The 57,671-nt window shown below is 40.1% G+C and carries 38 protein-coding genes, 2 tRNA genes and 3 rRNA genes (1 of these 43 running past the window's edge); 23 read left to right on the forward strand and 20 right to left on the reverse strand.

Going from position 1 to position 57,671, the window contains the following annotated elements; genetic code table 11:
* The 4 genes from HUV91_RS15605 to HUV91_RS15620 form a co-directional block, all read right to left on the reverse strand.
* Window positions 1-7,820, reverse strand: a 7,820-nt coding sequence (locus tag HUV91_RS15605; protein WP_174494018.1) for a BapA/Bap/LapF family large adhesin, incomplete at its 3' end; no start/stop codon positions are given.
* Between the two features lie 505 nt (window positions 7,821-8,325).
* Window positions 8,326-9,561, reverse strand: coding sequence for an HlyD family type I secretion periplasmic adaptor subunit (locus tag HUV91_RS15610; RefSeq protein ID WP_130075214.1), 1,236 nt, complete (start codon window positions 9,559-9,561; stop codon window positions 8,326-8,328).
* Window positions 9,558-11,687: a type I secretion system permease/ATPase gene (locus HUV91_RS15615; protein WP_174494019.1), complete on the reverse strand. Its 2,130-nt coding sequence runs from the start codon at window positions 11,685-11,687 to the stop codon at window positions 9,558-9,560. Before HUV91_RS15615 ends, HUV91_RS15610 begins: the two co-directional genes overlap by 4 nt.
* The gene (locus HUV91_RS15620; protein ID WP_174494020.1) at window positions 11,684-13,210 is read right to left on the reverse strand and encodes a TolC family protein; all 1,527 of its coding nucleotides are present in this window, start codon (window positions 13,208-13,210) and stop codon (window positions 11,684-11,686) included. The genes HUV91_RS15615 and HUV91_RS15620 overlap by 4 nt, the downstream gene beginning before the upstream one ends.
* 606 nt (window positions 13,211-13,816) lie before the next feature.
* Here HUV91_RS15620 and HUV91_RS15625 point away from each other — a divergent pair.
* Window positions 13,817-14,284: a DUF523 domain-containing protein gene (locus HUV91_RS15625; protein ID WP_174494021.1), complete on the forward strand. Its 468-nt coding sequence runs from the start codon at window positions 13,817-13,819 to the stop codon at window positions 14,282-14,284.
* 65 nt (window positions 14,285-14,349) lie between these two features.
* On the opposite strand, the gene HUV91_RS15630 is transcribed toward HUV91_RS15625, so the two are convergent.
* From HUV91_RS15630 to mhpT, 3 genes are all read right to left on the reverse strand, one after another.
* Window positions 14,350-15,309 carry a bile acid:sodium symporter family protein gene (locus HUV91_RS15630; RefSeq protein ID WP_174494022.1) on the reverse strand — a complete coding sequence of 320 codons (960 nt, stop codon included), beginning with the start codon at window positions 15,307-15,309 and terminating at the stop codon, window positions 14,350-14,352.
* 127 nt (window positions 15,310-15,436) lie between these two features.
* A complete protein-coding gene (gene pncA, locus HUV91_RS15635) occupies window positions 15,437-16,072 on the reverse strand; it encodes a bifunctional nicotinamidase/pyrazinamidase (protein ID WP_174494023.1) in 636 nt (211 codons plus the stop codon).
* A 154-nt stretch (window positions 16,073-16,226) separates the two neighbouring features.
* Window positions 16,227-17,438, reverse strand: coding sequence for a 3-(3-hydroxy-phenyl)propionate transporter MhpT (mhpT, locus tag HUV91_RS15640; protein WP_174494024.1), 1,212 nt, complete (start codon window positions 17,436-17,438; stop codon window positions 16,227-16,229).
* A gap of 693 nt (window positions 17,439-18,131) precedes the next feature.
* On the opposite strand from mhpT, the gene dapA reads away from it, so the two are divergent.
* The 13 genes from dapA to HUV91_RS15705 all read left to right on the forward strand — a co-directional run bounded on the left by dapA (window position 18,132) and on the right by HUV91_RS15705 (window position 29,646).
* Window positions 18,132-19,028 carry a 4-hydroxy-tetrahydrodipicolinate synthase gene (gene dapA, locus HUV91_RS15645; RefSeq protein WP_130075221.1) on the forward strand — a complete coding sequence of 299 codons (897 nt, stop codon included), beginning with the start codon at window positions 18,132-18,134 and terminating at the stop codon, window positions 19,026-19,028.
* Window positions 19,029-19,040: 12 nt separating this feature from the next.
* Window positions 19,041-19,649 carry a lipoprotein-34 precursor (NlpB) gene (locus HUV91_RS15650; protein WP_130075222.1) on the forward strand — a complete coding sequence of 203 codons (609 nt, stop codon included), beginning with the start codon at window positions 19,041-19,043 and terminating at the stop codon, window positions 19,647-19,649.
* 37 nt (window positions 19,650-19,686) lie between these two features.
* Window positions 19,687-20,406, forward strand: a complete 720-nt coding sequence (purC, locus tag HUV91_RS15655) for a phosphoribosylaminoimidazolesuccinocarboxamide synthase (protein ID WP_130075223.1) — start codon at window positions 19,687-19,689, stop codon at window positions 20,404-20,406.
* A gap of 418 nt (window positions 20,407-20,824) precedes the next feature.
* A complete protein-coding gene (locus HUV91_RS15660) occupies window positions 20,825-21,217 on the forward strand; it encodes an RcnB family protein (RefSeq protein WP_130075224.1) in 393 nt (130 codons plus the stop codon).
* A 312-nt stretch (window positions 21,218-21,529) separates the two neighbouring features.
* Window positions 21,530-21,892, forward strand: a complete 363-nt coding sequence (locus tag HUV91_RS15665) for an RcnB family protein (RefSeq protein ID WP_130075225.1) — start codon at window positions 21,530-21,532, stop codon at window positions 21,890-21,892.
* A gap of 52 nt (window positions 21,893-21,944) precedes the next feature.
* Window positions 21,945-22,055, forward strand: coding sequence for an RcnB family protein (locus tag HUV91_RS16655; protein ID WP_228721888.1), 111 nt, complete (start codon window positions 21,945-21,947; stop codon window positions 22,053-22,055).
* 169 nt (window positions 22,056-22,224) lie between these two features.
* Window positions 22,225-23,577, forward strand: a complete 1,353-nt coding sequence (argA, locus tag HUV91_RS15675) for an amino-acid N-acetyltransferase (RefSeq protein ID WP_130075226.1) — start codon at window positions 22,225-22,227, stop codon at window positions 23,575-23,577.
* A 332-nt stretch (window positions 23,578-23,909) separates the two neighbouring features.
* Window positions 23,910-24,869, forward strand: a complete 960-nt coding sequence (locus tag HUV91_RS15680; protein WP_174494026.1) for a sulfonate ABC transporter substrate-binding protein — start codon at window positions 23,910-23,912, stop codon at window positions 24,867-24,869.
* 95 nt (window positions 24,870-24,964) lie between these two features.
* A complete protein-coding gene (locus HUV91_RS15685) occupies window positions 24,965-25,897 on the forward strand; it encodes a sulfonate ABC transporter substrate-binding protein (protein WP_174494121.1) in 933 nt (310 codons plus the stop codon).
* Window positions 25,898-25,915: 18 nt separating this feature from the next.
* Window positions 25,916-27,091 carry an FMNH2-dependent alkanesulfonate monooxygenase gene (ssuD, locus tag HUV91_RS15690; RefSeq protein ID WP_174494027.1) on the forward strand — a complete coding sequence of 392 codons (1,176 nt, stop codon included), beginning with the start codon at window positions 25,916-25,918 and terminating at the stop codon, window positions 27,089-27,091.
* A complete protein-coding gene (gene ssuC, locus HUV91_RS15695; protein WP_174494028.1) occupies window positions 27,088-27,897 on the forward strand; it encodes an aliphatic sulfonate ABC transporter permease SsuC in 810 nt (269 codons plus the stop codon). The genes ssuD and ssuC overlap by 4 nt, the downstream gene beginning before the upstream one ends.
* 11 nt (window positions 27,898-27,908) lie before the next feature.
* Entirely contained in the window at window positions 27,909-28,703 is a 795-nt protein-coding gene (locus tag HUV91_RS15700) for an ATP-binding cassette domain-containing protein (RefSeq protein ID WP_174494029.1), read from the forward strand.
* 331 nt (window positions 28,704-29,034) lie between these two features.
* Window positions 29,035-29,646, forward strand: coding sequence for a TetR/AcrR family transcriptional regulator (locus tag HUV91_RS15705; protein WP_174494030.1), 612 nt, complete (start codon window positions 29,035-29,037; stop codon window positions 29,644-29,646).
* Window positions 29,647-29,716: 70 nt separating this feature from the next.
* On the opposite strand, the gene HUV91_RS15710 is transcribed toward HUV91_RS15705, so the two are convergent.
* The 5 genes from HUV91_RS15710 to HUV91_RS15730 all read right to left on the reverse strand — a co-directional run bounded on the left by HUV91_RS15710 (window position 29,717) and on the right by HUV91_RS15730 (window position 36,348).
* Complete coding sequence (locus HUV91_RS15710) at window positions 29,717-30,280, reverse strand: 5'-nucleosidase (RefSeq protein WP_130075232.1); 564 nt, start codon at window positions 30,278-30,280, stop codon at window positions 29,717-29,719.
* A gap of 96 nt (window positions 30,281-30,376) precedes the next feature.
* On the reverse strand, window positions 30,377-31,492 hold the full coding sequence (dnaJ, locus tag HUV91_RS15715; RefSeq protein WP_130075233.1) for a molecular chaperone DnaJ: 1,116 nt from the start codon (window positions 31,490-31,492) through the stop codon (window positions 30,377-30,379).
* Window positions 31,493-31,583: 91 nt separating this feature from the next.
* On the reverse strand, window positions 31,584-31,961 hold the full coding sequence (locus HUV91_RS15720; RefSeq protein WP_174494031.1) for a hypothetical protein: 378 nt from the start codon (window positions 31,959-31,961) through the stop codon (window positions 31,584-31,586).
* Window positions 31,962-32,098: 137 nt separating this feature from the next.
* Window positions 32,099-35,245, reverse strand: a complete 3,147-nt coding sequence (locus HUV91_RS15725; protein ID WP_174494032.1) for an efflux RND transporter permease subunit — start codon at window positions 35,243-35,245, stop codon at window positions 32,099-32,101.
* Between the two features lie 2 nt (window positions 35,246-35,247).
* Entirely contained in the window at window positions 35,248-36,348 is a 1,101-nt protein-coding gene (locus tag HUV91_RS15730; RefSeq protein WP_174494033.1) for an efflux RND transporter periplasmic adaptor subunit, read from the reverse strand.
* Between the two features lie 207 nt (window positions 36,349-36,555).
* Between HUV91_RS15730 and HUV91_RS15735 the strand changes: the two genes are divergently transcribed.
* The 3 genes from HUV91_RS15735 to HUV91_RS15745 all read left to right on the forward strand — a co-directional run bounded on the left by HUV91_RS15735 (window position 36,556) and on the right by HUV91_RS15745 (window position 41,662).
* Window positions 36,556-37,176 (forward strand): TetR/AcrR family transcriptional regulator, encoded by a 621-nt coding sequence (locus tag HUV91_RS15735; protein ID WP_174494034.1) that lies wholly within the window; start codon window positions 36,556-36,558, stop codon window positions 37,174-37,176.
* A 166-nt stretch (window positions 37,177-37,342) separates the two neighbouring features.
* Entirely contained in the window at window positions 37,343-40,033 is a 2,691-nt protein-coding gene (ppc, locus tag HUV91_RS15740; protein WP_174494035.1) for a phosphoenolpyruvate carboxylase, read from the forward strand.
* 324 nt (window positions 40,034-40,357) lie between these two features.
* Window positions 40,358-41,662, forward strand: a complete 1,305-nt coding sequence (locus tag HUV91_RS15745; protein ID WP_174494036.1) for a solute carrier family 23 protein — start codon at window positions 40,358-40,360, stop codon at window positions 41,660-41,662.
* Window positions 41,663-41,838: 176 nt separating this feature from the next.
* Here the strand turns inward: HUV91_RS15745 and HUV91_RS15750 are convergent, their stop codons facing one another.
* Window positions 41,839-42,975 (reverse strand): TDT family transporter, encoded by a 1,137-nt coding sequence (locus tag HUV91_RS15750; protein WP_174494037.1) that lies wholly within the window; start codon window positions 42,973-42,975, stop codon window positions 41,839-41,841.
* Window positions 42,976-43,182: 207 nt separating this feature from the next.
* Here HUV91_RS15750 and ribF point away from each other — a divergent pair, with 207 nt between their 5' ends.
* The 6 genes from ribF to HUV91_RS15780 all read left to right on the forward strand — a co-directional run bounded on the left by ribF (window position 43,183) and on the right by HUV91_RS15780 (window position 49,692).
* On the forward strand, window positions 43,183-44,184 hold the full coding sequence (ribF, locus tag HUV91_RS15755; RefSeq protein ID WP_174494038.1) for a riboflavin biosynthesis protein RibF: 1,002 nt from the start codon (window positions 43,183-43,185) through the stop codon (window positions 44,182-44,184).
* A gap of 63 nt (window positions 44,185-44,247) precedes the next feature.
* On the forward strand, window positions 44,248-47,091 hold the full coding sequence (ileS, locus tag HUV91_RS15760; protein WP_174494039.1) for an isoleucine--tRNA ligase: 2,844 nt from the start codon (window positions 44,248-44,250) through the stop codon (window positions 47,089-47,091).
* Window positions 47,084-47,620 carry a signal peptidase II gene (lspA, locus tag HUV91_RS15765; RefSeq protein ID WP_130075243.1) on the forward strand — a complete coding sequence of 179 codons (537 nt, stop codon included), beginning with the start codon at window positions 47,084-47,086 and terminating at the stop codon, window positions 47,618-47,620. Before ileS ends, lspA begins: the two co-directional genes overlap by 8 nt.
* Window positions 47,617-48,102, forward strand: a complete 486-nt coding sequence (locus HUV91_RS15770) for an FKBP-type peptidyl-prolyl cis-trans isomerase (protein ID WP_130075244.1) — start codon at window positions 47,617-47,619, stop codon at window positions 48,100-48,102. Before lspA ends, HUV91_RS15770 begins: the two co-directional genes overlap by 4 nt.
* A 130-nt stretch (window positions 48,103-48,232) precedes the next feature.
* Entirely contained in the window at window positions 48,233-48,775 is a 543-nt protein-coding gene (locus tag HUV91_RS15775; protein ID WP_174494040.1) for an NADPH-dependent FMN reductase, read from the forward strand.
* Window positions 48,776-49,191: 416 nt separating this feature from the next.
* Window positions 49,192-49,692 carry a lytic transglycosylase domain-containing protein gene (locus HUV91_RS15780; protein WP_130075246.1) on the forward strand — a complete coding sequence of 167 codons (501 nt, stop codon included), beginning with the start codon at window positions 49,192-49,194 and terminating at the stop codon, window positions 49,690-49,692.
* 56 nt (window positions 49,693-49,748) lie between these two features.
* Here HUV91_RS15780 and HUV91_RS15785 read toward each other — a convergent pair whose 3' ends face one another.
* The 7 genes from HUV91_RS15785 to HUV91_RS15815 form a co-directional block, all read right to left on the reverse strand.
* The gene (locus tag HUV91_RS15785; RefSeq protein ID WP_130075247.1) at window positions 49,749-51,101 is read right to left on the reverse strand and encodes an MFS transporter; all 1,353 of its coding nucleotides are present in this window, start codon (window positions 51,099-51,101) and stop codon (window positions 49,749-49,751) included.
* A 451-nt stretch (window positions 51,102-51,552) separates the two neighbouring features.
* Window positions 51,553-51,667 (reverse strand): 5S ribosomal RNA (gene rrf / locus HUV91_RS15790).
* A 160-nt stretch (window positions 51,668-51,827) separates the two neighbouring features.
* Window positions 51,828-54,720, reverse strand: a 23S ribosomal RNA gene (locus tag HUV91_RS15795).
* Between the two features lie 384 nt (window positions 54,721-55,104).
* Window positions 55,105-55,180, reverse strand: a tRNA-Ala gene (locus HUV91_RS15800).
* 74 nt (window positions 55,181-55,254) lie between these two features.
* Window positions 55,255-55,331, reverse strand: a tRNA-Ile gene (locus HUV91_RS15805).
* 59 nt (window positions 55,332-55,390) lie between these two features.
* Window positions 55,391-56,927, reverse strand: a 16S ribosomal RNA gene (locus HUV91_RS15810).
* Together the 16S, 23S and 5S rRNA genes with 2 tRNA genes alongside form the textbook arrangement of a ribosomal RNA operon.
* Window positions 56,928-57,353: 426 nt before the next feature.
* Window positions 57,354-57,671, reverse strand: partial view of a peptidylprolyl isomerase gene (locus tag HUV91_RS15815; protein ID WP_174494041.1) — the 3' portion only. It continues 246 nt past the right edge of the window; only the last 318 of its 564 coding nucleotides appear in the window; the start codon falls outside the window, past its right edge; its stop codon occupies window positions 57,354-57,356.

Raw genomic sequence — 57,671 nt, forward strand, 5'->3', positions numbered from 1 at the left:
TCAAACTTCTCGATTCCATAAGATTCACCTGATGCCTGATAACTATATGTACCATCTTCTTTGACAGTTAAAACACCATGTTGACCTTGTAATACTATTGAAGTATTTGCCGCATGTTCATATTGACTGAGCAAATCACTTACATTGATCTTATCACCTTCAGACATATTGAAGTCATGCCAAGTATCATGACCATTGCCCCCCACATTATCATCAGATAATACGTTAAATATCACTGAATCAGCACCTGCCCCCATTGTGAAGCTATCATTAGCAACGCTAGTTGTAATGACATCATCATATTTTGAGCCAGTCATATTTTTACCGACATTAATCACTAATTCTGCTGACTGTGAAGTGCCATGGATAGAGTTTAAAATGTATTCAAACTTCTCGATTCCATAAGATTCACCTGATGCCTGATAACTATATGTACCATCTTCTTTGACAGTTAAAACACCATGTTGACCTTGTAATACTATTGAAGTATTTGCCGCATGTTCATATTGACCGTACTTATCAAAAGCTAATGTTTGCCCTTGAATTTTCAGACTCGCAATTTGGTTTTCATAGTAAATGTCATTTGCTAATAAATCACCTTCTGCAAGCACAAGATTAGATTCTTGCGCACTAAACCCATCTAGCGTTGTCACTGTTCCAGTTAAGTCGAGTTTAACATCGACCTGCCAAAGCACACTATTATCAACAATTACATCAATCTTATATTTACCTTCAGTTAATGAAGGTAAAGCTACAGTTTGCGCAATTTTGTCTGCCGAAGTATTAAGAATTTCTACAACTTCACCAGTCGTTATATTGGTTAAGCGAATCAGATACTGATCTGATTTTGCAGAAGTTGCGACTTGATCAAATGCATAAGCTAATTGCAAATCAAGAATCTGATTTTTCCCAACCGTAATTTCATGGCCGAATTCTTTAACACTTGAAGTGTTTGCAGTTCTCTCATCAACATGCCAACCAGTATAATCTTCGATATTATCTAAGCCAAATTTAGCATTATCTTGATCATCTTTCGCTTCTACAACATCAAGTTGAATATTTAAAGTACCTGAAGCCAATGCTCCAGTGATTGGGTCTTTGATGCTGTATGAGAAGGTATCAATATCACCAAAATTTGCAGCAGTATTTGGATCTACAATGTATTGATATGTACCATCGGCATTAATATGCAATGTTCCATATTTACCTTGTATCGGCGTACCATCTACTGGTTGATCATTCACACTACGCATTTCAAAGCCTGCATAGTCACCCGTTGTTAGATCTCCTTGCAATTGTTGCTGCGTCGACGTTTGGGTATGGTCATATAAAGTGTCAGTATCTGCTTTTAATACAATAGTTGGCAATACTGAAATACCAGCTGTCACACTCATGGTCACTGCTTTATAAGTACCTTCAGTAAATAATACATCTACATTTTCCTTAGATGCGCCTGCACCAATCACCACTCCAACGACGGTATACCAATTTTCTTTGAATGCATATAATTCCCAGTTCTGATTGGTTTCGTTGTATTTGTAAATCGCTAGACTGACTGGGGTCGCACCTAATGCAACAGGCGCACCACCACTTGAAGAGAAACTGATCTCTCGTGTGTGACCTTCAGCAACATTGATGGTCATACCTTTTTCAATCGTAGCAACTTTAATATCTGCAATACCTAAACCAATACTAGCAACATTGACTTGACTTGAGTCCTGTAGCTTTTCTGTTGGAGTAACAACCGATTGAACATCTAAAGTTAAATGCTGTACAACAGGATCTATCACCGAAACTTCTTTGTTTAATGAAATATTCAAGTTAGCGCTTGAGGTTTCTCCTGTCACAGTGTCTTTCAATGTATAACTAAATTGCTCAACCGAACCGAATGGCGGTTTAGCACCTACATTTAAGGTATAAGTATATTGACCGTTTGGCTCTATCGTTAAAGTACCATATTCACCTTGGATTACTGTCGGTTGCAACTGATCAATAGGATAGATTTCTGTACCCACAGTAACAGACTCAATAATGACATTTTGACCAAAAATATCTTGTCCATTTTCTGAACCAATTGAGTCATTCTGATTATTAATATCTGTCAAAATATTTCCAGATACCGAACCAGATACTGCTGTTACTGTTGAGTAGTCATATACTTGATCATCTGTAATTTCTAAACCAGAACCCGAAAGTACGCCTACACCATTTGTTTTAGCAAGGTAAACTTTATAGTTTCCTGGTTCATCAAGACGGATATCTCCTGTCTTTATATAACCAAGCAATGGAATTGTGAACCAATCTTTATGGTATTGAACTACATTCCAGTTCCCCCATTCATCTTCTTTCAATATCACTAGATCATGTGTTTCACCGATAGAAATACCACCACCATCAGCTTTTAAGGTCAAGTCTCGTACCTGATCATCACCAACACTGACATCAATATATGATCCAAATGCTAAAGCACTAACGTTTGCAACACCTCCCAGTCCGATAGTCGCCACACCAAAGCTCGTCGCTTTTTGACCTACTAAGCTTTCACCCTCTCCTAGTTGAACTCTTGTAGGCGTGATATCAAGTTTCAGTTGAACGTCATTATCTACTGCTAATAGATCTGAACTATCGCTGTCTGAATCGCTATCGCTGTCTGAGTCACTATCGCTGTCAGAATCCGAGTCACTGTCTGAGTCACTATCGCTGTCTGAATCACTGTCGCTGTCAGAGTCCGAATCACTGTCTGAGTCGCTATCGCTGTCAGAGTCCGAATCGCTGTCTGAGTCACTATCGCTGTCAGAATCCGAATCACTGTCTGAGTCGCTATCGCTGTCAGAATCCGAATCACTGTCTGAGTCGCTATCGCTGTCAGAATCCGAGTCGCTGTCTGAGTCCCTATCGCTGTCTGAGTCGCTATCGCTGTCTGAATCCGAATCGCTGTCTGAGTCACTATCGCTGTCCGAATCCGAGTCGCTGTCAGAATCCGAATCGCTGTCTGAGTCACTATCGCTGTCAGAATCCGAATCACTGTCTGAGTCCGTATCGCTGTCTGAGTCGCTATCGCTGTCTGAGTCACTATCGCTGTCTGAGTCACTATCGCTGTCAGAATCCGAGTCACTGTCTGAGTCGCTATCGCTGTCAGAGTCCGAATCACTGTCTGAATCGCTATCGCTGTCTGAGTCCGAATCGCTGTCTGAGTCACTATCGCTGTCAGAATCCGAGTCGCTGTCTGAATCGCTATCGCTGTCTGAGTCCGAATCACTGTCTGAGTCGCTATCGCTGTCAGAATCCGAGTCACTATCAGAATCGCTATCGCTGTCTGAATCCGAATCGCTGTCAGAATCCGAGTCGCTATCGCTGTCAGAATCCGAGTCACTATCAGAATCGCTATCGCTGTCTGAATCCGAATCGCTGTCAGAGTCCGAATCACTGTCTGAGTCGCTATCGCTGTCAGAATCCGAGTCACTGTCTGAGTCGCTATCGCTGTCCGAATCCGAATCACTGTCAGAGTCCGAATCGCTGTCTGAATCATCAATAATTGGAGCAACTAAATCTGTCGGTACTGATTCATTACCTTTTGCATCAGTAGCAGTGACATCAACCTCCTCACCATTTTGCAATGGTATTTCTAGTTGAATCGTATAGTTACCATTTTCATCTGCAACTACTTCACCTAAAATAACCCCACTCGCAGAATCTTTTACTTTCACTGTGGCATTTGGCTCAGTATTACCACTTATTTCTGAACCATTATTATCAAATACTGCAGTTGGTGCATCTGGTGCTGTACTGTCTGCTGCAGTCACTTCGGTTTTGTCTGAAACGTTGCCTGCTTCATCTTTGGCAGTTACATCAACAGTTTCACCATTGGTTAATGGATTATCCAAACCAACCGTAAAGTTACCANTTGGTGCATCTGGTGCTGTACTGTCTGCTGCAGTCACTTCGGTTTTGTCTGAAACGTTGCCTGCTTCATCTTTGGCAGTTACATCAACAGTTTCACCATTGGTTAATGGATTATCCAAACCAACCGTAAAGTTACCATTTGCGTCTGCTGTACCTGAACCTAAGAGGTTGCCCTCTTTATCTTTGATTTCAACCGTAGCACCTGGTTCTGCTTTACCTGTAACCGTTATGCCATCTGCGCTGATCACAACATCACTTGGTGCATCTGGTGCTGTACTGTCTGCTGCAGTCACTTCGGTTTTGTCTGAAACGTTGCCTGCTTCATCTTTGGCAGTTACATCAACAGTTTCACCATTGGTTAATGGATTATCCAAACCAACCGTAAAGTTACCATTTGCGTCTGCTGTACCTGAACCTAAGAGGTTGCCCTCTTTATCTTTGATTTCAACCGTAGCACCTGGTTCTGCTTTACCTGTAACCGTTGTGCCATCTGCACTGATCACAACATCACTTGGTGCATTTGGTGCTGTGCTGTCTGCTGCAGTCACTTCGGTTTTGTCTGAAACGTTGCCTGCTTCATCTTTGGCAGTCACATCAACTTTTTCACCATTGGTTAATGGATTATCCAAACCAACCGTGAAGTCACCATTTGCGTCTGCTGTACCTGAACCTAAGATGTTGCCCTCTTTGTCTTTGATTTCAACTGTAGCACCTGCTTCTGCTTTACCTGTAACCGTTGTGCCATCTGCGCTGATCACAACATCACTTGGTGCATTCGGTGCTGTGCTGTCTGCTGCAGTCACTTCGGTTTTGTCTGAAACGTTGCCTGCTTCATCTTTGGCAGTCACATCAACTTTTTCACCATTGGTTAATGGATTATCCAAACCAACCGTAAAGTTACCATTTGCGTCTGCTGTACCTGAACCTAAGAGGTTGCCCTCTTTATCTTTGATTTCAACCGTAGCACCTGGTTCTGCTTTACCTGTAACCGTTATGCCATCTGCGCTGATCACAACATCACTTGGTGCATCTGGTGCTGTACTGTCTGCTGCAGTCACTTCGGTTTTGTCTGAAACGTTGCCTGCTTCATCTTTGGCAGTTACATCAACAGTTTCACCATTGGTTAATGGATTATCCAAACCAACCGTAAAGTTACCATTTGCGTCTGCTGTACCTGAACCTAAGAGGTTGCCCTCTTTATCTTTGATTTCAACCGTAGCACCTGGTTCTGCTTTACCTGTAACCGTTATGCCATCTGCGCTGATCACAACATCACTTGGTGCATCTGGTGCTGTACTGTCTGCTGCAGTCACTTCGGTTTTGTCTGAAACGTTGCCTGCTTCATCTTTGGCAGTTACATCAACAGTTTCACCATTGGTTAATGGATTATCCAAACCAACCGTAAAGTTACCATTTGCGTCTGCTGTACCTGAACCTAAGAGGTTGCCCTCTTTATCTTTGATCTCAACCGTAGCACCTGCTTCTGCTTTACCTGTAACCGTTGTGCCATCTACGCTGATCACAACATCACTTGGTGCATTTGGCGCTGTGCTGTCTGCTGCAGTCACTTCGGTTTTGTCTGAAACGTTGCCTGCTTCATCTTTGGCAGTCACATCAACAGTTTCACCATTGGTTAATGGATTATCTAAACCAACCGTAAAGTTACCATTTGCGTCTGCTGTACCTGAACCTAAGAGGTTGCCCTCTTTATCTTTGATTTCAACCGTAGCACCTGGTTCTGCTTTACCTGTAACCGTTGTGCCATCTGCACTGATCACAACATCACTTGGAATAGCTGGGGCTACAGTATCAACAAATACATGAATACTTGACTGGTCAAATGTACCGAAATGACCTAAAGCAAAAATAAAAACAAAATTTTCACCTTCATCTAAAGGAACTTCTAATTGTATTTTTTTATTATCCAAATCTTCTTGAGTGATGGTATGTTTTACACCACCAGCATTAATTACATCTCCAACTTGAGTATCTGCACCTAAAATAATTTCTAACTTTGCAGTCCCATCTGTACCAAATTCTGCTTTATTAAAAATATTATCAACACCAGCTTCAGGGAAGAAAGCATCGTCAATAATATTGCTCATCTCACCGCCAGTTTCAATGATTTGAATACTTACTGTATCTGATGTTTTATCTAAATTGCCTTCATGATCTTTTGCTTCAACAGCAATTAGATTGTCACCATTAACTACATGTACTTTGGCAACAACATAACCTTGATCGAGATCACTTTGCGTTAATACATGATTAGTATTATTGACTGTAACGACTTGACCAACTTCAGCATCTTTACCCAGTTCTATATGAACTTTAATTGTATGTGTTGAGATTAACTCATCATAGCTATCACTCGGATAAATAATTGCACCAACAATGTCCGCAGGAATGGTATCTACAATAAAATCTTTAATTTCTTGATCAATGTTGCCATTTTTATCTGTTGCTTCAACAACAACTTGATTATTACCTTCTTGTACAACAACTTCTGTTTTTAGTTGACCAACATCTTTTTCAGCTTGTGTAATGGTATGTTCTTTACCATTAATTCGGATAACATCACCAACTTGAGCATCTTTACCCAATTGAATAACGACATCAACTTTTCCATCTGTACCTAATTCATCAGCATTAAAAATACCATCTTCGCCGGCACCAATCAGATGAATATCACCAACAATATCATCTTTTTCACTAGTTGAGATGATTGGTGCAGTGACTTCCGTTTTATCTGAAACGTTGCCTGCTTCATCTTTCGCAGTCACATCAACAGTTTCACCATTGGTTAATGGATTATCCAAACCAACCGTAAAGTTACCATTTGCGTCTGCTGTACCTGAACCTAAGAGGTTGCCCTCTTTATCTTTGATTTCAACCGTAGCACCTGCTTCTGCTTTACCTGTAACCGTTGTGCCATCTGCGCTGATCACAACATCACTTGGTGCATCTGGTGCTGTACTGTCTGCTGCAGTCACTTCGGTTTTGTCTGAAACGTTGCCTGCTTCATCTTTGGCAGTTACATCAACAGTTTCACCATTGGTTAATGGATTATCCAAACCAACCGTGAAGTCACCATTTGCGTCTGCTGTACCTGAACCTAAGAGGTTGCCCTCTTTATCTTTGATTTCAACCGTAGAACCAGGTTCTGCTTTACCTGTAACCGTTGTGCCATCTGCGCTGATCACAACATCACTTGGTGCATCTGGTGCTGTACTGTCTGCTGCAGTCACTTCGGTTTTGTCTGAAACGTTGCCTGCTTCATCTTTGGCAGTCACATCAACGGTTTCACCATTGGTTAATGGATTATCCAAACCAACCGTGAAGTCACCATTTGCGTCTGCTGTACCTGAACCTAAGAGGTTGCCCTCTTTATCTTTGATTTCAACCGTAGAACCTGGTTCTGCTTTACCTGTAACCGTTGTGCCATCTGCGCTGATCACAACATCACTTGGTGCATTTGGCGCTGTTATATCTTTACCAGAATTATGACTGATATCTGTATTCGCGATATAAGCAACCGTTCCTATTGCACCCGCAATACCTGCGATAAATGGCAAAGTCCCTTCTACAGAATCATATAATAAGGGTTCAACATTATCTAAGCCTGCATAATTAATCGTTTCTAACGAAACATTATTTAAGTCATTAAATTGAACCCAAAGTAACTCATTATTATTTTCTAAAACTAAACTATTATCTAAGGTAAAGAAGTTTTCGATTTGAATCACTTCTCCAGTATCAAGTGTGATAATTAAATGATCACCCTCTCTCATCATATTTTTAATTTGCTCTTTGCTATATTTTAGTACTACAACAGAAGGAGCTTGAACTGAAAAACTTGAGCTGGTTACTAGCGATAAATTTCCAGTATCCTTAGATACTATTGATATATTTTCCATTCTTCCACCGTTATCAGAAAATACTGATTTTAAAAATTATTGAAATCCTACCATGCAACTATGATTTTAAAATCACATAATAATTTTATGATTTAAAATTAATAAATATTATGTGAAATTTAATTAAATATTTAAAACTTCTACATCAAATTAATAAAAAACTAAAATATATATTAAATATATTTTTATTTTTATTTTTTAAAATCAATTAATTGGAAAAAATATTCATATAAAAATGATTTTATTTATTTTATCTAAAATTATTATTAAATATTTATTTATATTATTTTTAAAAAATTTTATGTTAAATTTTATTAAAGCAATAATGTGAAAAACATCACAATAAAAAATATTATAATATCATAGAACACATTAATTAAAATAAATGTAAATTTTATTTGTAATGCAAAAATTGCATTTAAAGTAAAAGTTAGAGAAATATTTTTATATAATTTTAATCAAAGAAAGCCAGTATTTAATACAGGCTTTCTCATCAATTAAGTACTTATCTTTCTCTTAATGCTTCTTGTGCTTTATTAAATGGTTTAAGTAAATATTCCATAATTGTTTTTTGTCCTGTACGGATATCGACTGTTGCCACCATACCCGGTGTAATCGCAAATGATTGCCCCGCTTTGTTCACTAATTTATCAACATCTGTACGAATATAAACACGATAATAAAATTGATCTTGCTTTACTTCATCTCGAATGGTATCAGGAGAAATCACCACAACTTTACCCGCTAAACCGCCATAAATTGAGTAATCATAGGCTGTAATTTTCACGAGGGCTGCTTGTCCAGGATGAATAAATGCAATATCTCTTGGTGAAATACGGGCTTCGATCAGTAACTTTTCATCCAAAGGAACCAAAGTCATGAGTTTGCCATTTTGTGGAATCACCCCACCAATCGTCGTAATTGCTAACTCTTTGACGACAGCACGCACAGGCGCATAGAAAACAGAACGTTTAACTGAGTCATTTCGTCCTGTCACCACTTGCTGTAAAGACTTAATATCCGCATTGGCTTTGGCAAGTTCTTCACGCGCTTTTACGTAATAATCATTACGCTTGTCATTGATTTGGTTTTCAAAATTATTAATATCACGCTTTAAGCGTAATACTTCAACTTCAGATGCAGCACCTTTTGCAACCAAAGGTTCAGTCATTTGTAATTCATTTTGAACTAAAGACAAAGCATGTCTTAAACCTGCAATCGACTCCTCTAAATTTGAGCGTCTAGAGCTGTAGAGCGCTGTTTCTTCATTGACTAAGTTTGGAATATCACGCACCTCTTTTGGAAAGCTCAGACGTGTTCCATTTACTTCAGCTTCTAAACGTGCCGCTGTTGCTTGCATCGCACGTAATTTACTCAAACTTTCACCGACTTGTGATTCAAAGCGCGTCGGGTCAATTTGTGCAAGAATCTGCCCTTTTTCAACAATATCACCTTCTTTCACTTCAAGTTTGGTCACCACACCACCATCTAAAGATTGAATAGTTTGCTCTTTCGATGATGGAATCACCTTGCCAGTACCAGTCGAGACCTCTTCTAGCTTGAACATACATGCCCAAACAATAAAAGCAGCCAAACCAAGCGCCACAATCCAAATGACTAAACTAGCTTTGGGTAGAGGAGGCTCAGAAAATTTGAGTGCAGAAGGATTACTTGGACGCTTTAATGTATCGAAGCCATTGTCTTGTTTTGTATTATTTTCAGGTAATTGTGCTGAACTCATACTGAAGTGCCTCCTGCATTATTTTGATGAGGATTCAAAATTTCATCACGAGGACCATCTTTCACAATTTTTCCATCATGAATCACAATAATACGATCGACCAACTGTAATACAGCAGGACGATGGGTTGCCACGATCAAGGTACGATGTCCTGACCATTGTTTTAAATGTTCAATCAAACTACGTTCAGATACATCATCCAATGCTGCTGTAGGCTCGTCGAGTAATAAAATATTTGGATTACGTAAAATAGAGCGGGTTAATAACAAAGACTGTCGTTGACCACCTGAAAAACCAGCGCCACCTTCTAATATAATATGATCTAAACCTTCCTTTTTCTGTTCTACAATATCGAGTGCATTAGTAATTTTTAAGGCATTGAGAATATCTTGATCGGTAGCTAATGGAGCACCCAAGGTTAAATTCTCGCGAATCGTCCCGTAAAAAAGTTGTGCATTTTGATTCAATAAAGTCATATCACGACGAATATCATCAGGGTCAATCAAAGATTGATCTACTCCATCAAGGCTAATTTTACCTTGCTCTGGACTTTGCATACCTGACAATAATTGCAATAGGGTTGATTTGCCTGCCCCATTTCGACCTAAAATTGCGATTTTCTCACCAGCATTAATTTTGAGCTGAGGGATTAACAAAGATGGACGAGAATCATCTTCAGTATACTTAAACATCACCCCTTTAAACTCATAATCACCTAAAATCACTTTACGATGAATCAGTTGTGCACGATCAGGGCGATCCACAGGTTTTTTCATTAATTCATCCAAACCCTGTTTTGCCACTTTGGCTTGCTGCCAACGCCCTAATACCCCTGTAATTTGCGCAATCGGTGCAAGCATGCGTGATGATAAAATTGAACATGCCACCAATGCACCAGTGGTCATATCCCCTTTCATCACCGCAAAACAGCCAACCAATACTACAATCGCATAGGCTAAACCTTGAATCTTCTGCGTCCACGCATTGAGCCAACCTGTGATTTTACGTTGACGCATACTAATGTCAGCAGACACTTCATTCATGTGATTCCACTGATTTTGAAATCTTGCTTCGGCACGTAATAATTTAATATCTTCAATCCCTTGTACCGCTTCAACTAAAATTGCATTTCGAATAGCACCTTCACGCATACCTTCTTGTGCAAGTTGTGCAAGCTTTTTCTGCGCCATAAAACCTGGAATAATCATGAGAGGAACGACAAATAACATAACCCAAAATAGGTTACCGCCGATAATCCAAAAAATTGCAAGGAACAATAAGAAGAAAGGTAAATCTGCCATTGCACTGATGGTGGTCGAAGTCACCAACTCACGCACACCTTCTAATTCACGAATCTGTGAAATAAAAGAACCCGTAGATTTAGAACGATCTTTATTCCGAATACGTAAGGCATGCCCAAAAACCCGATCTGAAATTTTTAAATCAGCACGTTTACCAATAATGTCCGATAAATACACGCGTGCAACACGCAAGGTAAATTCGAAAATAGCCGCAATCAGTACACCACCTGCCAATACCCATAAAGTTGGAATCGACTGCGAAGGCACTACACGGTCATATACTTGCATCGAAAAGACAATAGTCGCTAACGCCAAAATATTTGCGACCATGGAAGCAACCATAATATCGGTATAACGCTTCCAATCTTTTAATACGATGTTCCAAAACCAACTTTGCTCATAAGGTTTAATGTACTCATCTACACGAGCATCAGGAATGGAACTTTCAGGACGAAAAATAAAAATCTGTTTCGCATTTTCCTGTAGTGCTTTTAACGTAAATGTCTGAGATAAACCTTGATCACCACTGAGTTGTAAACTAGCATTACCTTGCTGATCGACCTTTTCAATCACAGCGACTTGACCATCTTTAAACTCAATGACCACAGGTAAACGCCAAGGATTCAGTACATCTTTTGAAAAATCAGCACGGCGATAATTTAAACCCAATTGTTTGGTGACGATTTGCAATAAATCATCAATATTCTGATACTTATTCCAATCCAATTGTAGGCGTATCTGCTCTTCTGAGGGCTGAATACGATAATGTTGGGCAACCGTTAATAAGGCTTGTAGCCAAGGTTGATAATTGAGTGTCTGGTTCATTGCTGTACTTCAAACCCTTGAATTTTCGTATTATTAAGTTGGTAAATATCTCGACTCTTACCCATCACATTGATATACATTGCAAGTGTGTCATAAATGTCGTAGCGAGCAGATTCACGTTCAGCCCGAGAACTATGGAAAGACTGTTCAGAACTCAACAAATCTAAAATCGAACGTTTGCCCAATTTGTATTGTTCTTCGTATAGCTCACGAGTTTTTGCTGTTGAACGTTCACGGTCAATTAACACCCAAATTTGCTTGTCCATATTTTCAATATTTTCACGCGCAATTTGGCTTGAATCCATAATATTTAAATAAGTTGCATTCAGCTTAGAACGAGCAGCTTGCTCTGCATAAGCAGCAGAACGAATCTGAGAGCTGACAGCCCCTCCTTGATAAAAATTACTCGTCATCGAGATACCAATCGAACTATCGGTATCGTCTTGTTTTCCTGTACTTGGATTTTTACCATTCAATGCCTGATTTAAAGAGGCAGTTAATGAAACCGTTGGATAACGACTGAGTTCTGTTTGTTTTTTCTGACTTTTGGCAATTTCAATTTCAGCTTGTGCTGCAATCATACTAGGAATAGTATTTAACTGTGGAGCATTATAAAGATCTGATTTCTTTAAAAATTCATCATGAATAATAAAATCTGTACGACTGACATCAAAACCTAATAAAGTTTTTAATTTTTGTTCTTCTTGGCGCAATTTATTTTGCTGTGTTAATAAATAGGTTTTTGCATATTCGACATAACTTTGTGCTTGCACAGGATCGGCATAGCTACTAATTCCTGCTTCTGAACGCAAACGGGCAATTTCATGCAAACGGCTCACGCCCTTCACTTGATCTTGTGCGATATTCAACAATACCCGATAACGTAATACTGCGATGATCGAACGGGCTGTTTCCGTAGCAATCTCATCAATATTTAACAAAACATTGGCTTGTTCAGCTTCCAATTTATTTTTTTGCGTATCGACACTCGATTTCACTTTACCAAAGTCATAAAGCAATTGGTTGGCTTCAATCGTATATAACTGACGTCCCCGATCACTTGAGGTAAAATCACCTGTATTCAAACCTGCCTTTAACTGTGGATAATATTGCGCTTTGGCTACATCAATATTGGCATTTTGTGCCGCTAAATTGGCTAATGCTTGAGAAATTACAGGATTACGTTTCACCGCAATCTGTACTGCTTCTTGTAAATTTAAATGGCTCTGTACTTCAGCCGTATGCTCAAATGCCGTAGTATCCATGTCAGAACTGACTCCCACTACAGGTAATTGCTGATAGATTGGATCAGGCTGAACTTGAAAATTAGACAACTGACTCAATTGTACCGTACTAAAAGAATCATCTGTTTTAGGACGAATAAAATTGGCAATATTTTTTTGCATATCTTGCAAATAACCAGATTGAGTTTCCGCATAAACAACACTGTTTAAACACAAACTCAGCCCAATACAAGCATTCATTTTTTTAAGAGAAAATGTGAAATATTTCGCTTTACACATGTGTAAACTGTACCTAGAGATAATATTGAATTCTCCGTAATGCTTAAATCTTCGATATTTTTTGATGTAATATTACGCACGCATCTAAAAACAATAAAAGACTTTTCTGATCACAGTTCAATTTTGCAAACAGTTTAGCCAAGAAGCACTAACATCGAAATCAATATCATGATTATCAATTTAAAAATCAATTCAGCAAAATCTCACCGATTAAATCATAAATGGCTTAAAATAAAACTCAAAGTTTGAATATTTATTAGACTTTAAAATATTTTCTCAAACTAATATTCATTTTTATTAAAAATTGTGACAAAAATCATTATAAATAAATGTTTATTATTTTTATAATAAGATGTTGTAATGTTATCTAAAAATTTAAATAGATTAAGAATTGTACATCAATATTATTTATATCAATGATTTGACATGCTGAAAAACTTATAATTTAACGACCTTTAAAAAGCATTAATAGGTTAATAATAATTATTTATTCTAAATACATTTTTATTTAAATATATATGACACCTTGTCATAATAAAAACAAACATTATTATATATTTACCCATCATTCATTTTATATTAAAGGTTCAATAAAATAGATCATTTATGAAATATTTAATCAGTGCATGTCTCATAGGTGAAAATGTCCGTTACGATGCAAAAAATTGCCTCCAACAACAACTCAAACAACTGATTGAACAACAAAAAGCTGTGTATATTTGTCCTGAAGTGACAGGAGGTTTATCCATCCCTCGTTTAGCAGCAGAAATTCAAGGTGGCGATGGTGTGGACGTCTGGACAGGCAAAGCAAAAGTCATCACTTCAGCAGGACAAGATGTGAGCGCTGAATTTATACAAGGTGCAAAAGCAACTTTAGCCTTGGCACAGCAACATCAAGTCACCCATGTGATTTTAAAATCTAACAGTCCATCATGCGGATCAACGCTGATTTATGATGGTTCATTTACAGGACAAAAAATTCAAGGCGTGGGTGTCACAACGGCCTTATTGCAACAGCATGGTTTTGTGGTCATGACTGAAAATGAATTTCTCAGTCAACTCCTGTCATCATAAAAGCGTTTATTCTACTCATAAAAAAGAGCGCACAATGCGCTCCATCAACCACGAATATCTAGCGACTAAACTGATTCTTCACTCGCTACATCTGGCATTTTTTTACTCGCCCAATACGTTGCCAATGCAGGGCCTGAAATATTATGCCACAAGCTGAAAATAGCACTTGGCACAGCCGTCACAGGAGATGCTGCAAAGTGTACCGCAGCCAGTGCTACCCCTAAACCTGAATTTTGCATTCCGACTTCAACAGCAACGGCTTTACAGTCAGCATAAGACAATTGAAAGAAACGACCTGCCCAAAAACCCAATAAATAGCCCAAACCATTATGTAAAACCACCACAGCTAAAATCAAAGCGCCAGACTGTAAAATCGCAGCTTTACTGCCTGCAATAATGGCTGCCACGATCGCCACAATTGCGAAGACCGAAATCAAAGGCATCACTTGAATATAGTGCTCGACTTTTTGTTTTAAAATTGAGCGAGCGACAAGCCCTAAAACAATTGGCAATAACACCACTTGTAAAATAGAGCTAAACATAGATGCAGCATCAATCTGTAACCATTGGCTCGCCAAAAGATAAAAAATCGCAGGTGTTAAAACAGGCGCAAGCAACGTAGAAACTGATGTACATGCCACAGACAATGCGGTATTGCCCTTTGCCATATAAGTAATCACATTCGATGCCGTTCCCCCAGGACAACAGCCCACCAAAATGACCCCTACCGCAATCTCTGGCGGTAATTGGAATAACTTACACAGCAGATAAGCCAAACTTGGCATCACAATAAATTGAGCCAATACACCGATACAGACTGCTTTCGGACTTTGCAAAACGCCTTTAAAATCATTTAAGGTCATGGTCATGCCCATACCAAACATGATGATGCCCAACATCCATGTGATATAAGCTTTTAGCCAGACAAAAGCATCTGGTGCAAGCATGGCAATGCCTGCAAAAAGAACCACCCATAGCGCAAAAGTTTTTTGAATAAATTGGGTAAAACGCAAAAATGCTGTCATCAAAATCATCCCTAATTTATCGTTTTCAACCAAAATTAACCAACATATTCAGTATAAATATATTGAAAACTGCAACAAAATACAGCATTGCACTTTCTGATTAAAATGAAATGTAGAATTTTTCAGTTCAATGATCTTCAGACTGTAAAATATGCTTAGAGACCGTACGCTTTACACCCTTCGCAAGCATTTCTTGCCATGCATGTTGCAATGAACCCTGTAAATCAATCGCTTTGGTTGCATCTGAAATCACATAGGTTTCAAAACCAAGTTGAGCAGCATCCATTGCTGACCACGCCACGCAAAAATCTGTTGCAATGCCCACGAGATACACTGTTTCTATTTTTCTTTCTTTTAAATAACCGGCCAAACCTGTGGTGGTTTTTCGATCCGCTTCCATAAAAGCGGAATAACTATCAATCTGAACATTCATCCCTTTACGCACAATCAATTGTGCCTTACTGGTATTTAAATCAGGATGAAAATCAGCATCTTGTGTTCCTTGTACACAATGACTTGGCCATAAAACTTGTGTGCCATAATCAACCTGAATGGTATCATAAGCTTGTTGATCAGGATGATTTTCAGCAAAAGAAATATGATTTTCGGGATGCCAATCCTGTGTCAAAATAACATGGTCAAATTTCTCAATCAGTTGATTCACCAGTGGAATAATTTGCTCTGCATGAGCAACGGCTAAATTTCCACCTGACGTAAATCCATTTTGTACATCAACGACGATCAGTGCTGAATTCTTTGGCATAGTATCTATCTTAAAATCCTGTTTCAGCTCACTTTAACATATCGTAAAAATCAGCGTGAATTGCAACATCGCCACATTTTCAACAAATTTAGACAATAAAAAACTCGCATTACTGCGAGTTTTATTTTAAACAAACACAGCTTAAATCATCTGTTTAAGTATTTAAACGACGGGTCAAAATCAACATAAAAATTGCAGAAATCACAATACATGGAATTGCAGCGGAAATCACACCTGCTGCCCCAAAACCTGCGGCAAGTAACTGACCTGCAATCGTCGGACCCAGCATTGCCCCAATACGCCCTACGGCAGAAGCCATACCGACACCTGTGCCACGTACTTCTGTTGGATAAACAATACTGCCAAAAGCATACAAGACACCCTGACAACCAATCACAAATGCACCGACTAATGCGGAAGCTAGATACATTTGTGTGAGTGAACCTGCTGCATTTAAAGCGAACAATCCTGCCAAAATACCGCCATACATCAAAGTAATCACATAGGCTTTTTTCCAACGGTCAGTTAACATGCCTAAAATCACGGTGCCAATCGTTGCACTCACCATGAAATAGAACTGTGCTGTTGCGCCTTCTTTACGGGTAAAACCAAGTTCAGTAAACAATGATGGTAACCAACTCAACATGATGTAAACCACCATTAAGGTAAAGAAGTAACTCACCCAAATCAGCACTGTACGCGCCAAATTCTGTGCATTAAATAAATCTTTAAATGATGCTTGTGGTTCAGCCACTGCTGTCCCTACTTTTTCTTGTGCTTTTAAATATTCCTTAGACTCAGGCAAAAATAAAATCATGATTGGAATAACAATGATCGGCAACAAACCACCCAAATAGAAAATATTTTTCCACTCAGCACCAAAATTCGTACTCGCCACCAAAGATAAAATTGCAGCGCCCACAGGCATACCACAATACATCAAGCCCACCGCACGACCACGATTTTCAGGTGTGACCGCTTCTGATGCCAAAGTAATCAAAATCGGCATTGCAGCACCAAGACCCGCTCCTGCAAGAAAACGCACGGCTAATAAACTATTAAAACTATTGACCCATACGGTACATAAAGTAAAGATTGCAAAAATTGCAGTCGACCAAATCAGAACTTTTTTACGCCCAATACGATCAGCGAAACGCCCACCAATCAAAGCACCAGGGAGTAATCCCAAAATACCAGCACTAAAAAACACCCCCAGTTGTGAACTATCTAAGGCGAAATGTTCACGAATCCCTGCTGCGGCAATACCTGCGGCTTGAATATCCAAACCTTCAATTACCGCAATCAAAAAACAGATCAGTACGGTAATCGTGGCATGCTTTTTATCTAAAATATGGGATTGCGCCATGATTGAAAATCCTTGTTGATGTTACTAGGGAATACCTGTGGCATCATCCGGTACAAACGTCGATGAAATAACTATCAATAAGTGTTATAAAAATAATCAGTTTCTACTTCTAAACAAAAATTGTCTGATTTGAATCTGTCATGTATATAGTCATAAAAACAATAAGCGCTGAATAAAGTTGATTAAAAAGCTCAACAATCTAAATATTTTTTCGCTTAATTCTCATCCAGCAATAACTCAATGCTAAATCCCATATATAAAAAAACGATAGCTTAAATGCTTTAAATGTATTTTTTAGCCTGAAAGAACAGTAGGCTTTAATTTGAAAATCATCTTGTATAATCACTATTTCATCTTAAAGATGAAAAATTTCATACTTAAAACTTCAAAAATAGAGTAAAACTTAGCATTTGGGCTTAAATTTATGCGCTCATACCACGTTATAAAAATTTGCTTTTAAAACCTGAAAGTCATTTTAAAGCATTAAAAATGTGTTGTATTTGTTGCTTTTTATAAAGTTTTTCATTGCTTTGACTAAAGCATATTGTTCTCACTCACTGAATCAGTCATAATTTGCATAAGCATTATGCAATTTTTTAACAATTGATTGTTTTTTGCTCAAATCAAAATACGCAACCATTCTTATCGTATATGTCATACCCTGCGAATGGATAAATAGGATATTTTTTCAAAATGACTCAGCAAGCACAGATTCAAGGCTCAATTGTCGCAATCGTCACCCCCATGTTAGAAGATGGCAGCGTAGATTGGAAGGGTCTCGAGAAGCTCGTTGAGTGGCACATAGAACAAGGCACTAATAGTATTGTTGCAGTCGGTACAACTGGCGAAGCTTCTACTCTTAGCATGGCAGAACACACGGAAGTAATTAAAGAAATTATTCGTGTAGCCAATAAACGTATCCCCATTATTGCCGGTACTGGTGCAAACTCAACACATGAAGCGATTGAGCTCACCAAAGAAGCGAAAGAACTCGGTGCAGATGCAGCACTTCTAGTGACTCCTTACTATAATAAACCAACACAAGAAGGCTTATTTCAACATTATAAAGCTGTAGCAGAAGCAGTCGATTTACCCATTATTCTGTATAACGTACCAGGACGTACTGGTGTCGATATGCACAATGAAACCGTCATTCGTTTAGCAGATATTCCACACATTGTTGCCATCAAAGATGCAACGGGTGATGTACCTCGTGGTAAAGCACTCATCGAAGGTCTACAAGGTAAAGACATGGTGGTGTATTCAGGTGATGATGCAACTGCATGTGATCTCATCGCTGTTGGTGCAAAAGGAAATATCTCAGTAACTGCCAATATCGCACCAAAAATCATGAGCGAACTTTGTGCAGCTGCATTAGCAGGTCAAACTGTTGAAGCGAAAGCCAAAGATGCACAAGTTGCAAAATTAAACAATATTCTATTTTGTGAATCTAACCCAATTCCAGTGAAATGGGCACTCCATGAAATGGAATTAATTGGTACAGGTATTCGCCTGCCATTAACTCCACTTGCAGAACAATACCGTACCCCTCTGCGTGAAGAACTCAAAGCAGCGGGTATCATTAAATAAGAGCTTAGTATTATGCAATTACGTTTTGGTTTAACCCTTGCCCTATCAGCTTTAAGCTTAGCGGGTTGTAGTTCACTTGGAATCAAAAATGGTTCTTTGGATTATAAAGATACAACCAGTGTTGAAACGCTTAAATACCCTGAAGGTACAACTGTTAGACCAGCAACGCCATTGTACCCAGCGCCAGTGATTGACCCGCTTGCTCTTCAACACGCACCAAAGTTTGAAAATAAGCGTGGTAATCGCTACGATGTACCTCGCCCTGAAGTGACACAAACTACTACATTACAACAAAGCCAAACTGATGCATCTGTAACTACAGGTCATCCACAACTTTTAACCGATGGAAATGCTAATCCACTGCTTAAAGTTGACGGAGATTCTGCTATAATTTGGCAGTATGCATTAGCCACCCTCAGTAGCTTAAATTATAAGGTTGTTGGTGAAAGTAAAAATGCGACTGAGGTCACATTTAAACTAAATGACAAAACTTATATTTTAAAATTAAGCTCTGTAGGTTCAAGCAATACCATTGCTTTGTTCAATGCAGACAATACTTTTGCAGATAAAGAGATCGCTGCAGAAGTATTGACCCAGATATACCAAAACTGGCCAGCCTAGTCGTTCTAGGCAATTTTTTTTTGCAAAAGGTTCCCCCATGTTAAAACAAACCTTGCTCTATACTGGTAAAGCGAAATCCGTTTATGAAACAGATAGCGCAGATCATCTAATTCTAGTTTTCCGTGATGATGCTTCAGCATTTAATGGTGAAAAAATAGAGCAACTAGATCGTAAAGGTAAGGTGAATAACCGTTTTAACGCCTTTATCATGGAAAAATTGGCTGCGGCTGGTATCGAAACTCACTTTGAAAAACTGCTTTCTCCAACTGAAGTTTTAGTGAAAAAATTAAAAATGATCCCTGTAGAATGCGTAATGCGTAACTACGCTGCAGGTTCATTATGCCGTCGTTTAGGTGTTGAAGAAGGTATCGAACTTACACCACCTACTTTCGAATTGTTCTTCAAAGATGACGCTTTAGGCGACCCAATGGTGAACGAATCTCAAGCAATCGCTTTAGGTTGGGCAACTGCTGAACAATTGGCTCAAATGAAAGAACTCACTCAAAAAGTGAATGTTGTACTTAAAGACTTGTTCGCTCAAGGCAACATGCTTCTTGTTGACTTCAAACTTGAATTTGGTGTGTTCCACGACCGTATTGTTCTTGGTGATGAATTCTCTCCAGACGGTTGCCGTTTATGGGACAAAGACACCAAGAAAAAACTCGACAAAGACCGTTTCCGTCAAGGTTTAGGCGGTGTTGTCGAAGCTTATGAAGAAGTTGCTGCACGTATTGGTGTAGATTTATCTGATATCTAATATTGGATCATACTTCAAAAAACCGAGCTTTTTAGCTCGGTTTTTTATTGGATCAGAACTTATTGTTTATTTTAAATGTCTATATTTGATTTCATTTTTATGATTTGAAAATAAAAAGTGAAGAGCAGTCTAAACACAAATATTTCTGTTAAAACAGCAGAAAATTCTCAAAAAATGACCAACATATTTCTTTTGATATTCCTTGTTACACTTCGTTTTTGAGTCTATGAAATATAAAATCTACAGATTCATGCCTAGGTGAACGCTGTCATTTTATTATATGATGCAAAGGTATGACACGATGTATTCTTATTATCTCTGTATTTTTAAAGGAATAGTCAATTTTTCTTCACAGTTTCTCTGCAATTTTCTTGTAGAGTGATCAGTGTAAGAATAACGATACTTAAGAGGGCTTATCATGAAAAAGATGTTGACTGCATTAGCAATTTCTTTCAGTGTTTTGGCTACAGTCAGCACAATGACGCATGCAGGTCCCCATTACGATCGTGATGGCTATGAACAGCGTGGTCATGGGAATAAAAAAGGATTTCGTGATTTTCAACAGGATGATGACCAAATCAAAGAACAACGCCGTGAACGTGAAGAACGTGGTGTCCGCCGTTTGCAACAACACAAATGGCAAACAGGCTATGTGATGCCACAGCATTATCGTGGTAATCGTTATAAAGTAGACTATAAAGACAGTAATTTACCAAAGCCGTCTCGTAATCAACAATGGTACAAAATTAATAATGATTACATTTTAGTCGATTCAGACAATAATAATATTGTCAGTATTCGTGGTATGTAACCCGCTATGTCATCATTTACCCAAGCATCTGCTTGGGTTTTTTATTTTTTATGTAATGCCATATACCATTTACGTGCAATGAGCTGCAAGGGTCTCGACAATAAAGAATAATAAGTCCCATTACAACTCATCTAAGTTGATCATTCTTTTAACATATCCTATTTTGAGGAAGACAAGCTAAATAGGTTTATTTTTGTCTTCATCAAATCTTCATATATTTCACAATTCAACTAAATCTCCCTCACCGTTTATCTCCAATTGTTGCGTAAATTGACTTTATCGAAAGAAATTTAAAACATAATGGAGTATCTTATGAACAAGGTCATCACCGGCATTGCTTTATCTCTCAGCGCATTCATAGCAACTTCTGCAATGGCTGCTCCACAAGATCATCAAAATAATTACCGTTATGCACAACAAGCAAAATGGGATCAAAGACATGATCACCGTTGGGACAATAATCGTTATGAACGTAATCATCGTGTGAATCCAAGCCGTGAATGGCGTTCAGGACAATATTTACCGAGCCAATTTAGTGCTTCACGTTATCAAGTCAATTATAAAAACCATCGTCATTTACCTAAGCCAGGTAAATATCAACAATGGTATCAAGTAAATGGTGATTATATTTTAGTCAATGAACGTAATAATCGTATTATTCGTATCATTGGTTAATGCAATATTTTTCTTGAAACTTCAATTAGCCCAACTTTGTTGGGCTTTTTACATGTATAAAAGCTTAAGTAAACCAAGCAAAACTCAACAGTGGTACAAAGTTGATGGTAAATATGTCTTGATCAATACGACAAATCATAAAATTGTCAAAGTGATCGGTTAATGTAAGATTCTCTCCCAACGCTTTATATCTTATAAACAAGGTATAAAGCTTTTTCCTAACACCTGAGGTCTATGTAAAAGACCTCAGGTGTTTTTTTCTCTGCACTATGCCGAAGCAGTATTTTTTGTTTAGAATTACCTATTGAATACCACACATTGAGATGGGCAATATGCAATCTGAACATACTGAAATCACCCACAGCACAACACAGCAATATGTGCATTGGTTTCGCCATTCAGCACCCTATATCAATGCCCATCGTGGTAAAACATTTGTGCTGATGTTTGGTGGTGAAGCGGTTGAACATGAAAATTTTCAACATATTATTCATGATATTGCCCTCCTACACTCCTTAGGTATTCGTCTGATTTTAGTGCATGGTGCACGCCCACAAATCAATGAAAACTTAAAAGAAAAAGGCATTCAAAGCCCAATTCATATCAACCGTCGTGTCACCACACGCGAAGCTTTAAGCTGTGTGATGAATGCAGTAGGTTCAATTCGTCTACAAATCGAAGCATTATTGTCTATGGGACTTGCCAACTCTCCTATGTTTGGCGCGCGCATCGATGTCGTTTCAGGTAATTTTGTCACCGCTAAACCCTATGGCATCCGCGATGGCGTAGATTTTCAACTGACAGGTGAAGTACGTACCATTGATACAGAAGCCATACAACGTCATTTGGACAATCACAATATCGTCGTTCTCGGTCCAACAGGTTACTCCACCACGGGGGAAGTCTTTAACTTATTGGCAGAAGAAGTTGCCACTAAAACGGCGATTCATCTCAAAGCAGATAAGTTGATTTTTTTGGGTAATCAGCAAGGTTTGATGAATGAATTTGGACAACTATTACGTGAAATTACGCCGCATCAGCTCGATCAACATATTTTAAAATACCAAGATTCAAATTTTGAAATTGCATTACATTTGCACAATGCAAAAGAAGCTTCACTCAAAGGTGTGCATCGTGTGCATTTACTGTCATATGCTTATGATGGCGCATTGATTGAAGAACTCTTTACCCGTGATGGACATGGCACCATGATCACCGATGCCCATTATGAAGAAGTCCGTATGGCAAATATTGGGGATGTCGGCGGTTTAATTAATTTATTAAGACCACTCGAAGAAGAAGGTATTTTGGTTTACCGTTCTCGCGAACGTTTAGAAAATGAAATTGAGCAATTTGCAGTGATTGAACGTGATGGTACGATTCTCGCTTGTGCCGCACTCTACCCTATTCCTGCCGCAGCCAATGAAATTCGATCTGCCGAAATTGCCTGTGTTGCCGTTCATCCAAGTTATAGAAAATCTAATCGTGGCAGTCAAATTTTGCATTTCTTAGAGGAAAAAGCCAAACACATGCAAATTCAACAACTCTTTGTGCTGACGACACGCACCGCACATTGGTTCTTAGAACATGGTTTTGCAGCTGCGAGTGTTGATGATTTACCTGAAGCACGACAAGCGTTATATAATTATCAACGCAATTCCATGGTATTTAATAAACGTATTTAACCCCATACAAAAGCGCTTTTATCTTCATTTTTGCTAAGGATATTCTTTCAGATACTGAAACATACTGAATTTATCCTTAGTCAATCTTCTGCTTTATATAGGTATTTATTTTATAAAAAGATTTATTTCATAATTCTCAATCAATTAGAAAAACAATGTGCATTTTAGCACTGTATTTTATTTGCACAATTTTAGATAAGTTTGCCACTTTTATTTTTATCTTTTTTTTTTATGTCTAATCATCAAAATCTTATTTTTTGGAAAATAGAATTATCTCTAAGCTGATGCTCATTCACTTTGTTCAACATTGAAAGTTTAGGAGCATCCTGTTCATGGCACATCTTTTTCAACCTTCTTGGAAAAAAATCACACTACTGAGTGCCAGTCTTGCTGCGATCATGATGCTTACTGCATGTTCTAAACCAACAGAAACGACCACTTTAAATATTGGTTATCAAAAATATGGTCTATTGCCCATTATCAAAGCCCGTGGCGACTTAGACAAAGCTTTAAAAGAAAAAGGCGTCAATGTGAAATGGGTCGAATTTCCTGCTGGCCCACAACTGCTTGAAGGTCTAAATGTCGGCAGTGTGTCTTTTGGAGAAGCGGGTGAAGCACCGCCCATCTTTGCTCAAGCAGCGAACTCAAATTTAGTTTATGTAGCAAACCAACCTGCTGCACCCAAAGCAGAAGCTTTGATCGTACCCAAAGATTCATCGCTTAAAACTATACAAGACTTGAAAGGCAAACGAGTTGTTTTAAATAAAGGCTCTAACGTGCATTACTTACTGTTAAAAGTCTTAGAAGCCAACAACTTAAAGCTTGAGGACATTGATGTGGTGTATTTACCACCTGCTGATGCACGTGCCGCATTTGAAAAAGGTGCTGTCGATGCTTGGGTAATTTGGGATCCATTCTTTGCGTCTGCTGAACAACAACTCGGTGCAAAAGTTTTAGCAACAGGTGAAAACCTCGTAAGTAATCATCAATTTTATTTGGCAGATCGTAAATTTGCTGAACAGCATCCTGAAATTTTAAAAGCAGTGGTGAATGAGCTCAATACCACCACACAATGGGTATCTCAGCATCAAACTGATGCGGCAAAACTGTTAGAAAAACAAACTGGATTATCTGCTGATATTCTCTCTACCTCAATTTCTCGTATGGGCTTTGGTGTAAAACCAATTTCCAATGAAGTGGCAAAAGAACAGCAATATGTTGCCGATGCCTTTTATCAACAAAAACTTATCCCAAACAAAATCAATATCCAAGCAGCTATTTTGGCGAATTAAAACCCAATAACATCACACTAACTGAGGACACATACATGACCCAACATCAAAATGATACACACGCAACATCATGGTTACACGCTTCAGGTCATGGCATGACCGCCATGTTACTTGCTTGTGCGATGTTGGGCACAACTGCAGTTTGGGCAGTAGATCCGAGCGTCAAAGAGTTACGCATCGGCTTTCAAAAAAGTTCGATTAACTTCGCCATTGCCAAGCAACAAAAGTTATATGAAAAAGAGTTTCCAAATGCCAGAATTTCTTGGAATGAATTTCCTGCAGGACCACAAATTTTAGAAGCATTGGCGGTGGGTTCTATCGATGTAGGTGTGACAGGCGATACACCACCTGTCTATGCACAAGCTGCCAATAAACCCTTGTATTACATTGCTTATGAAGCTGCAAAGCCTTTGGCATCGGCCATTTTAGTCCCCAAAACTTCGAAGTTGACTCAACTCAGTCAATTAAAAGGCAAACGTATTGCTGTTCAAAAAGGCTCTAGTGCGCATTATCTCTTGGTACAAGCTGTACGTAAAGCAGGCTTACAGTGGACAGATATTCAACCGATTTGGCTCAGCCCTGCTGATGCACGAGCAGCATTCCAAAAAGGGGCGGTCGACGCATGGGCAATTTGGGATCCTTATTTTGCCTCTGCACAACTCGAAGACAAAGCTAAAGTATTGGCTTCAGGTCAAGGCTTAAGTCCAAATTATACGTTCTATTTGGCTTCGCCTGAGTTTGTAAAGAAAAATCCCCAAGCAGTGAATAGCATTATTCAACAAATCAATGTTGCAGATAAATGGGTGCAAACCAACCGCACAGCAACAGCACAAAGCATTGGACAAAGTACAGGTTTAAAACCTCAAGTCAGCCAAGTTTTTATTGAACGACGTCCAAAACCCTCTCGTGCTGCACCATTAACTGCCCAAGTCATCGCAGATCAGCAACAACTCGCAAATCGTTTTGCTGAACTCAAAATTATTCCAAAACCGATCAACATTAAGCTAGCCGTTTGGACTGGTAAATAATCAACAAGGACCTGAGCAATGAAAATTTTTTGGTTTATTCCAACACATGGTGATAGTCGCTATTTAGGTACAAGCAAAGGCGCTCGCCAAGTAGATCATGCTTATATGAAACAGATTGCGGTTGCCGTAGACAACTTAGGCTATGAAGGAGTCTTGATTCCAACGGGACGTTCTTGTGAAGACCCATGGATCACGGCCGCAAGCCTGATTGATGCAACAAAAAATTTAAAATTCTTAGTTGCATTACGTCCAGGGGTCACAACGCCTGCATTGGCTGCACGTATGGCAGCAACTTTTGACCGCTTATCGAATGGTCGTGTCTTGCTTAACCTTGTTACAGGTGGTGATGAAGAAGAACTCAAAGGTGATGGTTTATATGAAGACCATGCCACACGCTATAAAACTGCAGCAGAATACACCACCATTTGGCGTGAAATTTTAAAACGTTCACATACCAGAGAATCTTTTAGTTTTCACGGTGAACGCCTCCATGTCGATGATGCTAAATTGCTTTATCCACCGATTCAAACACCCTATCCCCCACTGTGGTTCGGCGGTTCTTCTGAAGATGCCATTGAACTTGCAGCAGATCAGGTCGATACCTATCTTACATGGGGAGAACCACCAGCTGCAGTCAAAGAAAAAATTGCCGTGGTCAAAGCACGTGCTGAAGCCAAAGGTCGCCAACTCAATTACGGTATTCGCTTGCATGTGATTGTGCGTGAAACCAATCAACAAGCATGGCAAGCCGCAGAAGAGCTGATTCAATATGTCGATGATGCCACCATTGCTGCGGCACAGAAAAAATTCCAACAAATGGATTCTGTCGGTCAGCGCCGCATGGCTGAGTTACATAATGGTGATCGTACCAAACTCGAAGTTTCACCTAACCTTTGGGCAGGTGTGGGCTTAGTCCGTGGCGGTGCAGGTACCGCATTGGTTGGTGACCCACAAACAGTGGCAGATCGTATCCAAGAATATGCTGATTTGGGTATTAGTACTTTTATTTTCTCAGGCTATCCACACTTAGAGGAATCGATTCGTTTTGCAGAATTGGTATTCCCATTGTTGCCTTTGCAAACACGTCAAAAGCTCACTCAACCCAACTTAACAGGTCCTTTTGGTGAAATCGTTGCCAACAACTATACACCTGAGGAAAACAAGCAAAAAGCACCTGAAAAGGAGCTTGCATGACGACCCAGCTCAAAAATAAAAGCACCACAGTTTCACGTGAAACACCACAATTTTGGCAGCGATTGCTGCCTTGGATTGTGCCCATTTTACTGATCATTGTATGGCAAATTGCTTCAAAAACAGGAATGCTTGAAAGCCGTGTTCTTCCTGCGCCAAGTGCTGTGGTGAGCGCCTTCTGGACGCTATTGGTCAGTGGTGAACTTTGGCAACATGTCAAAGTCAGTGCAGGTCGTGCCCTACTTGGCTTATTGGTCGGTGGCGGTTTAGGTTTATTGCTTGGTCTGCTCAATGGTTCATCCAAAATTGCATCAAATTTGCTGGATACCACTTTGCAAATGATCCGTAACATTCCTGCACTCGCATTGATTCCACTCGTGATTCTTTGGTTTGGTATTGATGAATCAGCAAAACTATTTTTAGTGGCTGTAGGTGTATTTTTCCCAATTTATATCAATACCTATCATGGTATTCGCTCAGTCGACCCCCAATTGATTGAAATGGGGAAAAGCTATGGTTTAACACGTTGGCAACTGTATAAAGACGTTATTTTGCCTGGCGCGATGCCCTCTATTTTAGTCGGTTTACGTTTTGCATTAGGTTTAGTGTGGGTTCTGCTAATTGTCGCTGAGACCATTTCTGCACAATCTGGTATTGGTTATATGACTATGAATGCCCGTGAGTTTTTACAAACCGATATCGTATTAGTCGGTATTTTACTCTACGCACTTTTAGGCAAATTAGCCGATGTCTTGGCACAAGGATTAGAACGCTATTTATTGCGTTGGCATTCAGGTTATCAAAAATAAGGAATACACTCATGACCGATTTAAGCATCAGCCAATATGTCAATCATTTCGATATTTCAGACCATGCACAAGGCACACCAACCAAGTCAGGTGCAGAAATTCACATCGAACAATTGCATAAATTTTATGATGACGTCAAAGTGCTAGAAGACCTTGATCTCAACATTGAAGCAGGTGAATTCGTTGCCATCGTGGGACGTAGTGGTTGTGGTAAAAGTACCCTCTTACGTCTCATTGCCGATTTAGAACAACCCAGCTATGGTGAGATCAAATTCAAATCTGTGCAGAACTTTCGTGAAGGTATTACTTCAGATGATATTCGTGTCATGTTCCAAGACCCACGCCTTTTACCGTGGAAAAGTATTGCAGATAATATCAAACTCGGATTAGCTCAATCACAGCATGACAAAGCCGAACAATTATTAGAAAAAGTAGGCTTAAAAGAAAAAGCCAAACTGTGGCCATCTCAACTTTCAGGTGGACAACGCCAACGTACGGCACTCGCACGCGCATTATCACATACGCCACGTGTCTTATTGCTTGATGAACCTTTAGGTGCATTGGATGCACTCACACGCTTGGACATGCAGAATTTGATCGAAAAATTATGGTTAGAACAAGGTTTTACCACAATCTTAGTCACCCATGATGTCAGTGAAGCTGTGCAATTGGCAGATCGTATTATTTTGCTTGATCAAGGTCATATTGCGCAGCAATTTAAAATAGACCTGCCTCGTCCACGACAAAAAGGTGCTAAATTTGCAGAATTGGAACAACAAATTTTAAATGCGGTATTGTCGACTTAATTTTATAATAATAACTTTAAATCTCTTAAAGTTATTATTTTTTAAATTAAGCAACATGTTTTGTTAAATTGATTAAAAATTCTTAACAACCTAAAAATTTTTCTCTATTTAAAATTAAAATCAGCTTAAAAAAAAAGATTTATTTTCTTCCATATTTCCTACTGTATGCATTATTTTTGTGCATATAAATTAAATAAATACCTTTTTTGGATTAAATAATAAAACTTCATAATAAATGTGAAGAATATTTAAAAATAGTCACTTAGACCTGTGCACAAATCAGACATTTTACCGTACAATTTAGTGATTATTTTTTTAATTCAGTAATGCGATGGAACAAAAAAAGAGTGCTCAGAAACGACAGCAGTTGCTTAATGCTGCTTTAGACGTATTTTCTATTTACGGATTCAATGGTGCAAGTCTTGAGGAAATTGCCCAACTTGCTGAAATGCACAAATCCAATATTTTCTATTATTATGAAAATAAAGAAGCGCTATATGTTGAAGTCTTAACGACTGTGATGCAAAAATGGCTTGCTCCTTTACAAATGCTAGAAGCAGATTTAGAACCTGTTGAAGCGCTTAGTCATTATTTAACGACTAAAATAGAGGTTTCTCGTACACAGCCTAAAGCTTCTAAATTATTCGCTTTAGAAATTATTCAAGGCGCACCCCATATTTTACAGATCCTTAAAGGACCACTTAAAAAGCTTTTTAAACGTAAAGCAAAAGTGATTGCGACATGGCAAGAGCAAGGTAAAATTTCCGATCAAATTGATCCTGAGCTACTGATTATTAATATTTGGGGTTTAACTCAAAATTATGCTGATTTCAGTACCCAAATCGAGATGGTGACAGGTAAAACTTTAAAAAATAAAGTGATGTTCCAACGCTCTATTCAACACACGATTCATATGATTTTATACGGTGTCATCCCAAGATAATTTGCACAGGCAAATTCTTGTATGGCATACGACCATAGAACACTATGGTCGCCAAATTTTTTATTTGGGCTCAAATACTTTTATATAATTCTAATAACTTTTGTGCACCAAATAATAAATTTTCTTCCCAATCTAAATGTGCTGTGTCGTTAGCACCATCGGTAATATATTTTACTGAAATTAAACGTACACCTAATTTTTTACAGACTTTGGCTAAGGCATAGCCTTCCATATCAACCAAATTACACGATACTTTCGGTAAACTGATTTCAAAATTATCCCCTGTGCCACACACACCTTTGGCCAAATCCTTAAAGTATGGTTCTAAATGAATCGCACTTGGAAAATGCTCATCCATAGGGGTGACACCCACCTCAAAACCTAAAGGTGATACATCCATATCACGTTGTACAAAAGTGGTGACTTCCACCAACTCATGTGCATTAAATACAGAGCTCCCTGCTGTACCTAAATTTAATAAAGTTTTACATTGAGTGTTTTGGATAATTTCAAATGCTTTAAATGCAGCATTCACTTTACCAATCCCACTGTAATGTACCGCGATATTCTCTTGTTCGAATAAACCTTTCGACTCACTTGCGAGTGCCATCACTAAGGCTAAATCTTGTTTCATAACAATACTTCAATACTCAAAATCTAATAAAATAAAAATGGGAAAATAAAAAAGCCAACTTAAAATCAAGCTGGCTTTTTTACTTTGAACACTATTTTAGTCAAATAAACGGTCAAAGAATGATTTTTTCTTTGGTGATGATTTATTGTCATCACCATCCATAGTTGCTTGTAATTCTTTCAATAACTCACGTTGTCGTGCAGTTAGGTTAACAGGCGTTTCCACCACGATGCGGCAGAGTAAATCACCTTGCATACTGCTACGCACAGGTTTAACACCTTTACCACGTAAACGGAACATTTTACCAGTTTGTGTACCTTCAGGTATTTTCAAGCTCACACGACCTTCTAAAGTCGGAATCTCGATTTCTTTACCCAAAGCTGCATCTGCAATCGTTACAGGCACATCCATATATAAGTCAGCGCCATCACGTTGGAAAATTTCATGCTCACGCACAACCACTTCAACGTACAAATCACCGGCTTGACCATCACGAATGGCTTCGCCTTTACCTGTCAAACGTACACGATCACCATTATCTACACCTGCAGGAATCGTCACTTCAAGCGTTTGTTGACGATCTTTTACCCCTGAACCATGACAGGTATTACATGGGTTTTTAATGATTTTCCCTTGTCCACGACATGTACTACAGGTTTGCTGAACAGAGAAGAAACCTTGTTGCATACGCACTTGACCCGCACCATGACAGGTTTTACACGTTTCAACATCATTTGGATTTTTAGACCCTTTACCATCACATACATCACATGGTGCAGGTGCTGTAAAGGTAACGGTTTTTTTCACCCCTTTTACAGCTTCTTCCAAAGTCAGTTCCATCACATAGCGTAAGTCAGACCCACGGCGTGCACGCTGTTGCTGACGACCACCGCCACCAAAAGCACCACCGAAAATATCGCCGAACTGGCTGAAAATATCTTCTGCGCTGAATCCGCCACCGCCGAAACCACCGCCGCCCATACCGCCTTCAAAGGCTTGATGCCCCATGCGGTCGTACATGCTACGTTTTTCGCTGTCGGATAAAACTTCATAAGCTTCAGCACATTCTTTAAACTTTTCTTCAGCTTCAGCGTTGTCTGGATTACGGTCTGGATGATATTTCATCGCCATCTTACGGTAGGCTTTTTTAATTTCATCATCACTAGCGGTTTTAGAAACGCTTAAAACCTCATAATAATCACGTTTAGCCATGATTGGCGATGCTCCACAAAATTTGATCAATCTTCACTGCCAAGTAAAATGGGGACACTGCTCCACTTTTACAAGTTCATTCATAAAAAATTTAGAATACAGCTTTACTTTTTAGATATTTATTGAAACCTTTCAACCATGCATTCAGTAGGTATAGCCATGAAATTGCACTAAAAATCACCCCAATCACAGTACATGCTTTAACCCAAAGCATCGAATCCCAATAAAAGAAAATCAGAGGAATGAACCACAAAGCAGCAAAAGCAGCTAAAAGAAGAAAAATAATGATACTTCGCATGACCCATAAAGCTTGGGCTTGAATCCAAACCTCGGGGGTTTCAGCTACAGCAACTTTACGTGCAAGGAAATACGAAATAACGGCGCTAATTATTGTGAATAATGCGAGAAACATAAAGACGTAAGAGATCGTCATATAGCGACGATGCTGTTTGAGATTGTCTTGCCCCATAGGTGATTTTTTATACCTCAATCCATCACATCATTTTACATATTTTGTGTGGAAACATCTAATACGACTTACTAGAAAAATTTTAGGTGCTACTATATTGAATTTTTCAAAAGTTCGCACCTAAATTTCATAAATTTCTAGGCAGATTTTGCATATTTTTTTACTTTGAACCATGCAGCATAAAGCGCGGGTAGAAAAAATAATGTTAAAAGTGTCGCAATGATCAAACCGCCCATAATCGCGACAGCCATAGGGCCAAAGAAAATACTGCGCGATAATGGAATCATTGCCAAGACCGCAGCGAGTGCTGTTAGAATAATCGGTCTAAACCGCCGCACTGTAGCATCTAAAATAGCATTCCATGGGTCCTGCCCAGATGAAATATCTTGCTCGATTTGATCAATCAAAATTAGTGAGTTACGCATGATCATGCCCGATAACGCAATCGTGCCAAGCATGGCGACAAAACCAAACGGCTTATTGAACAAGAGCAAGAATAACACAACGCCAATTAAACCCAATGGCGCAGTTAAAAATACGATGAATGAACGTGAAATACTCTTCAGCTGAATCATCAATAAGGTAAACACAACCGCAAGAAATAACGGCATACCTGCATTGACTGAGCTTTGTCCTTTAGCGGATTCTTCAACTGTTCCGCCCACTTCAACTAAATAACCATTTGGCAATTCAGTACGCAGTTGATCCATCTGTTCAGACAACTCGCCCACCACAGTGGCAGGTTGTAAATGGCTCCGAATATCTGCACGTACCGTAATCGTCGGTAAACGATTGCGATGCCAAATCAAACCATCCTCAAATTTATAGTGAATATTGGCAATTTGCGATAACGGCACTGCCCCCCCTTGGGTTGTCGGTATAGCTAAATTTGCAAGTGAACCCACTTCGATGCGTTCTGCCTGATCACCACGCAAGCGAATATCAATCAACTCACGTTTTTCACGATATTGATGAATCATTGCCCCAGAAATTGAACTATTTAAAAAATTGGCAATATCTACACTGCTCACGCCCATTTGACGTGCACGGTCTTGGTCAATTTGCAATGAAATGATTTTACTTGGCTCACCCCAGTCTAAATGCACGTTGGTGGTGTTGGTGTTTTGTCCCACAATGCCTGAAACTTTGTGTACAAGCTGACGTACGGTATTTAAATCTTCACCCGATACACGATATTGAATTGGATAACCGACAGGTGGGCCATTTTCCAGTAATGCCACACGAGTACGTACTTGTGGTAACAGTTGACGAATTTGGGTGTCTAAGGATTGACGAATTTCATCACGGTCATCTAAAGATGATGCCAAAACGACAAACTGTGCAAAACTTGCTTGAGGTAACTGCTGATCAAGCGGTAAATAAAAACGTGGTGAACCTGTTCCGACATAGGCCACATAATTATCAATACCCTTTTGTTTGGCTAAAAATGCTTCAACCTTTTTCACCGCCTGTTCAGTTGCGGCCAAAGATGCCCCTTCTTCTAATTTTAAATCAACCAAAATTTCAGCACGATTTGACGGTGGGAAAAACTGCTGCGGCACAAACTTAAACATCACGACCGACAAAGCAAAAATAGCAACAGTGACCGCAATGACAGTTTTACGATACATCACACACGCATTGACCAATGCTCTAAAACGTTGGTAAAACTTGGTCTGGTAAGGGTCATAGTGTTCATTGCTATGATGCACGATAGCCTGCGGTTCAGGTTGCTTGCGTAGACGTGCCCATAAACGTTGATACCATGGCGCTTTTTGTACTGTTTGATTAAAATCAGGTAAAAGTTTGTTGCCTAAATATGGGACAAAAACGACAGCTGCAATCCATGACACAATCAATGCAATGGTCACCACTTGGAAAATCGAACGCGTATATTCACCTGTACTTGACGCTGCTGTTGCAATGGGCAAAAAACCTGCGGCAGTGATCAAAGTCCCTGTTAGCATCGGGAAAGCGGTACTTGTCCATGCATAACCCGCGGCTTTCATACGGCTATAGCCTTGTTCCATTTTAATTGCCATCATTTCAACCGCAATAATGGCATCATCCACCAAAAGACCTAAGGCAAGAATCAACGCCCCCAAAGAAATTTTATGCAATCCGACATCGAATAAATTCATCCCTGCAAAAGTCATTGCAAGAACCAAAGGAATGGAGAAAGCCACCACCAAACCTGTACGGAAACCCAGTGAGAAAAAACTCACCAATAACACGATAATAACGGCTTCTGCTAAAACCTGAATAAACTCATGAATACTACGTTGTACCGCCACAGGTTGATCGGAGACTTTTTGTAGCTGCATCCCAAGTGGCAAGGTTTTTTGTAGATGGGTAAATTCTGTCTCTAAATTTTTGCCTAAAGCAATGATGTCCCCCCCTTTGCGCATAGACACTGAGATCCCAATGCCATTTTCACTATTAAAGCGCATACGTGGCTGTGCAGGTTCGCTAAAGCCCCGATAGACTTCAGCCACATCGCCCAATTGAATGGTTTTATCTCCCACCAATAATGGCATTTGTTTTAAATCATCAACTGATTTTAAAGCACCGCCTACACGGACTTGAATACGGTCTGAACCAGTTTCAAAAAAACCTGCACTCGCCATGCTATTTTGTTTTTGTAATGCGTCTTGAATGGCGGTAACAGGGATACCCAGTTGAGTAGCTTTGGTATTTGACAGTTCAATCCAAATTTTTTGGTCTTGTAAGCCCACAAGCTCAACTTTACCCACGTCTTTCACCCGTTGTAACTGAAGCTGTAAACGGTCTGCGTATTCTTTCAAAGTGGCATAGTCAAAATCTTTGCCTGTTAAAACGTAAATATTACCGAAAGTATCGCCAAATTCGTCATTAAAAAACGGACCTTGCACACCACTAGGCAGTTGATGCTGAATGTCACCGACTTTCTTACGAACTTGATACCACACATCAGGAATCTCACTAGATTTCAACGAGTCTTTGGCAACAAATGTAACCAATGATTCACCCGGGCGTGAATATGCTGCGATCCGATCATACAATCCTGTACTCATCAGCTGTTTTTCAATACGATCTGTCACTTGCAATGACACTTCTTCTGCCGTTGCCCCCGGCCAATAGGTCTGTACAACCATCACTTTAAAGGTAAATGGTGGGTCTTCACTTTGAGAAAGTTTAGAATAAGAAAATATACCGACTATACCGAGCAAAATCATAAAATAAAGGACTAAACCTTTATTTCTCAGCGCCCATTCAGACAAGTTAAAGGATTGAAATGCATTCATCATCACACTCCTTTATTCAGGCTAACAACACGATTTTCACGATCGACCGCTTTAATTTTTTGTTTTTCTCTCAGTAAATGCACACCACCGATCACCACCCAATCATTTGTAGTTAAACCTGTGAGAATGGGTACACTGTCACGTCCATAAGCGCCTAAGCGCACAGGTACTTTACGAATCGTTTGATCGCTATTCACCACCCAAACATAAGGCTGATCATTATTTGCCGAAACACTAGATAACGGCACGCTCAGGACTTGATCCACATTTTGATTAAAGAAGACGCGTGCACTTTGCCCAAGCTGAATGACAGACTGCCCTTCTCTCAATGCTACTTTGACACTAAAAGTACGCGATTGGTCTGCCGCAGGTGAAATTTCACGGACATAAGCAGCAAATTTATCTTGAGGTTTTGACCACAATGTCACCCATGCATCTTGCCCAACTTTGATCTGTGTAATGGCTTGTTCAGGTACACCAATAACAACATCACGCTCACCATCAATTGCCAATTGATAAGCAGTTTGTCCTGCGGCCAGTACTTGTCCAACTTCAATATTACGTTGGGTAATGACCCCATTTTTATTGGCAAGCAATTGGTTATAACGCGTTTGGTTTGCCGTCACTTCATAATTGGCTTGTGCTTGTTTCAATGTCGATAACGCAGCCTCATACTGATTTTTCACCGCATCATATTGTGAACGGCTCACTGCATTACTCGGCAGCAATTGTTGAAAACGTTTAAATTCATCACCTGCAGTTTTCACTGAGGATTGTGCATTTTCGAGTTGCGCTTTGGCTGAGTTGAGCTGTAGTTGAGCATCTTTAATATCAAGTTTTGCCAGAATCTGCCCGACTTTAACCCGATCTCCAACATCGACATAACGTTCTGTAATCTGTCCCCCCACACGAAATGCCAATGCCGTGCTTTGGCGAGCTTGTACATCACCTGCATAACTTTTTTGGTCTTCATGCGAGGTCATGGGCTGTGTGACCATCACAAAAGGAATTTCTTCCGCTTCTGGCGCTGGTTTTTGACACCCCGCTAAAACCACACTACACATCACCATCATGCTAATAATACTTGCTTTAAAAATACTCATACGCAATGCTCTTATTGAAACGTTTTTTTTCGGGCAGAATAGACATCAAGTAAATGAATGTTTTATCGATCTTGTGATCAATCACATACTGATCATGATTCAATTCCTTTTGAAAATTTTCAATTTTTAATTAATATACCGTAAGGTACATTAATTATTTTTGAATGCAAAAGTAAATGACCTAATTGACTTTTTTTGGAAAATTTAGTGCACACACATGTTGGTCGTCCAAAAGACTTAGAAAAACGAAAGCAGATTTTAGAAGCAGCCAAAGCATTGTTTTTATTACATGGTTACCATGGCTCAAGTATGAATCAAATTGCTAAAGCGGCAGGTGTGACCAAACTTACGGTCTATAACCATTTTCAAGACAAAGAAAATTTATTTACCTGTGCCATTGAGGAAACTTGTGAAGAATCCATTAACGCTCGACCATTAGGTTTAAATGCACATAGCGATTTTAAAACTTGCTTTTATCAAGCCTGTGAATTGGCAATGAATATCATTTATTTGCCTGAAGCCATTAAACTTGATCATTTACTGCTCGAACTTGCTGCACAAAAAAATCCACTTGCTCTAAAATTTTATAATGCTTCACACCAACGTATGTGGAACGTTTGGCAAGAGTTTTTACAACAAGCCACAACCTTTAAGTTTATTCGCCCTGATGAAATCGAAAAACAGACTAATCTGATTCTGTCGTTATTATTAGGAGTACGTCATCATGAAGTTTTACTTGGTATTCGCCCTATACCCGATGCTCAAGAAAAACATCTCATCATTCAAGAGAGTATAGATTTATTCCTTTTACGCTATAACCCGATGTGAATGTATTGAATTTCTAAATAATACTTCTGTTTTTTTTAGGGCATACTGTTTTTAAGGATATAAATCGCTGTTGAAATCGCCGACTGCTTTTCTACTTTTGTAGGGGTCTACTTGGAATGTCAGCATAGCAAGTTATAGTCATCAGGATAAGAATTGGAGAATAGCAATGATTCAACAAATTAATGCTCCACTGCGTGAGGATGTACGTTTACTCGGGAATCTTTTAGGTGAAACCCTAAAGGAACAAGCGGGACAAGATTTGTTTAATCAAATTGAGCAAATTCGTGCCTTAGCCAAAGGTGCACGTGATGGTCAAGTTGAAGCAGAAAAACAACTCGAACAATTATTTCTTCACTTAAAAGATGATGAGATTTTGCCCCTGACTCGTGCATTTTCACATTTTTTGAATTTTTCAAACATTGCTGAGCAATATCATGTCGTGCGTAGTCGTCGCCAAAGTGAGTTTGATGAAAATGAACCTTCTCCAAACGTACTCGTTCCGCTCTTTGAACAATTTAAAAATAAGAACATCACGACCACTCAACTTTACCAACAAGTCTGTGAACTGAGCATCGAATTAGTGCTTACAGCACATCCAACTGAAGTCAGTCGCCGCACCTTGATTCAAAAGTATGATGGTATTAATAACTGTCTATCCAAATTTGACCAACAAAAACTTACGCCTAAACAACGTGCAGAGGTTTTAGCAGATTTAAAACAATTGATCTGTTCCGCATGGCAAACAGATGAAATTCGTCAGCACCGCCCAACCCCTGTAGATGAAGCAAAATGGGGCTTTACCACCATTGAGCAAACCCTGTGGAATGCTGTGCCAAAATTCATCCGTGAATTAGATGACCTAGTACAGGAAAATTGCGACAAAGCTTTACCTTTAGACATTTCGCCAATTCGTTTTGCATCATGGATGGGCGGTGATCGTGATGGTAATCCAAACGTGACCCACAACATCACCCAAGAAGTTTTGTGGCTATCTCGTTGGAAAGCGACAGACTTATATGTACGTGATATTGAAGACTTACGTTGGGAGCTGTCCATCGCGGCATGTTCAGATGAACTCAAACAAGCCTTAGGCAGTGAACATCCTGAACCATATCGTGAATATTTACGTGCAACTCGTACCCGCTTAAAGGCTACTCGTCAATGGTTAGCAAGTAAGCTGCAAGGACAACATTCCGATGTAGACCGCAGTCTGATCATTCGCCATAAAGATGAACTCTTACAACCACTGCTGCTCTGCTATCGTTCATTGATTGACAGTAATTTACCTGAAATTGCCAATGGCAAATTGCTCGACTTTATTTATCGGGTGAATTGTTTCGGTATTGAATTGCTCAAACTCGATATTCGTCAGGAATCAGGTCGTCATCGCCAAGCGATTTCAGCAATTACCGAATATTTAGGACTTGGCAATTTTGAAACGTGGACAGAACAAGCACGTCAAAATTTCCTCATTCAAGAGTTACAAAGCAAACGTCCACTCTTACCAAAGCATTTAAATGAACCTGCCAATAGCCTGATTGAACATCCTGATGTGCAAGAAGTGTTTGCCACAATGCGCACGTTGGCAGAACAGCCCAAAGAAAGTTTAGGTGCTTACATCATTTCTATGGCGGAATATCCAAGTGATGTTTTAGCTGTTTTACTCTTGCAAAAAGAAGCAGGTATTGAGCATCCATTACGTGTGGTGCCGTTATTTGAAACTTTAAAAGATTTGGACAGTGCCGCAAATACCATGAACACCTTGTTCAATATGCATTGGTATAAACAGCATATTCAAGGCAAACACGAAGTCATGATTGGTTACTCAGACTCAGCTAAAGATGCAGGCTTCATGTCAGCAAACTGGGCACAGTATCGTGCCCAAGAAGAGTTAACTGCTGTGGCAAAACAACACGGCGTACAATTGACGCTGTTCCATGGTCGTGGCGGTTCAATCAGTCGTGGTGGTGCACCAACGCAACAAGCATTATTCTCACAACCACCAGGGTCAATTTCAGGTGCGATTCGCGTCACTGAACAAGGCGAAATGATTCGCTTTAAATTTGGTTTGGAAGAGATTGCCTTACAAAATCTAGAAATTTATACCGCTGCTACACTTGAAGCAACCTTACTACCACCACCTGAACCTAAACAGGAATGGCGTGATTTGATGCACACCATGACGGATTTATCCGTACAGGTCTATCGTCAAACGGTACGTGAAAACCCACACTTTGTGAAATACTTACGCACCGTAACACCTGAACTCGAATTGCAAATGCTGCCGCTCGGTTCACGTCCTGCAAAACGTAAAGTCAGTGGGGGCATTGAGTCATTGCGTGCGATTCCATGGGTCTTTGCATGGACACAAATCCGTTTGATGCTGCCAGCATGGCTCGGTACAGGTGCCGCAATTAACCAAGTGATTCATCAAGGACAAAAAAATCTGTTGGATGAAATGCTTGCAGAATGGCCATATTTCCAAACCTTAATCGATATGCTCGAAATGGTTTTGTCAAAAGCGGATTCTAATATTGCACTGTACTATGAATCGCATTTAACCAATGACGAAGACCTCAAAGTATTGGGGGCTGAATTACGTCAACGCTTACACGATGCAGTACAAACATTGTTGGCAATGAAAGGTGAATCACAACTTTTAAGCTCAAATGATGTTCTAGATCAAGCGATGAAAGTACGTAAGCCGTATCTATTGCCTTTGCATTTACTACAAGCGGAATTGATGAAACGCCGTCGTGCCTATTTGGTTGAAAAACAAGCCGAACATACTCCTGTAGATCATGCCCTGATGGTGAGTATTGCAGGAATTGCGGCTGGATTGCGTAACACAGGCTAAAAAGCAGACATCTCAAAACAGGAGAGCACAATAAATGCTCTCCCTTTTTGGCAAAATTTTTATTTTTGGATAAATTTGTCTCTTGCCGCTTCATCAAAAATAAAAAAATTCATCCATAAATTAATATTTAATTCTGCATTTTTTTAATTTTATATATTTTTAATACTTTGATTTTACTTATTTAGATTTTAAAAAAATTTTACCAAATGGTATAAGTCACCAATAATTCCTAATAAATGCAACCCTTTAGTTTGACTAAAATGATTAAAACTCAATAGCAGAAAGAGTATGATGGGCGCAATTTGTTTTTTGAGCGCTCAATTTATGTCCAATTGGTTTCCCAAATGGCGTCCTTATCATGGCAGTATCGATGCACGGCCTGTCGGAACGAATGAATATCTCCCTCCTGCTCAAAGTGTTGTTCTCGGCATCCAACATGCTTTCGCGATGTTTGGCGCAACCGTACTCGCACCCTTTTTAATGGGCTTCGATCCCAATCTTGCGATTCTAATGTCAGGGATTTGTACGATCTTGTTCTTTATCATCACCGGTGGTCGAGTTCCAAGTTATTTAGGATCTAGCTTTGCCTTTATTGGTGTCGTCATTGCAGCAACAGGTTATGCCGCATCAGGTACAGGTGCGCCGAATGTGAACATTGCCCATGCAGCAGGCGGGATTATGGCATGTGGTATTTTATATGCTATTTTCGGTTTTATTGTCATGGCGACAGGCACAAAATGGATCGAAAAACTCATGCCTCCTGTCGTTACAGGCGCCGTCGTCATGATTATTGGTCTAAACCTTGCTCCTGTCACAGTCAAAGGTGTTGCTGGTAATAACTTTAATATGTGGATGGCATTGGTCACTGTACTGTGCATGGGCTCAATTGCCGTATTCACCAAAGGTTTATTACAACGCTTATTGCTTTTAGTCGGTTTATTGTCAGCGTATTTGATCTATTTTATCGTTGCCAATGTCATGGGCAATGGTACACCGATTAACTTTGCGCCCATCCAAGAGGCTGCTTGGTTTGGTATCCCAAGCTTTCACTCACCTGTTTTTGATGTCAATGCTATGCTCATCATTGCTCCGATTGCTTTGATTTTAGTGGCTGAAAACTTAGGTCATATCAAAGCGGTTAGTGCCATGACAGGTGAAAATCTTGATCCGCATATTGGTAAAGCGTTTGTCGCAGATGGGATCGCAACGACACTGTCTGGTGGTGTTGGCGCACCGGGGATGACCACCTATGGTGAAAACATTGGTGTTATGGCGGTCACTCGAGTTTACTCGACTATTGTCTTTGTCATCGCAGGTGTATTTGCTATTTTCTTAGGTTTTTCACCTAAGTTTGGTGCGGTGATTCACACCATTCCGACTGCAATTTTAACAGGTGCTTCGATTGTGGTTTTTGGTCTAATTACCATTGCAGGTGCGAAAATTTGGATCGAAAATAAAGTTGATTTTTCCAAAAATAAAAACTTGATGGTTGCAGCAGTCACCATTATTTTAGGTACTGGTGATTTTGCCCTTCAGTTTGGTGACTTTAACTTAGGCGGAATTGGTACTGCAACATTTGCAGCATTGATTTTAAACTGGTTCTTTAGTCTAAAAGATCCATCTGAATAAAATAATAAAAGCATAAATTTATATTTTAAAAGCAGCTGAGAAGCTGCTTTTTATATTTTCACCAATACTAAGCAACATATATCGAGCATAAAAAATATATTGATCAAAGTTTAGGGTGATTCTTAATCCCCTTAACTCAACTCGGTTAAGGGCTTTTTATTTCTATCGTTGAAACATTAACGTTGTTGGCTGTCTAATAACGCCTTTAAGCAAGGAGAAAAGAATAAATGACCTTGGTACATGCCTTTTAAAGTTTTCGCCATCACCATGACCCAAAGCATCATCAAAATTGCTGCAAATGCCAAACCTGTATTCACAATAAAACTCACATGCAACTGATGCCCTAGATTTAATACTGCCAAAGTAAACACCCCCAATGGAAACGTCAGTCCCCACCAACCGAGGTTAAACGGTAAGTCTGTGGCTGCATGTTTCAATGTAGTCAACACGGCTATGGCAAACCACCACACCCCAAAGCCAAGCAGGATAAAACTCGCTACGATGCCTGCATTTTTAAAGAACACACCCAATTGTTCTAACTGAATATAAGCCAAGACTTGTGGTGCCTGTGCACCTAAAACCAACAATGCCAATGCCCCTGTACCAATCGGTCCCAAAGCCAGCCAACCACTGATTGCCAATTCTTTGCCAGGCAGTTTATGCAATGCCAGACGTAACATTAAAATGGTCAAGATTGCAAAAGCCGGCAATACAGACATACCCCATAGTATATAACTTGCAAATAAAATCCCGACTGCCTGTTGCCCTGCTGCCAAATGCGCCAACAATAAACCACCAGAAGTTGCTGTGACTTCACACGCCACAATTGGCAGTAACCACATTGCAGTCATGGTATTTAACTGATGTTCTTGCTTATAGAACATACAAAATGGAACCAATACCCCAATACCCACTGCTAAAATCGCATCCACGAACCACAGCACTTGTGCGATCTGAATCGCGATATCCCCATACAATGCAACACCATATTTTAAAAAGCCATTGAGTACTGTTGCCAGACCCATCGGGATTGCGCCTAAAAACAATGCCATGCTTGGGTGGGAAAAAATCTGCTTTGCTTCCTGAGGATAAATCAACCAACGTAATGCATAAACTAAGCTAAATACGATGAATAAAAGCGTGTTGAATTGCCATAAAGCTGTCGCCCCTTGCCATAAAATCTCTTGTGCAAATGGAAATTCGGGTAAAATCAATGCCACTACACCTGTGCCCATGGTCATGGTGAACCAGTTCGGAGTAAACTGCCGAATCACATCACGGCTTTGTTTCAGTTGATAAAATGGCTTTTTCATGGCTTTTTCCTCATTTCAGCAGATAAATTGATTATAAAAGGCCTTATTAATAAATAAAATTGATTTATTTTTATAAAATGAATCAGTTTTATTGATATAAATGTATATTCACATTAAAAATTTCTGGATAAAAACACAACAACAAAGACGAAACTGTGAGAATATGGCAATATATATCCTTTCAAATTTTAAGTTTATTTTGAAATCATGCAGCTGTTACGTCTAAATGCCTTAGCACCGAATTTACAATTGCCCCAAACCGCAGTGACGATTGGCAATTTTGATGGTGTCCATTTGGGACATCAAGCCATGGTTTCTCAACTTCAGGAAGTTGCTCAAGCCAAAAATCTGAAAACATTGGTGATGATTTTTGAGCCACAACCATTGGAATTTTTTAAAGCTTATGATGCACCACCACGCATCACCTCACTCAGAGAAAAAGTAGAATATTTGACTGAATTGGGTGTGGACTACATTGCGATTGCGAAGTTTGATAATCAATTCCGTAGTCTGAGCGCTGAAAATTTTGCTGATGTTTTAAAAGATAAACTCAATGCACAAAGCCTGATTTTGGGTGATGACTTTCACTTTGGTAAAGACCGTCAGGGCAACAGCGAATTTTTAAAACAATATGGCTTTGATGTTACCAATCTGACCACTATCGAATTTGATGGTGAGCGTGTCAGTTCAACGCGTATTCGTCAGGTGCTGCAAGCGGGCGATTTGGCTTTGGCGGCCAAATTATTGGGACGTCCTTATAGCATGATTGGACGAGTTCAATATGGCGACCAGATTGGACGTACCATCAATTTCCCGACCATCAATGTTCGTATGGGGCGCCATCGACCATGTTTAAATGGTATTTATGGGGTTGAAGTGGTGTGTGAAACCACTGCTTTAACTGAAAAAGTCAAAGCCGACAATCCAGATAAAACAGGCATTTTAGGCTACCAAACGAATGCCTTATATGGTGCGGGTCATGTTGGTACCCGCCCAGCCATCAAACAGGATCATCCTGAATGGCGATTAGAAGTACATTTCCCTGATGTTTCTGCTAATCTGTATGGCTTGTTAATGCGGGTGACTTTTCTCGACTATTTACATGGCGAGTTAAATTATCCTTCGCTTGAAGCACTTCAGGCAGGAATTGACGATGATGTTGAGCGATTACTTGAATTTCGCAAAAATACACCCCATTTTCCGTTCTAAACCCAAATTTTTTATTGTAAAACGCGTCAGCAATCAGGCTGATAATATTGGATGACAACTTGCATGAGCGATAAGCAAACTCCTGAAAATGCTGTGGATTATAAATCTACGCTGAATCTACCAGGTACTGAATTTGCAATGAAAGCAAATCTCGCAGTACGTGAAGCGAAATGGTTGGAAGAGTGGTATGCCGACAACATTTATCAGCAGATTCGTGCATCGCGTATTGGCAAGAAAAAATATGTGCTTCATGACGGACCTCCATATGCCAATGGTCAAATCCATTTAGGGCATGCTGTAAACAAAGTTCTCAAAGACATCATCATTAAAAGCCGTGTCATGGACGGTTTTGATGCGCCTTATGTACCTGGTTGGGACTGTCACGGTCTACCGATCGAACTCAAAGTTGAAGAAAAAGTCGGTAAAGTGGGTCAAAAAGTTGATGCTCCAACTTTCCGTAAAGCATGTCGTGAATATGCCTACACGCAAATCGAACTTCAGAAAAAAGATTTCGTGCGTATGGGGGTGTTTGGCGATTGGGACAATCCTTACTTAACGATGAACTTCAAACAAGAAGCTGACATCGTACGTTCATTGGGTGAAATTGCCAAAGCGGGTCATATTGAACCGGGTCTTAAACCAGTCAATTGGTGTCTAGATTGTGGTTCTTCACTTGCTGAAGCAGAAGTTGACTATAAAGATAAAAAATCTGACGCGATTGATGTCGGTTTTGGCGTGGTTGACCTTGCTGATCTTTCAGCAAAAATTGGTGTGACTGTTGCAAATCCTACAGATATCGTGATTTGGACAACCACGCCTTGGACGCTACCTGCCAACCAAGCAGTTGCGCTACATGCTGAAATTGAATATCAATTGGTTGAAGTACAATCTGAGCGTGGTACACAAAACTTAATCTTGGCGAAAGATTTGGTTGAGTCCGCATGTGAACGTTATAAACTCGAAGACCCGAAAGTATTGGCTGACTTTGTTGGTGCAAAACTTGAAGGTTTAAAATTACAACATCCTTTAATTACAGAACGTCAAGTTCCTGTGATCTTAGGTGAACACGTCATTGCAACCAGTGGTACGGGTGCTGTACATACTGCACCTGGTCATGGTGTGGACGATTATAAAGTTGGCTTACAGTACAATCTAAAAGTGGACAATCCTGTTGGCGGTAATGGTGTGTACTTACCTACTGCACCGATTTTTGCAGGTGAGCACATTTATAAAGCCAATCCGCAAATCATTGCTGCTTTAACCGAAGCAGGCAAGCTTTGGGCACATGTACCAATCGTACATAGCTATCCACATTGCTGGCGTCATAAAACGCCGATTATTTTCCGTGCGACACCACAATGGTTTATCAGCATGGACAATAAAGGTTTACGTCAAGATGCGTTAAATGCGATTGAAAATGACATCGGCTTTGTTCCAGACTGGGGTAAAAACCGTATCGAAGCGATGATCGAAGGTCGCCCTGACTGGTGTATCTCACGTCAACGTACTTGGGGTGTGCCAATCCCATTCTTCGTGCATAAAGACACTAACGAATTGCATCCGCGTACACCTGAACTGATCGAAGAAGTTGCGAAACTGATCGAAAAAGAAGGCATTGATGGTTGGTACAACCGTGATGCCGCTGAGTTCATTGGTGCAGATGCTGAACAATATAATGCAGTTCGTGACACTTTGGATGTTTGGTTCGACTCTGGTACAACCCATTATGCAGTGCTTCGCCAACGTGAAGAATTAACTGATCCAGCAGATTTGTACCTTGAAGGTTCAGACCAACATCGTGGTTGGTTCCAATCTTCATTATTGACTTCGATTGCCATCAACAAACGTGCGCCATATAAAGGCTTACTCACACACGGTTTCGTCGTGGATGAGAAAGGTCGTAAGATGTCGAAGTCAATTGGGAATATCATTACCCCTCAAGACATCATCAAAGATATGGGTGCCGATGGTTTACGTTTCTGGATCGCATCTGCCGACTACCGTTATGAAATGACCGCAGGTAAAGAAATCTTTAGCCGTGCATCTGATGGTTACCGTCGTATTCGTAATACTTTACGTTTCTTATTGGCGAACTTGAATGGCTTCAAACCTTCAACTGATGCATTGCCTGTCGATCAATTGATCGCGCTTGATCAATACATCTTGCAACGTGCAGCAGACGTACAAAAAACCATTCAACAAGCCTATGAAGATATGAACTTCCATATCGTCACAAATGCCCTGACCAATTTCTGTATCAATGACTTAGGTGGTTTCTACTTAGACATCATCAAAGACCGTCAATATACGACTAAAGCGGATTCAGCAGCACGTCATTCTGCGCAAACTGCTTTGTATCACTTGGTACAAGCATTCGTACGTTGGATGTCACCTATCTTGAGTTTCACAGCACAAGAAGCTTGGCCGCTGATTCCTGAACAGTCTGAAAAATATGTCTTTACAGCTGAATGGTATGACATTCCAGTTGCATCAACTGCAAACTTGATTTCAGAAGCAGATTGGCAAACATTAATCACTGTAAAATCTGCGGTGAACAAGCAAATTGAAGCGGCACGTAATGCCAAACTGATTGGTTCAAACTTATCAGCAAAAGTTGAACTTTGGGCAAATGCAGAACTTAAAACTGTTTTAGACCAATTGGGTGATGAGCTTCGTTTTGTCTTGATCACGTCTCAAGTGATTGTTCATACATTTGATGAAGCACAAGGTGAAGTCACGGATCTAGAAGGTCTACGTGTTAAAGTGTCTGCGGCTGAAGGTGAAAAATGTGCGCGTTGCTGGCATGTGCTTCCTGATGTAAATACACACCACGAACATCCAGGTCTTTGTTCTCGTTGTATTATTAACCTTCCTACAGGTCAAGGCGAAGAGAGAAAATATGCCTAATCCACAAAATAAAAAGGGCTTATTGCAGTTTTATCCTCACAATTTACTTTGGCTTGGACTTTCAGTCCTTGCCATTGTATTGGATCAATGGACCAAATGGATTGCAGTTAGCCATTTAAAATATGGTGAACAAAATCCTGTACTGCCCTTTTTAAATTGGACATTGGCACATAACTATGGCGCAGCCTTTAGTTTCTTGTCCGATGCTGGTGGATGGCAAAAATATTTCTTTACAGGCTTAGCAGGCGTTGTTTCGATTATCTTTATTTTTTGGCTGATGCGTATGCCCAAAAAAATGATCATCCTGCCTGCGGCTATTGCTCTCATTTTAGGTGGGGCGGTTGGCAATCTAATTGACCGAGTTTCATTAGGTTATGTTGTCGATTTTATACATGTATATTATAACAATAGCCATTTCCCAATTTTTAATCTAGCAGACAGCGCCATTACTTTGGGCACTATTTTATTGTTAATTGATACCTTCTTTTTAGAAAAGAAACGTATTCAAAATGCGGAAAGCGCAAAATGACTGAAGAAATTATTAATCCCAATGAAGAAACCCGCATTGCGGATGGCTCCAAAGTAGAGCTGCATTTTTCTGTTGCCATTGAAAATGGTGTGGAAATTGACAATACCCGTAGCCGTGAACAACCTGTCAGTCTAGTGATGGGCGATGGTAGTTTATTACCGGGTTTTGAAAAAGCATTATTTGGTCTACGTGCAGGTGACCGTCGTACGGTTAGCCTTCTTCCTGAAGATGCTTTCGGTCCTTGGAACCCTGAAAATGTACAAAAATTCGATACCGTGAAGTTTGAACAACGTCCTGTTGAAGGTCACATGATCGAATTTGAAGATAAAGCTAAACAAAGCCTATTTGGTGTAGTTAAAACTGTAGGTGAAGATATTACCGAAGTCGATTTTAACCACCCTTTAGCAGGGAAAAACATTACTTTTGAAGTGGAAATTTTCAAGGTCACACCTGCAGGTCAACAAGGTGTGAAATTGATGTAAGCATCAAAATATAAAAAGCTCTTTCGGGAGCTTTTTTTACATATAAAACTCAATAAATACAATTTATGACTATCAAAAATAAATTTTTCAGACTAATTTAAAACCACAATACGATAAACTCAGGAAATACATGAATATATTTATTATTGTAGGCAGCATTCGTGAAGGACGTACTGCCATTAAAGTTGCAGAATGGTTATCTAAAGAAATTACCCAACTCGACTTTAATACATTAAATACACGCATAGTTGATTTGAAAGAATGGAACTTACCTCTTTTTGCCGGTGCACATCCTCCAGCCTCAGGTATTTACGACCAACCTCGACAACAAGAATGGGCAGATCATATTGCCCAAGCGGATGCTTTTATTTTTATTTCACCAGAATACAATCACGGCTACAGTGCAGTGCTTAAAAATGCCATTGATTACCTTGGTAAAGAATGGAAAAGCAAACCTTTTGGTATTGTCAGTTATGGTGGTAACAATGGTACTTCATCGGTCGAGCAACTCAAACAAGTGTGCACTGCCCTCGATATGATCGACTCAAATGCCGTCATTCAGCTGCGAGATATTTTCAATCGTAACAAAACTGAGCATTTTGAAGGTAACGAATTTGATAACAAAGCCGTTGCGTCAGTGATCAATAAACTGATTCAGTATAGCAATATATAAAATTTTAAAGATGATCAAAAGTAATGTAAGTTTAAGCTTACATACACTGCGGTCATTTGCAGCTATGCAGTGATCTTAAAATTTTATATTCTATTGTTATAGGGAACAGGAAGTTTCCAAAACGAAAAACAATAATCATAAGTTTTAGCATCAGGATGTGAGGTACGACAGGAGTTATACCTAAGTAACCGATACGAAAAAGCCCTATCAGGATGATTGGGCTTTTTTCAATTCAAATTTTACTCACATTCCTTTGCAAATGTTAAAGCATTCAGCCTTGACTCTCCGAACAACGCTACTTAAGATTTTGCCTAAAGATTGTGAGTGTTGGTTATATTTTGTTGATTTCTACCTATTTTTCTAAATGTTATAAACACTTTTTAAAAGTACATTCAAATTTTATAAATTTGGCACTTTTGTCTACTACGCTTGTGATTACAGGTTGTTCTACGCTAGGTGGAGGTTCTATTGAAAAGCGCTCAGCTAAATTAGCACAAGGCATTCAAAAAGCATATTCAGTAGAACCTAATACTGCTGCACGCATTGCACCAATAATTATACAAAATGCTGAACAATATGAAGTAGATCCCGTATTGATCGCTGCAATGATTCGCCAAGAATCAAGTTATCGAAGTGATATTGTTTCACCTGCAGGTGCTGTTGGACTTACCCAAGTGATTCCGCGTTATTGGCAACAAACTTGTCAAGGTGACTTATTTAATGAGCAGATCAATATCCAATGTGGTACTTATATTTTAGCCAAATATAACCAATCTGCAGGGAGCTGGAAAAAAGCATTAGCATATTATAATGTTGGGCCTACAGGCTATCAATCTAGTTGGAAAATGAAACGCCAAGGTAAAAAATATGCACGAGAAGTGAAACAACACCAACATCTTTTAAAAGATGCCTTATAACGCTTTGATAAAAAAACCTTGGCACAAACCAAGGTTTTTTTATCATTCTATCTTGCTTAGTTTGCAGAAATTGCAGCGGTTGCTTTCACTTCTATTTTACTCTCAGCTTTTTTAATTCGAATACATGAGATTGCGATCGCACCAATAATACCGGGAATCGCTACCGCAATAAAATTCCATTTATGAGGCAGCTCTAACCCTAATAAATAACCAATCAAAATCGGCCCTACAATCGCACCTGTACGTCCAATTGCAGAAGCCCAACCAATTCCTGTAGAACGTACTGCAACAGGATAAAAGTGTGCAACATAGCTATAAAGTAAGATACTACAACCAATCGAAGATGCACCTGCCAAACTAACCAATAAATAAATCACTGGTTGTGGTGAGTTAAAGCCTAGTCCGACCAGTGAGCAAACACCTACTATGAGCATACCAATTAATACAGGTTTAAAGTTAAAACGATCTGCTAAAACACCACCACCAATCGTACCAATCACAGCACCAATATTCAGTGCCATTAAGAACATCAAACTACTACCTAATGAATAGCCTGCTGCCATCATTAATTTTGGTAACCAACTTCCCAATGCATAAAGCATTAATAAACACATGAAAAATGCAATCCAAAATAATAATGTCCCGACTGCACGATTTTCAGAAAATAATGCTTTGACTGAAGCTGTTTGTGTTTGATCATCTGATGATAAAACTAATTGAGTTTCAGATGACACTTGCGCCGTAGGTTCTATTTTCTTTAAAAAATAACGTGCTTCATCCATTTTCTGTGCTTTTACCAAAAAGGTTAAAGACTCAGGTAAAAACTTCCAAAAGAATGGAACAAATAATAGTGGGATTCCTGCGATATAAAACATGATTTGCCAACCAAAATCAGCTGCAAACCATGTACCACATAATGCTGCCATAATACCGCCAACAGCATAGCCACTAAACATTGTGGTTACTAAAGTACTTTTTAAGCGTTGTGGTGCATATTCTGCTGTTAAAGCAACAAGATTAGGTAAAACGCCCCCAATTCCTAGACCTGCAATAAAACGTAAAATTGCAAATTCAGTTGGATTTGAAGCAAAGCCACCCAAAAAAGTAAAAAAACTAAATAAAGAAACACAGATTAAAATGACTTTTTTACGACCAATTTTATCTGCAAGCATACCAAAGGACATCGCACCAAACATCATGCCTGCCAATGCAGTACTGGCGAGCATACCTGCTTGTACAGCAGTCATCCCCCACTCTTTCATCAATAATGGCAAAACTACGCCATTGATTGCTAAATCATAACCATCAAATAAGACGATAAATAAACACCAAAGAATAATATTGACATGGAATGATTTAAACTTCGCATGGTCCACTACAGCATTTACATTCATTGTTTGCGCTGTCATTTTACTCACCTCCAATTGTGAGACTTATATTTCAAACTACAATGAATGGCTGTTCATTTTTTGTCTAAAACCTTATAAGCATAAAATTATACCTTCTCAGTATAAAAATTATTTTTTGGTATAAAATGCCACCTACAGCTGACACAAAAGATCAATAAAATGGATAAATTATATAAAAAGTGTAACAAAGAAAAAAATTAAATCCTGAATAAACAAAGATTTAATTAAAAACACTACAGATATTAGACTTTAGTTAGCTTGCAAACATAACAACAGAGAAATAATTGATTAATCTTTAGTCTAATGTGACAAATACTATGTCTTATTTATTTGAACTTATCACAATAATGGTGTAAAAATTTCCCAATTATTCCTTATTTATAAATACTATTTTCCCAGCCGCCATAAAAAACACCCCCAACCTTACAGTTGAGGGTGTTTTAAATTTAAAAGCTGGCGATGACTTACTCTCACATGGGTAATCCCACACTACCATCAGCGCTAAGAGGTTTCACTTCTGAGTTCGGGAAGGGATCAGGTGGTTCACTCTTGCTATTGTCGCCAGCAAACTGTTATGGATACTTGCTTAGTCTTACGTGTATGCTAAGGTTTTTTCCAAATAGAGTTATTAACAGGATAATTTGAGTTGCTATTGTAACTAGCTTTTGAACTAAATCAAGCATTTTGCTTTGAATTCATTGAAACATACAACTGTTTGGGTGTTGTATAGTCAAGCCTCACGAGCAATTAGTATTGGTCAGCTTCATGCATCGCTGCACTTCCACATCCAACCTATCAACGTCGTAGTCTTCAACGGCTCTTTAGAGGACATAAAGTCCTAGGGAAATCTTATCTTGAGGTAGGCTTCCCGCTTAGATGCTTTCAGCGGTTATCCCTTCCGAACATAGCTACCCGGCGATGCGACTGGCGTCACAACCGGTACACCAGAGGTTCGTCCACTCTGGTCCTCTCGTACTAGGAGCAGATCCTCTCAAATTTCCAGCGCCCACGGTAGATAGGGACCGAACTGTCTCACGACGTTCTAAACCCAGCTCGCGTACCTCTTTAAATGGCGAACAGCCATACCCTTGGGACCTGCTTCAGCCCCAGGATGAGATGAGCCGACATCGAGGTGCCAAACACCGCCGTCGATATGAACTCTTGGGCGGTATCAGCCTGTTATCCCCAGAGTACCTTTTATCCGTTGAGCGATGGCCCTTCCATACAGAACCACCGGATCACTAAGACCTACTTTCGTACCTGCTCGACTTGTGGGTCTCGCAGTTAAGCGCGCTTTTGCCTTTATACTCTACGCGTGATTTCCGACCACGCTGAGCGCACCTTCGTACTCCTCCGTTACTCTTTAGGAGGAGACCGCCCCAGTCAAACTACCCACCAGACATGGTCCTCGCTCCAGATAATGGAGCAGAGTTAGAACCTCAATATTACCAGGGTGGTATTTCAAGATTGGCTCCACCGAAACTAGCGTCTCGGTTTCAAAGCCTCCCACCTATCCTACACAAGTAAGATCAAAGTTCAATGTCAAGCTGCAGTAAAGGTTCACGGGGTCTTTCCGTCTAGCCGCGGGTACACCGCATCTTCACGGCGATTTCGATTTCACTGAGCCTCTGCTGGAGACAGCGCCCCCATCATTATGCCATTCGTGCAGGTCGGAACTTACCCGACAAGGAATTTCGCTACCTTAGGACCGTTATAGTTACGGCCGCCGTTTACTGGGGCTTCGATCAAGAGCTTCGCTTACGCTAACCCCATCAATTAACCTTCCAGCACCGGGCAGGCATCACACCCTATACGTCCACTTTCGTGTTTGCAGAGTGCTATGTTTTTAATAAACAGTTGCAGGGGCCTAGTTTCTGTGGCTGCTCTCAGCTCAGGAAGCAAGTTCCATCACCAAAAGCAGCGTACCTTCTCCCGAAGTTACGGTACCATTTTGCCTAGTTCCTTCAGCAGAGTTCTCTCAAGCGCTTTGGTCTACTCGACCTGACCACCTGTGTCGGTTTCGGGTACGATTCCTGTGTAACTGAAGCTTAGAGACTTTTCTTGGAAGTATGGTATCAGCCACTTTACTGTACAAGTACAGCTTGCTATCAGTTCTCAGCATAGAGTACCCCGGATTTGCCTAAGATACATGCCTACAACCTTTCACCTGGACAACCAACGCCAGGCTGACTTAACCTTCTCCGTCCTCTCATCGCATTACACAGAAGTATTGGAATATTAACCAATTTCCCATCGACTACGCCTCTCGGCCTCGCCTTAGGGGTCGACTCACCCAGCCCCGATTAACGTTGGACTGGAACCCTTGGTCTTTCAGCGAACGGGTTTTTCACCCGTTTTGTCGTTACTCACGTCAGCATTCGCACTTCTGATACCTCCAGCAGACTTCTCAATCCACCTTCATCGGCTTACAGAACGCTCCCCTACCACGTATACATAGTATACATCCGCAGCTTCGGTACTATATTTTAGCCCCGTTACATCTTCCGCGCAGGCCGACTCGACTAGTGAGCTATTACGCTTTCTTTAAAGGGTGGCTGCTTCTAAGCCAACCTCCTAGCTGTCTATGCCTTCCCACATCGTTTCCCACTTAATATAGATTTTGGGACCTTAGCTGGCGGTCTGGATTGTTTTCCTCTTGACTACGGACGTTAGCACCCGCAGTCTGTCTCCCGGATAGTACTCATTGGTATTCGGAGTTTGCATCGGTTTGGTAAGTCGGGATGACCCCCTAGCCGAAACAGTGCTCTACCCCCAATGGTATTCGTCCGAGGCGCTACCTAAATAGCTTTCGGGGAGAACCAGCTATCACCGAGTTTGATTAGCCTTTCACCCCTATCCACAAGTCATCCCCTGGCTTTTCAACGACAGTGGGTTCGGTCCTCCAGTTAGTGTTACCCAACCTTCAACCTGCTCATGGATAGATCACCCGGTTTCGGGTCTATACCCAGCAACTATACGCCCTATTAAGACTCGATTTCTCTACGGCTCCCCTATACGGTTAACCTTGCTACTGAATATAAGTCGCTGACCCATTATACAAAAGGTACGCAGTCACCGAACAAGTCGGCTCCCACTGCTTGTATGCATGCGGTTTCAGGATCTATTTCACTCCCCTCACAGGGGTTCTTTTCGCCTTTCCCTCACGGTACTGGTTCACTATCGGTCAGTCAGGAGTATTTAGCCTTGGAGGATGGTCCCCCCATATTCAGACAAGGTTTCACGTGCCTCGCCCTACTCGTCATCATTATATGTGCCCTTTCGTGTACGGGACTATCACCCTCTACGGTCGCACTTCCCAGAGCGTTCCGCTAAAACACATATAACTTAATGGGCTGATCCCCGTTCGCTCGCCGCTACTGAGGGAATCTCAATTGATTTCTTTTCCTAAGGGTACTGAGATGTTTCACTTCCCCTCGTTCGCCTCGTATGACTATGTATTCATCATACGATACCTACCTTATGGTAAGTGGGTTTCCCCATTCAGAAATCTCCGGATCACAGGATATTTGCCGCCTCCCCGAAGCTTATCGCAGGCTATTACGTCTTTCATCGCCTCTGACTGCCAAGGCATCCACCACATGCACTTAATTACTTGACTATACAACCCCAAACAGTCGTTCATCCCTACAAGTAGGATGAGCAACAGATCAACTAATTACTCAGTCAATCATACAGTTGGCGTCTTGTGCACTTAAGCACTGTACAGCTTCAATCTAAATTCATATACCAAAACGCTTGATTCAGTTTTATCGCTAGTAACTCATTTCTTGTAGTTGCCTACTTGAAACGAGTATGAACAATTTATTTCAACTCAAATATATTCTGTTAATGATTCACTACGTCTTCGTCAGATCGCAGTCAACTGTGATAAATCACAGAGCTTAATAACAATGCAGCGTATTATACGCTTCTTTATCACTAAGCTCTATAAGCTATCATTTTATTTGCTTGTTTATTAGCTAGTTAACATTCTGTAAGAATGTGGTGGAGACTAGGAGAGTCGAACTCCTGACCTCCTGCGTGCAAAGCAGGCGCTCTACCAACTAAGCTAAGTCCCCAGCTTAAGATCTAAAATATCTAATTCCCTGTACTCAATATTTAATTTTTCAATTAAATAATGTGTTCGTCAGAATGGTGGGTCTGACAAGACTTGAACTTGTGACCCCACGCTTATCAAGCGTGTGCTCTAACCAACTGAGCTACAGACCCTCAGATACTTCAATGAAGAACAACTTGTTGTGGATTCTTACCGATCGTCAATCTTTCGTTAAGGAGGTGATCCAGCCGCAGGTTCCCCTACGGCTACCTTGTTACGACTTCACCCCAGTCGTCGGCCACACCGTGGTAAGCGTCCTCCTTGCGGTTAGACTACCTACTTCTGGTGCAACAAACTCCCATGGTGTGACGGGCGGTGTGTACAAGGCCCGGGAACGTATTCACCGCGGCATTCTGATCCGCGATTACTAGCGATTCCGACTTCATGGAGTCGAGTTGCAGACTCCAATCCGGACTACGATCGGCTTTTTGAGATTAGCATCCTATCGCTAGGTAGCAACCCTTTGTACCGACCATTGTAGCACGTGTGTAGCCCTGGTCGTAAGGGCCATGATGACTTGACGTCGTCCCCGCCTTCCTCCAGTTTGTCACTGGCAGTATCCTTAAAGTTCCCACCCGAAGTGCTGGCAAATAAGGAAAAGGGTTGCGCTCGTTGCGGGACTTAACCCAACATCTCACGACACGAGCTGACGACAGCCATGCAGCACCTGTATGTAAGTTCCCGAAGGCACCAATCCATCTCTGGAAAGTTCTTACTATGTCAAGACCAGGTAAGGTTCTTCGCGTTGCATCGAATTAAACCACATGCTCCACCGCTTGTGCGGGCCCCCGTCAATTCATTTGAGTTTTAGTCTTGCGACCGTACTCCCCAGGCGGTCTACTTATCGCGTTAGCTGCGCCACTAAAGCCTCAAAGGCCCCAACGGCTAGTAGACATCGTTTACGGCATGGACTACCAGGGTATCTAATCCTGTTTGCTCCCCATGCTTTCGTACCTCAGCGTCAGTATTAGGCCAGATGGCTGCCTTCGCCATCGGTATTCCTCCAGATCTCTACGCATTTCACCGCTACACCTGGAATTCTACCATCCTCTCCCATACTCTAGCTTCCCAGTATCGAATGCAATTCCTAAGTTAAGCTCAGGGATTTCACATCCGACTTAAAAAGCCGCCTACGTACGCTTTACGCCCAGTAAATCCGATTAACGCTCGCACCCTCTGTATTACCGCGGCTGCTGGCACAGAGTTAGCCGGTGCTTATTCTGCGAGTAACGTCCACTATCTTTAGGTATTAACCAAAGTAGCCTCCTCCTCGCTTAAAGTGCTTTACAACCATAAGGCCTTCTTCACACACGCGGCATGGCTGGATCAGGGTTCCCCCCATTGTCCAATATTCCCCACTGCTGCCTCCCGTAGGAGTCTGGGCCGTGTCTCAGTCCCAGTGTGGCGGATCATCCTCTCAGACCCGCTACAGATCGTCGCCTTGGTAGGCCTTTACCCCACCAACTAGCTAATCCGACTTAGGCTCATCTATTAGCGCAAGGTCCGAAGATCCCCTGCTTTCCCCCGTAGGGCGTATGCGGTATTAGCGTCCCTTTCGAAACGTTGTCCCCCACTAATAGGCAGATTCCTAAGTATTACTCACCCGTCCGCCGCTAGGTCCAGTAGCAAGCTACCTTTCCCCGCTCGACTTGCATGTGTTAAGCCTGCCGCCAGCGTTCAATCTGAGCCATGATCAAACTCTTCAGTTTAAAATCAATAGTACCTATAAGGGTACAAATCTTGGCTCATCAATTTTCTGACATTAATTTCTCAAATAAACTTCGAGTAATTTCTACCATCAATCAATGAAAATAATTTCGATCAATCAATCAGTAAAAATCCACACAAGTTGTTCTTCATAATCTCTTAATGAATTATTTACCACCTCGTCAGTGATAAATAAGACGCAATAAAAACTCAACAACTTAACCCTGTAAGCTAAGTTTGTTTGCTGTATCGCGTCGGGATGAGCACAGTATAGGGAATTTTAAAATGCTTGCAAGTACTTTTAAGCATTTGTTTTATTGAGTGTCTTTTTTTTACGCACCAATATGATGCATATTTATTCAATTTCAAGTATAAGTTTTTAATTATAAAGCAGAAATATGAATATAATATTTCTGCTTTATTTTTTATTATTTTTTCGCAGTATTTATTTTCGTTTGAATACTGATGATTTTCACAGCTTGTACAGGTACGTTTTGGTATGGTCCTAAATTTTGTGTAGGCACATTGACAATCTTGTCAACAATATTCATGCCTTGAATCACTTTACCAAATACAGCATAACCAGGATTTCCTGAAGCTTTATTCAAAAAGTCATTATTTGCGACATTAATAAAAAATTGACTGGTGGCTGAATTTGGATCATTGGTTCTTGCCATTGCCAAACTACCACGTGAATTTTTCAAACCATTGCTTGCTTCATTTTTAATTGCTGCTTGCGTTGGTTT

It is taken from the genome of Acinetobacter sp. Marseille-Q1623, from assembly GCF_902809895.1.
In the GTDB taxonomy this organism is placed as follows: domain Bacteria; phylum Pseudomonadota; class Gammaproteobacteria; order Pseudomonadales; family Moraxellaceae; genus Acinetobacter; species Acinetobacter piscicola_A.

Excerpts from the sequence above, each read along its gene's own strand:
- HUV91_RS15710 (WP_130075232.1), bottom strand. The coding sequence starts at position 30,280 with ATGAAACAAGATTTAGCCTTAGTGATGGCACTCGCAAGTGAGTCGAAA.
- ileS (WP_174494039.1), top strand. The coding sequence starts at position 44,248 with ATGAGCGATAAGCAAACTCCTGAAAATGCTGTGGATTATAAATCTACG.
- HUV91_RS15785 (WP_130075247.1), bottom strand. The coding sequence starts at position 51,101 with ATGACAGCGCAAACAATGAATGTAAATGCTGTAGTGGACCATGCGAAG.
- HUV91_RS15730 (WP_174494033.1), bottom strand. The coding sequence starts at position 36,348 with ATGAGTATTTTTAAAGCAAGTATTATTAGCATGATGGTGATGTGTAGT.
- HUV91_RS15610 (WP_130075214.1), bottom strand. The coding sequence starts at position 9,561 with ATGAGTTCAGCACAATTACCTGAAAATAATACAAAACAAGACAATGGC.
- HUV91_RS15700 (WP_174494029.1), top strand. The coding sequence starts at position 27,909 with ATGACCGATTTAAGCATCAGCCAATATGTCAATCATTTCGATATTTCA.
- HUV91_RS15745 (WP_174494036.1), top strand. The coding sequence starts at position 40,358 with ATGTCCAATTGGTTTCCCAAATGGCGTCCTTATCATGGCAGTATCGAT.
- HUV91_RS15720 (WP_174494031.1), bottom strand. The coding sequence starts at position 31,961 with ATGGGGCAAGACAATCTCAAACAGCATCGTCGCTATATGACGATCTCT.
- HUV91_RS15660 (WP_130075224.1), top strand. The coding sequence starts at position 20,825 with ATGAAAAAGATGTTGACTGCATTAGCAATTTCTTTCAGTGTTTTGGCT.
- purC (WP_130075223.1), top strand. The coding sequence starts at position 19,687 with ATGTTAAAACAAACCTTGCTCTATACTGGTAAAGCGAAATCCGTTTAT.
- HUV91_RS15665 (WP_130075225.1), top strand. The coding sequence starts at position 21,530 with ATGAACAAGGTCATCACCGGCATTGCTTTATCTCTCAGCGCATTCATA.
- HUV91_RS15630 (WP_174494022.1), bottom strand. The coding sequence starts at position 15,309 with ATGACAGCATTTTTGCGTTTTACCCAATTTATTCAAAAAACTTTTGCG.
- argA (WP_130075226.1), top strand. The coding sequence starts at position 22,225 with ATGCAATCTGAACATACTGAAATCACCCACAGCACAACACAGCAATAT.
- ribF (WP_174494038.1), top strand. The coding sequence starts at position 43,183 with ATGCAGCTGTTACGTCTAAATGCCTTAGCACCGAATTTACAATTGCCC.
- HUV91_RS15680 (WP_174494026.1), top strand. The coding sequence starts at position 23,910 with ATGGCACATCTTTTTCAACCTTCTTGGAAAAAAATCACACTACTGAGT.
- HUV91_RS15770 (WP_130075244.1), top strand. The coding sequence starts at position 47,617 with ATGACTGAAGAAATTATTAATCCCAATGAAGAAACCCGCATTGCGGAT.
- HUV91_RS15625 (WP_174494021.1), top strand. The coding sequence starts at position 13,817 with ATGAAATATTTAATCAGTGCATGTCTCATAGGTGAAAATGTCCGTTAC.
- HUV91_RS15650 (WP_130075222.1), top strand. The coding sequence starts at position 19,041 with ATGCAATTACGTTTTGGTTTAACCCTTGCCCTATCAGCTTTAAGCTTA.
- HUV91_RS15750 (WP_174494037.1), bottom strand. The coding sequence starts at position 42,975 with ATGAAAAAGCCATTTTATCAACTGAAACAAAGCCGTGATGTGATTCGG.
- ssuC (WP_174494028.1), top strand. The coding sequence starts at position 27,088 with ATGACGACCCAGCTCAAAAATAAAAGCACCACAGTTTCACGTGAAACA.
- pncA (WP_174494023.1), bottom strand. The coding sequence starts at position 16,072 with ATGCCAAAGAATTCAGCACTGATCGTCGTTGATGTACAAAATGGATTT.
- dnaJ (WP_130075233.1), bottom strand. The coding sequence starts at position 31,492 with ATGGCTAAACGTGATTATTATGAGGTTTTAAGCGTTTCTAAAACCGCT.
- HUV91_RS16655 (WP_228721888.1), top strand. The coding sequence starts at position 21,945 with ATGTATAAAAGCTTAAGTAAACCAAGCAAAACTCAACAGTGGTACAAA.
- HUV91_RS15705 (WP_174494030.1), top strand. The coding sequence starts at position 29,035 with ATGGAACAAAAAAAGAGTGCTCAGAAACGACAGCAGTTGCTTAATGCT.
- HUV91_RS15725 (WP_174494032.1), bottom strand. The coding sequence starts at position 35,245 with ATGAATGCATTTCAATCCTTTAACTTGTCTGAATGGGCGCTGAGAAAT.
- HUV91_RS15685 (WP_174494121.1), top strand. The coding sequence starts at position 24,965 with ATGACCGCCATGTTACTTGCTTGTGCGATGTTGGGCACAACTGCAGTT.
- mhpT (WP_174494024.1), bottom strand. The coding sequence starts at position 17,438 with ATGGCGCAATCCCATATTTTAGATAAAAAGCATGCCACGATTACCGTA.
- lspA (WP_130075243.1), top strand. The coding sequence starts at position 47,084 with ATGCCTAATCCACAAAATAAAAAGGGCTTATTGCAGTTTTATCCTCAC.
- HUV91_RS15620 (WP_174494020.1), bottom strand. The coding sequence starts at position 13,210 with ATGTGTAAAGCGAAATATTTCACATTTTCTCTTAAAAAAATGAATGCT.
- HUV91_RS15775 (WP_174494040.1), top strand. The coding sequence starts at position 48,233 with ATGAATATATTTATTATTGTAGGCAGCATTCGTGAAGGACGTACTGCC.
- dapA (WP_130075221.1), top strand. The coding sequence starts at position 18,132 with ATGACTCAGCAAGCACAGATTCAAGGCTCAATTGTCGCAATCGTCACC.
- HUV91_RS15615 (WP_174494019.1), bottom strand. The coding sequence starts at position 11,687 with ATGAACCAGACACTCAATTATCAACCTTGGCTACAAGCCTTATTAACG.
- ssuD (WP_174494027.1), top strand. The coding sequence starts at position 25,916 with ATGAAAATTTTTTGGTTTATTCCAACACATGGTGATAGTCGCTATTTA.
- ppc (WP_174494035.1), top strand. The coding sequence starts at position 37,343 with ATGATTCAACAAATTAATGCTCCACTGCGTGAGGATGTACGTTTACTC.